The organism is Dactylosporangium sp. NPDC000521 (assembly GCF_042898305.1).
Lineage (GTDB): Bacteria > Actinomycetota > Actinomycetes > Mycobacteriales > Micromonosporaceae > Dactylosporangium.
In genome coordinates this window covers 172,311-228,270 of sequence record NZ_JBIAYW010000014.1, presented here as the reverse complement: position 1 = coordinate 228,270, position 55,960 = coordinate 172,311, and the positions used below count along the sequence as shown (strand labels likewise).

Here is a 55,960-nt window from a genome sequence, read left to right as displayed (position 1 = left end):
TCCATGTCGGTGACGGTCAACGTGTTGATGGACGGGTCCACGGTGGTCTCCGTCCGGGGCGAGATCGACCACGGGACGGCCGCGACGCTCCGTCAGGACCTGGTGGCCGCCGCGACCCAGCGCCGGCCGAGCGTGCTGCGGGTCGACCTGGGGCTCGTCACGTTCCTCGACTCGGCCGCGGTCGGCGCGCTCGTGGGCGCGCAGCGCGAGGCGGGCGCCGAGGGCGTCCGCCTGATCATCCACCGCGCCAGCCCGTTCGTGATCCGCCAGCTCAAGGTCGCCGGCGTCGACCAGCTTCTCGGCGCGCCGCCCGAACCCGACCCGGACCAGATCACCTTCTGAGCCCGCTGAGTCTTTCTGGGCCGGCCGGGTTCGCCCGCGGCGTTACGAGCCCGCGCTGTCCGCCTGGACCGGGGCGGGCGTGACCTGGGCCGGCACGGTGTGGTCCCAGCGGTCGGGGGCGGGCCGCACGTCGTCGTGCGGGAAGACCCAGGCCCGGTACGCCCACAGCCGGAACAGCATCGCGAGAGCCGTGCCGAGCACCATGCCGAAGGCGAAGTCCGAGATCTCCTCGACGAGGGTGCTGACCGCCGGCTCCTGCAGCCCGAAGACATACCGCGCGACGAACAACGGCGCCGCGTTGACCGCGACGCCGATGCCGTTGATGACCAGGTAGAGCGCCATCTCATGATGGCGGCGCCGGCCGCCCCGGGTCCGGAACGACCACTCGCGGTTCAGGAAGTACGACACCACCGACGCGACCACGTTCGCGATCGTGAGCGCGGTGACCGGCTTGTGCTCCAGCACCGTCAGCCGGAGCCCGTAGTTGACCAGCAGCGTGACCGCGTAGCAGAACCCGCCGACGATCCCGAACTTGACCGTCTCGCGGTGCCGCCGCATCAGCTGCGCCACGGGGGCGGGCAGCCAGTTGAGGGTCCGGTCAGTGAGCCGCATCGGCCGGACTATACCCGGCGAACCTTGTGACACGCCCATTGTGGGGACCCGGTTCCCACCCCGGTCCTCACCGCTCGCCCGTGCACACCGACGCACCCGGCGTGACCGCGGCGGCGGCGTCCACCGGCCCCACGACCACGCAATACGCGACGGCCGGATCGACGTCCTTCACCACGTACGACGTCGTGCCCGGCGGCACCTCCGCCAGCACCACCGCGGGCCCGCCGGCCCGTGAAAGCGCCACGACCACCTTGCTCTCCAGCCCCGTCCAGGTGACCGCGAGGGCCGTCCCGTCGTCCCGCAGCCGGAGGTCCCGCACCGACACCGGCGCGCCCCCTCCCCGCCCGGCTGCCCCGTCCCCGGCCGCGGCACCGGACGTGCCGGGAGACGTGCCGGCAGACGTGCCGGCAGACGTGGCAAACGTGCCGGCCGGTCCGGCGAGGCCCGGGGTGTTCGCGGTGGTCCGGTCCGCGGCCTCCCTCCACAGGATCGAGACCGCGGCGATGGCCAGCGCGCCCGCCGCGACCGCGACCACCGCCTTCAACGGCACCACGACCCGCCGCTCCCCCGCTCCGACCTCGGGATGACCCCCGCCGCCGGGACCGGAAACCTCGTGCGTCGCAGCGGGGACGTCCACGACCGCGGAAGGACGCACCTCCGGCACCTCGGCCGGATCCGTCTCCGCGGGCACCGCACCCGGCTCCTGGACGCCCTGTCCCCCTGGATCCGGATCCACGACGTCCTCCGCGTGGCCCTGCGGATCGGCGGCCTCCGGAGCGCCGCCGGTCACGGCCGCCTCCGGGAGCGCCGGCGCGGGGTGCAGCAGGGCGGCGGGCATCGGGGGCTCGACGGCGGCGAGCTCCCACTCCATCGCCTTCGTGAAGGGATGCCGGTTGCCGAGCCGGGACCGCGCCGCCGCGTGCGCGAGGGTGAACAGGCGGCGTGCCGCGGGGACGTTGCCGTCGTCGCGGTGCAGGGCGGCGAGCTCGGCGGCGATCCGGATGGTGTCGAGGTCGTCGGCGCCGTACTCCCGGCGGTGCACGGCGTAGGCGGCGTTGAGCATGGCGAGGGCGAGCGGGCGCTGGCCGCGGTCGCGCTGCAGGAGCGCGAGGTTGACGCGGGCGAGGCGGATGACCCGGGCCGCCTCCGCGCCGGTGTCGGGGTCGGCCTCGTCGACGCCGCTGTCCAGGACGCGGTGGTAGAGCGCCTCGGCGGCGTCCCACTCGTCGTAGTCGTGCCGGACGGCGGCGAGGACGGCCCAGGCGTGCACCGTCGCGACGTCCGACGGCCCGTACGCCTGCTCGGCCTGCGTGGCGACGGCGTCCGCGAGGTCGTAGGCGGCGTCGAGCTCGCCGAGCTCGCGCAGCGCCTCGGCGAGCAGCCGGCGGGCGGTGAGCCGGTCACCGTCCGGTAGCCCGGGCTCGTCGAGCAGGGCCCGCGCGGCCTCCTGGGCGCCGTGCAGGTCCCAGGTGGCGACGAGCTCCTCGACGGCGGCGAGACGGGCGCCGAAGCCCCGCCGTGGCAGCGGGACGGGACCCGCGGTGGTATCGACGCTACTCACAGCCTTCCCTCCGCCCGAGAGCCTAGAGGGAACGGTGACGCAACGCCAGCCTTCGATCACGATGCGCGTAGATGGCGTCGGCTCCGGCAGCCTGCCACGTCGCTGCCGGAGCCGAGCCGTCCCGCGTTACCGCGTCGTAAGCCCGCGGGCGCCGCACACTGTGAACGTTCGGCCGCTCGGCCGGAGCCTTAAGAAGAAACTGGGTGCAGGCCGTGATTTTTCACCCGAGCAGGCGGCTGTAGAGCCGTAGGTAGTCCTCGACCATCCGGTCGGCGGAGAAGCGGCTCACCGCGTGCCCGCGGACCTGGTGGCGGTCGAGCTTGAGCGCGTCGTCGAGCACCTCCACCGCCTCGGCGACTGAGCCCGCGAGGTACCCGGTGACACCCTGGTCCACCACCTCCGGCATCGAACCGAGTGGATACGCCACGACTGGCGTGCCGCACGTCATCGCCTCGACGACGGACAGGCCGAACGGCTCCGCGAAGCCGATCGGGTGCAGCAGCGCGGCGGCGGCGCCGAGGACGTCGGCGCGGTCGGTGGGGCCGATGTTGCCGAGGTACACGATCTGCTCGCCGTCGATCTGCGGCAGGACCTCCTCGGCGTGGTAGCGCTCGTCGTGGACGGGGCCGGCGATGAGCAGCCGCCGGCCGGCGGCGCGGGCGATCCGGATCGCCTCGGCGGTGCCCTTGTCGGGGTGGATGCGGCCGAACGCGACGAGCGAGTCGCCCGGCGCGGCCCGGAACGGGAACTGCGCGACGTCGATGCCGTGGTAGATCGTGGCGGCGTAGTCGAGGCCGGGGCCGCGGTCGGCGTCGGAGATGGACACGAACGCCGAACGGGCCCGCTGGTACGCGGGGAGGATCGACGGCGAGCAGAAGCCGTGCACGGTCGTGACGAGCGGCGCCCGGCAGAACCCGCTCATCGCGAGCGGCAGCCAGTCCAGGTTGTTGTGCACGAGGTCGAACCCGGCGCTGCGTTCGAAACAGTGCGCCACGTGCAGCGCCTCCCAGATCCTCCCGTCGTAGGAGGTGTCCTCGTTGTACGCGCGCTCGACGACCCCGTCGAGGCGGGCGGCGGTGACCGAGTCGAGGCTGGCGAAGAGGGTGACGTCGACGCCCCGGGCGACGAGCCCCTCGGCGAGCAGGGAGACGACCTGTTCCCACGGCCCGTACGCGCGGGGCGGGGTCCGCCAGGCGATCGGTCCCAGCAGTGCGACCTTCATCCGCGCTCCCTACCCGTCACGTGGCACTCGAACCCGTCCATCTTCGCCCTGCTCAGTTCCGCCACCCGGCTGCCGATAGACAGGTCAGCCGAATCAGCGACAAGGAGACCGATGACCGCATGGCGCTGGTATGCGGGGCTGGGGCTCGGCGCGGTGGTCGTCGGCGCGTTCCTGCCGGTCCTTCCGCGCCAGGCGCTGTACTCGCTGGTGGGCGCCTCGACGGTGGTCGCGGTGGTCGTCGGGGTGCGCCGCCACCGGCCGGCACACCCGCGCGCCTGGTGGCTGTTCACCGCCGGGCTGGCCTGTTCGGTGCTGGGCGCGGCGGCGTGGGCGGTCGACTACGCGCTGACCGGTGAGGTCGGCTTCCCGTCGGTGAAGGACGCCCTGTTCCTGGCCGCGTACCCGTTCTTCGGCGGTGGCCTGGTCAGCTGGGTGCGCCGGGACCCGAGCCGGCCGCGCTGGGAGCGGCTCATCGACTCCGGCATCGTCGCGTCCGGCGTGGCGGCGCTGAGCTGGACGTTCATCGTGCACCCGGTCCTGGCCGGCCCGCGGTTCGACCTCCCCCACCGGGTCAGCCATGTCATGTACGCGGGGATCGACCTCGTGCTGGTCGTGGCGGCGACCCGGATGGCGTTCACCAGCAGCGTCCGCAACGCCGCCCACCGGCTCGTGTGCGTGGCGGCCGCGGCGCTGATCGCCGGCGACACGATCTACTACGTCGCCCTCGCCTGGACCGGCAACCCGACGGGCGACCGCGTCTCGGCGGCGCTGTTCCTGTGCGCGTACGCGCTGCTGGGCACCGGTGCGCTGCACCCGTCGATGGCGGAGGCCGCGGGCCGCCAGGAGCGCCCGCAGCAGGTGATCCCGCGGCGGCGGATCTACCTGTACTCCGTGCTGTCGCTGATCGGCCCGGTCATCGCGATCACGATGCTGCTGGTCGCGTCGCCGCTGCCGTCGCGGTCCTGGGCGGTCGCGCCCCTCGCCACGTCGATCGTCACGTCGGTGCTGCTCATCGCCCGGTTGAGCCAGCTCGTCCAGTTCGCGAACCGGCGGGTGGAGGAGCTCGACGCGCACGCGCTCGCCCTCGGTGCGGCGCTGCGGGAGCAGGAGACGCTGCGGCAGCAGCTGACGCACCGGGCGCTGCACGACGCGCTCACCGGCCTCGGCAACCGCGCGCTGCTGCAGGAGCGCCTCGAGCACGCGCTGACCCGCACGAACGCCGCCCACGGCCTGCTGCTGCTGGACCTGGACGGTTTCAAGGACGTCAACGACTCGTTCGGCCACCCGGTCGGCGACGCGCTGCTGATGGAGGTCGCGGCGCGGCTGCTCGGCGAGGTCGACACCGCCGACACCCTGGTCCGGCTCGGCGGCGACGAGTTCGCCGTCCTGCTGGAGGACGTGCCGGTGCTGCGGGTGAACGCGGTCGGTCAGGCGATCGTCGACGCCCTCGCCCAGCCGTACGAGATCGGCGGGCGGGAGCTGAACGTCACCACCAGCGTGGGGACCCTGCTGGTGCGCGCCCCGGCGACGCCTGCGGAGGCGCTGCAGCTCGCGGACCTCGCGCTCTACGCGGCGAAGGCGGCGGGCAAGAACCGGCTCGCCGCCTACGAGCCGCGGCTGGCCAGCGAGCGGCACGAGCACATGCGCCTGTCGGCGGAGCTGCGGCGGGCCGTGGCCAACGACGAGTTCACGGTCAACTATCAGCCGGTCGTGGACCTGTCGACCGGCCGGGTCACCGCGGTGGAGGCGCTGCTGCGCTGGAGCCCCGACGGGCGGCCGGTGCCGCCGATGGACTTCATCCCCATCGCCGAGCAGTACGGCCTGATCGTGCCGATCGGTGCATGGGTGTTGCGGCAGGCGTGCCGCGACGTCCGCTCCTGGCACGACAGGTTCGGCATCTCCGTCACCGTCAACGTGTCGGGCCGCCAGCTGCGCGAGCCGGACTTCGCGCGGACGGTCCTCTCGGCGCTGCGGGACGCGGACCTGCCCGGCGGCGCGCTGATCCTGGAGATCACCGAGACGGTGCTGGTGTCGTCCTCGACGGAGAGCGACGACGTGACGGCGCTGCTGTCGGCGCTGCGCGAGGAGGGCGTGCGGGTCGCCGTCGACGACTTCGGCACCGGGTACTCGTCGCTGGCCTACCTGCGCCACCTGCCGGTCGACATCCTGAAGATCGACCGGGCGTTCACGCCGGAGGGTGGGATGGCGGAGGAGATGGCGTTCACGCGGGCAATCGTCGAGCTGGGCAACAGCCTGCGCCTGTCGGCGATCGCCGAGGCGGTCGAGACGCCGGAGCAGGCGGACCGGCTGCGCGAGCTGGACTGCCCGCAGGCCCAGGGCTACCACTTCTCCAGGCCGCTGCCGGCCGACGCCCTCGACGAGGTGCTCACCGCGGGCGACGGCATCCTGCACGGCACCGCCGCACCCGCCAAGACGTGAGGAGGACCCGGGGCGTCCCCGGGTCCTCCTCAGGTGTGACCACCGGCGGCAATCACCAGTCCTTGATCCAGGTGACCTTGGTGTCGAGCCAGTCGTTGAGGCGGGCGACCTGGTCGACGTCGGTGTCGAGCCAGCTGACCTGCCCGGTGATGGCCAGGATCGCGAAGACGACGGCGGTGCCGCTGAACAGCACGCCGAGGGTGCCGAGGCCCCGGCCGGCGACGTGGCGGCGGGCGCCGGCGATGATGCCGCCGAAGGACAGCAGCAGGCCGAGCGCGCCGAGCGGCAGCGCCCACACGGCCAGCAGGCCGGTGAGGGCGGTCGCGACCGCGACGACACCGGCGATGAGGCCGAGCGTCGACAGCATGCTCGCGCGGGCCGGGCGGCCCGGCTCGGCGACGACCTCCGGGTCGGTGACGGGCTCCCGGTCGGTGACGATCGCGCGGTCCGTGACGGGTTCGCGGTCGATGACCGGCTTCATGGTCGTCGTGTGCGCCTCCCGGCGGTCGGCGATGCCGTCCCGGTCGGTGTCGGCGTCACCGGGAAGCGGGCCGGCGGCGGGGATGCGGTGGGTGCGGTCCGAGGTGCGCAGCCGCTTCGACTCGACGCGGTCGTCGATGCCGTCACGGTCCAGGTCGACGGTGGCGCCGGCCTTCGCGTCGGGCGTGCGGTCGGCGACCCCGTCGTGGTCGCGATCGACCGTGCGGTAGAGGGTGCCGCCCTCGACGCGGTCGTCCACCCCGTCATGGTCCCGGTCGACCTTGCGGTCGGCGGCGCCGGCCTTCTGGTCGAGGGTGCGGTCGTCGACCCCGTCATGGTCCCGGTCGACCTGGGCGTTGCGCCCGCCGAACAGCTGCCCGATGCGTGCCACGCGTGTTCACCTCCTGTGAAGCGCCCGGCCGCAGGCCCGGGGGTGGGAGTGCGGCGAATCGGGCGGATGTCGATGCGGTACCCAGCGGCGTCTCACCTCAATCGAGTGTCGTTCGTTTGGTGGAGGTATGTCCGGGTATAACCGGGTACATGGATCCTGACCTCACCCATGACGAGATCGAAGCCCGCAGCCGGCTCGGCCGGTTCATCCCCATGGCGAGCCTGCCCGGCGACCGCGACGACCTGATCGCCGGCGCCACGGACCTCAACGCGCCCGACGACATCCTCACCGCGCTGGAACGGCTGCCGGAGGACGAGTTGTTCGAGACGGTGAGCGAGATCTGGGCCGCCCTCGGCCACCGCAACGAGGACGCCCACCACTGACAGCGGTACTGACAGCGGTACTGACGGAGATCCAGCAGGCCGGGACACCGGTGTACGACCCGGCCTCGACCCGCTACCGTCCCGCTGCGTGGAGTGCTCCGTGCTGGGCCCGGTCGAGGTGGTGGCCGGCGGAAGGCCCGTCGACCTCGGCGGCTCCCGCCAGCAGCTGATCGTGGCGGGGCTGCTGTTCAACTCGGGCCGGGTGGTCGCGGTGCCGGACCTGGTGGAGCTGGTGTGGGACGACGCTCCGCCGGTGACCGTCCGCAACCAGCTGCAGACCGTGGTGTACCGCATCCGCCGCCTCCTCGGCGCCGACGGCGAGGCCCTGCGGACCGACCCGGCCGGCTACCGGATCACACTGCCGGAGGACCGGCTCGACCTGTCCCGCTTCCGGGCCGCGCTGCGCCAGGCCCGCGCCGAACCGGACCCGGAGGCCGCGGCCGGGCTGTACCGCACCGCGCTCGACGAGTGGCGTGGCACCCCGTTCGCCGGCCTGCCCGGCTCGGTGATCGCCAGATGGCGGAACTCGCTCATCGAGCTGCGCTGGGCCGCGACCGAGGAGTGGACGGAGACCCTGCTGGCCCTGCGCCGGCACCGCGAGGTGGTCGAGCACGCGGCGCCGCTCATCGCCGGCAACCCGCTGCGCGAGCGCCTCGCCGGTGCCGTCATGGCCGCCCTGCACCGCGACGGGCCGCCAGGCCGAGGCGCTGCACCTCTACCGGCGCACCGTCGAGGCCCTGCGCGACGAGCTCGGCGTCGACCCCGGCCAGCAGCTGCGCGACCTGCACATGGAGGTGCTCCGCGGCACCGCGGAGAAGCCGCCGCAGAGACCGGGGGCCAGCGCCCTGCCCCGGACGGTCGGCCTGCTCCTCGCCCAGCTCGGCGAGGCACCGCAGCGCATCCCCGGCGACCTGCCGGGCAGGCAGAGCCTGTGGCGGCAGGCCCTCGCCGGCCGCAGGTCCGTCGTGGTGCTGGACAACGCCGCCGGCGCCGAGCAGGTGCGGCCGCTGCTCCCCCCGGCCGACGCGCCGTGCGTGGTGCTCGTGACCAGCCGGACCAGGATCGGGCCGGTCGACGACGCGTTCCTGCTGACGCTGGAGCCCCTGCCCGTCGGCGACGCGGTGGCGGTGCTGCGTGACGCGGTGGGCGAGCGGGTGGATGCGGAGCCGGAGGCGGCGGTCACGGTGGTGGAGCTGTGCGGGCGGCTGCCGCTGGCGGTGCGGCTGATCGCGCACCGGTTGCAGCACCGGCCGCGGTGGAGTGTGGCGGCGATGGTGGAGCGGTTGCGGGCCGCGGATCCGCCGCCGATCGCGGTGTCGGCGGAGGGCCACAGTGTGGCGGCGGCGTTCGACGTGTCGTATCGGCAGTTGAGCGGGGCCGAGCAGCGGTGCTTCCGGCTGCTCGGGCTGCATCCGGCGGGCGAGTTCGAGGCGTGGCCCGCGGCCGCGCTCGCCGACGTGCCGGTCGGGCGGGCCCGGGAGCTGCTGGACCGGCTGGTGGAGGTGCACCTGCTGGAGGAGGACCAGCCCGGCCGGTCCCGGCTGCACGACCTGCTGCGCGAGTTCGCCGCCACCCTGGTGACCGAGGAGGAACGGGCGACCGCGACCACCCGGCTGCTCGACTACTACCTGCACACGGTCGCCGCCGTGAACCGCCCACTGGAGCTGATCCAGGCGATCGCACCGGACGTGCGGCCGGACGCGTTCCAGCGGTCCTTCTCCGACGAGCACGAGCGCCTGCTCTGGCTGCGGGCGGCCTGGCCCGCCGTCGTCGCCCTCGCCGACGAGGCGCACCGCGCCGGCGCGCACCGGCACGCGGTCATGCTGCACCGGGTGCTGTGGCGGTTCGCCAACAACGAGGGGCGTGCCGAGATCGCCGAGCGGCTCGGCCGGCAGGCCATCGCGTCCGCGTCCGCGCTCGGCGACGACGGGCTGATCGCGCTCGCCAGCAACTGGCACGCCGGCACGACGATGCGGCTGGGGCGCGGCACGGAGAGCATCAGGCACCTGGAGCGGGCCGCGGTGCACTACACCGCGGCCGGCATGCCGCAAGAGGTCAACCGGGTCCAGGTCAACCTCGGCATCGTGTGCCGCGCCGCCGGATGGCTCGCCGAGGGCATGGAGCACCTGCGCACGTTCCGCGAGCTGAACAAGGAGCACGCCAGCACGCCGCTGGCCCTCTTCGAGACCGGCGCGACCGAGCTCCTGCTGGGGCGGCCCGGCCAGGCCCGCGTGACGTTGCGCGACGCGGCGCTGCACATGCACCGCATCGGCGCGACCATGCAGCTCGACACGCTGTGCAACGAGTTCGCCGGGGCGCACCTCGCGCTCGGCCACCCGCGGCTGGCGCTGCTGCTGTTCACCCGCGGCCATCGGATGAACCGGGAGGCCGGCAGCCGGGCCGGGATCGTCGAGGCGTTGTGCGGGATGGGCCGCACGCACGCGGTGCTCGGCGACCTCGACGCGGCACTGCGCTGCCATCACGAGGCATCCGAGCAGGTCCGCGACCTGACGCCGTTCTTCGAGGCCAGCGCCCGCAACGACCTCGGCACCACGCTGACCCTGCTCGGGCGTACCGGCGACGCGATCGCCGCGCACGAGCTGGCGCTGCGCCTCGCCGAGCGGACCGAACGACGCTACGAGCAGGCCCGCGCGCACGCCGGGATCGCCGACGCGCTGCGGCGCGAGGGGCGGGACGACACGGCCGAGCGGGCCGCGGCGCGGGCGCTGTTCGAGGCGTGCGGCCTGGACGCCGCGGCGGTGGCGCGCGCGTCAGAGCCGGCGCAGCAGCTTGTTCTCCTCAACGACCGGCACTGACAACGTCTTGTAGCCGACCTCGTCGAACAGGACGGTCATGTGCTCGCCGGCGTAGGACATGACGACGCCCTTGCCCCACTCGCCGTGGCGGACCTCGCTGTGGACCGGGAACGGCACGTCGGCCGCGGCGGCGAGCCCTGCCTGCGCGCTGCCGTCGAGGCAGTTGTCGCAGTGGCCGCAGGTGCCGTCGAGGTGCTCGCCGAAGTACGCCAGGAGGGTCCGGCCACGGCACAGCTCCGTCTCGGCGAAGGTGCGCATCATGTCCAGGCGCGACCGCGACAGCGTCTGCTGCCGCTCGGCCTGCGCCTCGGCGAGCTCCGCCGCCTTCGCGGGCGTCGGCGCCCACCGGGGTGCCTTGACCTTGCTGCCGTGCAGCAGCTGCGCGCCGCCGACCTCCTCCAGGAGGCTCAGCAGCTGCCCGAGCTTGCGCGCGCCGAGGCCGGTGCGCTCCTCCAGCTCGTCGCGGGTGATCGCCTCGGGCGCGACGGAGCGCAGCAGCGCCGCGAGGGAGCTGACCTCCTCGCGGTCGACGGAGACGTTCGTGAAGAACTTCCGCAGCCCGGTGTCCTCGGTGCGGTGCAGCAGCAGCACGTGCGCCGGCTGCCCGTCGCGCCCGGCCCGGCCGATCTCCTGCAGGTAGGAGTCTGGTGAGTCCGGCAGCGCGATGTGGTTCACCCAGCGGATGTTGGGCTTGTCGATGCCCATGCCGAACGCGGTCGTCGCCACCATGATCTCGACCTCGTCGGCGAGGAACGCCTCGTGCGCGCGCTCGCGGTCGCCGGCGCTCATGCCGCCGTGGTACGCGACGGCCGGCATGCCCTCCTCGACGAGCCGCTCGGCGAGCTCCTCGGTGGCGCGGCGGGTCGGCGCGTAGATGATCCCGGGCGGCGTGGACTCCTTCAACCGGGCGAGCAGCCGCTTGTACCGGGTCTGCTCGTCGGGGCAGTGCACCGACTCCAGGAACAGGTTGGGCCGGTCGAGGCCCGTCACGACGATCTCCGGGTCGCGCATCCCGAGCCGCTCGACGATGTCCTCGCGGACCGGCGGCGAGGCGGTCGCGGTGAGCGCGACGATCGGCGGGCGGCCCAGCTCGCGGATGAACTGCCCGAGCTGCAGGTAGTCGGGGCGGAAGTCGTGGCCCCACGCGGAGACGCAGTGTGCCTCGTCGACGGCGACGAGGCTCGGCTTCAGCGCCTTGATCTGCGCGACGCGGGCCGGGTCGGCGAACTGTTCGGGGGTCAGGAACACGAACTCGGCGTCACCGGCACGCAGCGCCTCCAGGGCCTCCTCGCGCTCGGCCCTGCCCTCGGCCGAGGACAGCCGCACCGCCTGCAGCGACTCGTGGTTGCGGGCGGTCAGCGACGCGATCTGGTCCTGCTGCAGCGCCAGCAGCGGCGAGATGACGATCGTCGGGCCGGGCAGCAGCGGCGCCGGCACCTGATAGATGGCGGACTTGCCGGCGCCCGTCGGCAGCACCGCCAGGGCGTCGCGCCCCTCCATCAGCGCCTGCATGGCCTGCACCTGCTCGTCGCGCAGGTGGTCCCAGCCGAAGCGTTCCTTCGCGATGCGCCGCAGGTCGTCCGTCATCTTTGGATTCCTCTGGTAGGACGGGAGGTATGCCTATCGAAACACAGGGCGTCGTCGCCCTCGGCAAGGGACAGCCCGTCAGCCTCGAAACCGTCATCGTCCCCGACCCGGGCCCCGGCGAGGCGGTGGTGGAGGTGCAGGCGTGCGGGGTCTGCCACACCGACCTGCACTACCGCGAGGGCGGCATCGGCGACGACTTCCCGTACCTGCTCGGCCACGAGGCCGCCGGGATCGTCTCCGCGGTCGGCCCGGACGTCACCGACGTCGCGCCCGGCGACTTCGTCGTGCTCAACTGGCGGGCCGTCTGCGGGCAGTGCCGGGCCTGCCTGCGCGGGCGCCCCTGGTACTGCTTCAACACCCACAACGCGAAACAGAAGATGACCCTCGCCGACGGCACGCCGCTGTCGCCGGCCCTCGGGATCGGCGCCTTCCTCAAGTACACCCTGGTCGCCGCAGGCCAGTGCACGAAGGTCGACCCCCGCGCGTCGGCGAGCGTCGCCGGGCTGCTCGGCTGCGGCGTGATGGCCGGCATCGGCGCCGCGATCAACACCGGCAACGTGGGCCGCGGCGACTCGGTCGCGGTGTTCGGCTGCGGCGGGGTCGGCGACGCGGCGATCGCCGGCGCGGTCCTCGCCGGCGCGCGCACGATCATCGGCATCGACGTGGACGTGCGCAAGCTCGCCTGGGCGCAGGAGTTCGGGGCGACGCACGTCGTCAACTCGTGCGAGACGGACCCGGTCGAGGCGGTGCGGGCGCTGACCGGCGGGTTCGGCGCGGACGTCGTCATCGAGGCGGTGGGGTCGCCGCAGGTGTACGAGCAGGCCTTCAACGCCCGTGACCTGGCCGGCACGGTGGTGCTCGTCGGCGTGCCGCGCCCCGACATGCAGCTGACCCTGCCGTTCCTGGAGGTCTTCGGCCGGGGCGGCGCGCTGAAGTCCAGCTGGTACGGCGACTGCCTGCCCTCGCGGGACTTCCCGATGCTCGTCGACCTGTACCTGCAGGGGCGGCTCCCCCTCGACAAGTTCGTCAGCGCGACCGGCGGCCTGGAGGACGTGGAGGCGGCGTTCCACGAGATGGAGGCGGGCACGGTCCTGCGGACGGTGATCGTGCTGTAACGCTCTTTTCGGGACGTATCGGTCGAGCCCTTGTTGGCGATAGGTTCCCGATATATCGTCGAACTATCAACGACAGTCGGCAACAGGTCGGCGACCGTTCGACGATTGGAAAAACGATCATGCGATCACGACACGGAGCGATGCTCTTCGACGCAGGCGCCTGGCACCGTGGCTTCGGCGGCTTCATCCCGCCTTTCCCTCCCGGTGGACCGGGCGGGCCGGGCGGGCGCGGCTGGGGCCACGGGCACGGACGGGGCGCCGGGCGGGGCGGCTGGGGCGGCAAGGGCACGGGCCGGGGCGGACGCCCCAACGTGCGCCTCGCCGTCCTGGCGCTGCTGCACGAGCGCCCCATGCACGGCTACGAGATGATCCAGGAGCTGGAGAGCCGCACCGGCGGCATCTGGCGGCCGAGCCCCGGCTCGATCTACCCGACGCTGCAGCTGCTGGAGGACGAGGGCCTCATCACGGCCGAGGAGCAGGGCGGGCGCAAGCGCTTCGTCCTGACCGACACCGGCCGCCCCGAGGCCGAGGCCGCCGCGCAGAACGCGCCGTGGCAGGAGTACGGCGACGAGAACGTCTCCCAGGCACAGGAGTTCCGCGACGCCGCGGTCGGCATCATGGACGCCCTCCGGCAGGTCGGCTTCAACGGCACCGCCGAGCAGCGCAGCCAGGCCCTCGAGGTCCTGACCGAGACGCGCCGCAAGCTGTACGCCATCCTCGCCGACTGATGCCGGCGCGCCGGACGCCGGACGCCGCACCCCGCGATCCACCCGCCGATGCGGCGGGTGGATCGCCACGTTTCGGCCTGGCTCCGCCCGCGGGGTGCCGCCTGGCGGGGCTGGCTCCGCCCGCGGGGTGCCGCCTGGCGGGGCTGGCTCCGCCCGCGGGGTGCCGCCTGGCCGGGTCTGCAGGTCGGGTGCTGCCGGGCCGTTCACAAGCACGATACCCCCGCCGGAGAAATCGATCTTCCGCCTGGAGCATCGACCGGCGGCGGCGTTACCCTCCGTAGTCTAAGCTGCCCGAGCGCTCGGCACGGCGGGCGAGCGCGGGGTCAGACAGCGGCCGGTTCGTGCTCCTCGGCAGGTTTTTCGGAGATCTTTTTGCGGGTGGCGAGAAACGAGCCCGCGAGAATCAGCACGAACGCGCCGACGGTCAGCGGGGTGATCTCCTCGTGCAGGACGACGGCGCCGAGGACGACCGCGACGGCGGGGTTGACGAAGGTGATGACCGTGGCGCGGACGCCGCCGACCTCGGCGACGAGGGCGAAGAACAGCACGAACGCGAGCGCGGTGCAGACGACGGCCAGGGCCGCGGCGGCGAGCGCCGGGCGGAGGGTCACCGTGCGGGCCAGGGACGGCAGGCCGGGGGCGACGAACGGGGCGAAGAGCAGCGCGCCGGCGGCCAGGGACACGGCGGACACGCCGTAGCGGGGCACGTCGGAGAGCCAGCGTTCGATGATCAGCGGGCCGGACGCGTAGCAGATCACGACGCCGAGGAGCTCCAGGAGCGGGACGGGGCCGGCGGCGGTGCCGTGGAAGCCGACCAGCAGGCCGACGCCGGCGAGGCCGGTGACCAGGCCCGCGATCCGGGTGCCGGAGAGGCGTTCGCGGGCGATGAGGGCGGCGGCCAGGGGTACACCGGCGATGACGAGACCGGTGAAGGCGCTGTCGACCTGTTGCTCGGCGTGGGACAGCAGCAGCCAGGGGATGCCGATCTCGACGACGGTGTAGGCGAGCAGCGGCAGCCACGGGCGCAGCGAGGCGCGGACCTCCTTGCGGAGCAGGGCGATCGGCAGCAGCAGGAGCGCGCCGATGGCGGTGCGGACGAAGACCAGCTCGGCGGGGCCGATGTCGCGGACGGCGACCTTGATCAGCAGGTACGGGACGCCCCAGACGACGGACATGGCGATGAAGAGCAACCATCCACGACGACTCATGCCGACAGCATCACGCGGTGGTGCGGACGGGGTCTTGAACGGAGTTGCGGAACGCGGCCGGGGTGACGCCCGTCACGCGCTTGAACCAGCGGGTGAGGTGGGCCTGGTCGGCGAAGCCGACGCTGCTGGCGACCTGGGCGGGGGTGAGGCCGGCGGCGAGGAGGTGCCGGGCGCGGCAGACGCGTTCGAGGACGAGCCAGGCGTGCGGCGGGAAGCCGGTCGCGGCGCGGAAGACGCGCAGCATGTGGAACGGGGAGAGTTCGACGCCGTCGGCGAGCTCGCGGAGATTGGGGGCGCAGCGGAGGTCGGCCATGAGCCGGTCGCGGATCTCGGTGACCTTCCGCTCCGCTGCGGTGTCCCGGACGGACAGCGCCGGCATTCCGGACGGGGCGTGCGAGCCGTGCCTGTGGACCACCGCCGCGAAGGCCCAGGTGAGCTTCGAGTGGGCCGCGAAGGCGTCGGCGCCGGAGGTCAGCTCCTCGTGGGCCGAGCGGATCAGGTGCACGGTCCGCGGGTCGTGCACCACCGCGTCGGCGAAGTGTGACGGTGCCGCGACGCCTTCGAAGAGCAGGTCGGCGGGCGGGTAGAAGACCCGGTAGGCCCAGCCGGAGGGGTCGGCGGCCTGGCCGTCGTGCGGCTCGCCGGGCTCCAGGATCGCCAGGCTGCCCACGCCCGCGCGGTGCAGGGAGCCCCGGTAGTGGAACTGCTCGGCTCCGCAGACGACGACGCCGATGGCGAAGGTCGAGTGGCTGTGCCGGGTGAAGGCGTGCCGCCGGTAGTCGGCGGTGAGCAGGTCCACCTGGAACCGGCCGTCGTCCACCCGGGTCCAGGTGGCCGAGTCGGTCACGCGGTCACCGTGTAGCCGAACGGCAGCTCCAGCCTGTGCCGCTCGAGCAGGTCGGCGTCGGCGAGCAGGTCCCGGGTCGGGCCGTCGGCGGCGATCCGGCCGTCGTCGAGGATGACGGAGCGCGGGCAGAGCTCCAGCGCGTACGGCAGGTCGTGGGTCACCATCAGCAGCGTGACGGGCAGGGACCGCAGGATGGCGGCGAGCTCCCGGCGTGACGCGGGGTCGAGGTTGGAGGAGGGCTCGTCGAGCACAAGGATCTCCGGCCGCATCGCGAGGACGGTGGCGACGGCGACCCGGCGGCGCTGCCCGAAGGACAGGTGGTGGGGGGCGCGGTCGCGGACGAAGGCCATGCCGACCGCTTCGAGGGCCTCGTCGACGCGGGCGGTCAGCTCGGCGCCGCGCAGGCCGAGGTTGGCCGGGCCGAAGGCGACGTCCTCGGCGACGGTCGGCATGAAGAGCTGGTCGTCGGGGTCCTGGAAGACGATCCCGACGCGGCGGCGGACCTCCTTCAGCCCGGCCCGGTCGCGCGGATCGACGGCCAGGCCGCCGACCTCGACGCCGCCGGCGGTCGCCGCGTGGATGCCGTTGAGGTGCAGCACGAGCGTGGTCTTGCCGGCGCCGTTGGGGCCCAGCAGGGCGACCCGCTCCCCCTGCGGCACGGTGAGGTCGACGCCGCGCAGCGCCACGTGTCCGTCGGGGTATGCGAAGTGCAGGTCGGTCACCCGCAGGGATGGCGTCACCCGAGCAACGCTACCGTCGCGATCGCACCGGCGACGACGGGCACCGTGGCGGCCGCGGCCCACTGCCGGGCGGTCGCGCCGCCGCCGGCGAGCGCCAGGGGGATGCGCCCCTCGTACCCTCGGGAGATCATCGCCAGGTAGACGCGTTCGCCCCGCTCGAAGGCGCGCAGGAAGAGCGCGCCGATGCCGGTGGCGAAGCCCTTGATCTGCCACAGGAAGCGCGGGTCGTAGCCGCGGGAGCGCTGCGCGACCCGCATCCGGCGGCCTTCGCCGGCCAGGACGTCGAGGTAGCGCAGCATGAAGGTGGCGATGGCGGTGATCATCGCCGGGCAGCGCAGCCGGTCGAGGCCGAGCAGCAGGTCGCGTGGGGTGGTGGTGCCGGCGAGCAGCAGCGACGAGAGCACGCCGAGGGTGCCTTTGGCGATGATGTTCCACATGCCGTAGACCCCGTCGACGGACAGGCTCATGCCGAGCCAGTGCACCCGCTCGCCGTGGCCGAGGAAGGGCAGCGCGAACGCGAACAGGATGAACGGCAGCTCGATGAGGGAGCGCAGGGCGAGCCAGCGCAGGCGGATCCGGGCGGTGAACGCGACCGCGACGATGACGGCGAGGTAGCCGCCGAACGCCCACAGCGCCTCCCGCGGCGTCGCGACGACGGCCACGGTGAACAGGACGCTGGCGGTGATCTTCACCTCTGGCGCCAGGTCGTGTACGGGTGACCGCCGGTCCACGAACAGCGCGTGGCTGTGCCCCGCCCCCATGTCAGCCCGCCTGCGACGATCGCCGGGCCGACTGCGAGCGGCCGGCGCGCAGGAGCCAGAAGACGCCGCCGCCGAGAGCGAACGTGGCGGCGACCCCGATCACCCCGGACAGGCCGGTGGAGAGGAAGTCGTTGCCGACGCCGCGCAGCCCGTACCCGGCGAGGGGGCTGTCCTTGGTCTGGTTGTCGGTCTCGCCCTGGGCCATGCAGGTGCCGCCGGTGATGGTGTCGTCGGCGTCGAACGTGCAGCCGTCGCGGGCGACGGAGTCGAGGCCGTCGGGGTGACCGGAGGCGTAGTTGCTGACCACGCCCGCGAGCAGCAGCGCGGCGACGAGTCCGGTGAGGATGAACCAGGTCGACTTCTTCATGCCGCCACCGCCTGGCGGACGGCCGGGCGCCGCAGGTTGCGGACCGCGTAGACGAGGTCGGGCCGGACCTTCGCCACGTACGTGACGGTGAGCGCGGTGATGACGCCCTCGCCGAGCCCGATCAGCAGGTGTGTGCCGGCCATGGCGGCGGCGATCGCGCCGAGGGACTTCCCGACGTCGGTGGCGCCGCCGAGGGCGTACTGCAGGACGAAGCCCTGCGAGGCGACCGTCACCGACACGACGCTGGCGATCACGGCGGTCGCGGTCAGTGTCCAGGTGCGCCGGGGCAGCACCCGCAGCAGGGTGGCGACGACCAGGTAGCCGGCGGCGGTGCCGAGCAGTGCCATGTTGGTGATGTTGAGCCCGAGCGCGGTGACGCCGCCGTCGCTGAAGATCAGCGCCTGCACGACGAGGACGATCGTGACGCAGATCGCGCCGAGGTAGGGCCCGACCAGGATCGCGGCGAGGGTGCCGCCGAGCAGGTGGCCGCTGACCCCGGGAAGCACCTGGAAGTTGAGCATCTGCACGGCGAAGATGAACGCCGCGACCAGGCCCGCCATGGGCACGAGCCGGTCGTCGAGCTCGCGCCGGCCCTGGATGAAGCACAGGGTGAGCCCGGCGAGGGCGACGACGGCGAACAGCACCGCGATCTGGTTGTCGATGATCCCGTTGGAGATGTGCATGGCTACCGCAGGCATGCCATGCAGCCTATTGCCGACTCGATGTTGTTGCCAAGAGTTTGCAACAACGCCCGCGCGAACCTCAGGCGAGAATCCTGGTGTTCCTGGTCGTCGGGGTGGCGTCCGCCAGGTGAACACGGTTCCTGCCGTTGTGTTTCGCGTGGTGAAGGGCCTCGTCGGCGCGCCCGACGACCTCGTCCGCGGCCTCCACACCGTCCCACCGGACCAGCCCGGCGGAGAACGACTGGCCGTGCGGGTCACCTCGCGCAGCCGGTCCAGGATCCGCGCCGCCTCCGGTGGGGCGGCGCCGGCGAGGAGCACGCCGAACTCCTCGCCGCCGTAGCGGGCCCGGGTGTCGCCGGGGCGCGGCAGCGGCCGCCAGGCAGCCGACGCCTCCTCCAGCAGCCGGTCGCCGGCAGGTGCCACCAGGTCACCGGCGGCGTCACGCCGCTGGGCCCGGGCGTCCCCGGCGGCCTACCGGGACACGGAGACTCCCGCCGCCCCTTCGGTGTCGCCCTCGTCGCGCTCCGTGACGGCCCGCAGTGTGCCGTTCTCCAGGTGTACGAGGTGTCCGGTGACCGCCCGGGCGTGCTCGGGCTGCTGCTCGACCAGCAGGACGGTGAGCCCGGTGCGGGTCAGCTCGGCGACGACGGCCCGTACCCGAGCGGCGAGGTCGACGGCGAGCCCTTCGCACGGCTCGTCGAGCAGCAGCAGCCGCGGCTGGGTCAGCAGCGCCCGGGCGATCGCGAGCATCTGCGCCTCGCCGCCGGAGAGCTGGTTGCCCTTGTTCGTGAGGCGCTCGCCGAGCCGCGGCAGCAGGTCCAGGACGCGTTGCCGGGTCCACTCCCCCTTGCGGCGCGACAGCGTCAGGTGCTCGGCGACGGTGAGGCTGGCGAACACCCTGCGGCCCTGCGGCACCAGCGCGACGCCCGACCTGGCGATCGCGTGCGCCGGCCGGCGGGCCAGCTCGGTGCCGCCCAGCCGGACGCTGCCGGAGCGGGCCTTGACCAGGCCGGCGATGGTGTGCACGAGGGTGGTCTTGCCGGCGCCGTTCATCCCGAGCACCGCCAGGGCCGCGCCCTCCGGCACGACCAGGTCGACGCCGTGCAGGACGGTGCCGCCGCCGTACCCCGCGTGCAGTCCCTCGATGGTCAGCGTCATGGGGCCACTCCGGCGTAGGCGGCCGCCACCTCTGGTGAGGAGCGGGTCTCCGGGACGGTGCCGGTGTGCACGTGGCGGCCGGAGTGCAGCACCGTGATGCGGTCGGCGAAGCCGTAGACCAGGTCGAGATGGTGCTCGACCAGCAGGATCGCGACGGTGAGCGGCAGCGACGCCAGCAGCGACGCGAGGACCTCGACCTCCGGCGGGGCGAGACCGGCGGCGGGCTCGTCGAGCAGCAGCAGGCGCGGCTCCCCCGCCAGGGCCATCGCCAGCTCCAGCTGCCGGCGCTGCCCGTGCGACAGCGCGCCCGCGAGCGTCTGGTCCACGCCGGTCAGCCCGACGCCGGCGAGCAGGTCCCGGGCGTGCTCGCGGGCCCTGGCGCGGCGGCCGGCACGCAGCCGTCCCCACGGCCGGCGGGCGGCGACGAGCACGTTGTCCAGCGCCGGCAGGCTCGCCCAGACGGCCGGGTGCTGGTGGGTGCGGCCGATGCCGAGCCGGGCCCGGCCGGCCGGGCCGAGCCGGGTGACGTCGCGGCCGTCGAAGCGGATGCGGCCCGCCGTCGGGCGCAGCGACCCGGCCACCAGGTTGAGCAGGGTGGACTTGCCGGCGCCGTTCGGGCCGATCAGCCCGACCCGGTCGCCCGGCGCCATCCGCAGGTCGACCCCGTCCAGCACGGCGAGGTCGCCGTACCGGCGGCCGAGCCCCGCCACCTCCAGCACGTCATTCATGCGCCGACCGCTTTCCCAGCAACCCCCGGGGCAGGAGGTACACGCAGATGATGAACAGCCCGCCCAGCACCAGCGGCGCGTGGCCGGGCAGCGGCCCGGAGACCCAGTCGCGGGCGGCGACCACCAGGCCCGTGCCGAGCAGCGCGCCGATGAGCGAGGTGGCGCCGCCGATGACGACCGCGAGCAGGACGAGCGCGGAGACGTCGAAGCCGCCGTCGCCGGGCGAGACGTAGCGCTCGACGGTGACCAGCAGCGCGCCCGCGGAGCCGGCGAGGGCACCCGCGACCACGTAGGCGACGGTGAGGTACCCGGCGACGGGGTGCCCGCTGGCCCGCATCCGCTGCTCGCCGTCGCGGGCGGCCCGCAGCATCGCGCCGGCCGGCGAGCGCAGCACCAGCAGCACCGCGCCGACCAGCACCGCGACGACGGTGAGGACGTAGAGGTACGTGGCCCGGTCGGTGCTCAGCGTGACCAGCCCCGGCAGCGGCGCCGGGGACGCGAACGCGAGCATGCCGTCGGTGCCGTTCGTGACCGACTTCCACCGTCCGGCGACGGTCGAGGTGAGCTCGCCGAGCGCCAGGGTGATCATGAGCACGACGACGCCCCGCGCGTAGACCACCAGTGGCGCGGTGACCAGCGCGAACAGCGCACCGGCGGCGGCCGCCGCGAGCAGCTGCACGACGCCGATCGCCACGTCGTGCCGGACCAGGGTCGCGGCCGTGTAGGCCCCGACGAGGTACGGCGCGGTCTGCCCGAGGGTCGGCAGGCCCGCGACGCCGGTGAGCAGCGCGACGCTGACGGCGAGCAGCCCGATGACGAGGATCCGGGTGAGGGTCTTGGTGGCGTAGTCGTCCAGCACCCATGCCAGCGGCAGGAGCACCGCGATCAGCGCCGGGAACCCCAGCGGCGCGAGCCGCCGCACCGAGGCCGGCGGCGCGAGGCGCTTGAGCGCGGTCATGAGGCGGTCCGCCCGGCGGACAGCAGGCCACGGGCCCGGGCCGACAGTACGACGGCCATCGCACCGAACAGCAGGAACGGGGCGTAGTCCCGGGTCGTCTCCGAGGTCACCCCGATGGTCTGGATCTCGCCGACCGCGATCGCGGCGACGAACGCGCCGCCGATCGAGCCCATGCCGCCGAGCACCACCACGACCAGGGACAGCATCAGGACCAGGTCCGCGGTGCGCGGTCCGGGGCCGATGATCGGGGCGCCGAGCGCGCCGGCGAGCCCGGCGAGGGCACCACCCGCGGCGAGGATGCCGGTGCGCACCATGAACGGGTTGACGCCGAGCGTGGCGACCATGTCACGGTCGTCGACGGTGGCACGGACCAGGCTGCCGGCGCGGGTGCGGGCGACGACGACGTAGAGCGTCACCGCGATCAGCGCGGCGACGACGATGAAGGCGAGCCGGTAGCCGGGGTAGGAGTGCCCGGCGATGGTCACCGCCCGGTCGAGGCTCGCGGGGATCCGCACCGGCAGCTCGTCGGGGCCGAACCAGCCGACGAGCAGGTCGCCGGCGACGAGCGCGACGCCGAACGTGAGCAGCGCCTGGGCGAGGTGGCCCCGCCCCGCGAGCGGCACGAGCAGCGCCGACAGGACGGCGCCGCCGGCCGCCGCGGTCACGGCGCCGATGAGCACCGCGGCCGCGAGCGAGACCCACGAGCCGTCGCTGACCTTCGCCGCCGCGTAGGCGCCGAAGGCGAACAGCGTGCCGTGCGCCAGGTTGAGTACGTCACCGACGCCGAAGGCGAGGGTGAGCCCGGCGGCGACGACGAAGAGCAGCAGGCCGTAGGCCACGCCGTCGACCGCCGGGATCAGGTACGCGTCCAACTCGGTCAGGCACCGACCGTCGCGAGGTCCTGCACCATGACGTTGGCGAGGGCCCGGCCGTCGTTGCGGACCTGCCGCAGGTACCACTTCTGGATCGGCGAGTGGTTCTTCGGGCCGAACTGCCAGTTGCCGCGCGGCGACGCGATCTGGCCGAGCTTCGCGACGGCGGCGTTGATCGACTCGGGGGTCGGGTTGTCGCCGGCCGCGGCGATCGCGCGGTCCAGGACGGCGGCCGCGTCGTAGGACGCCATCGCGTACTCGGTCGGGGTCACGTCCGGGTGCTTCTGCTTCCAGGCGGCGACGAACTTGCGGTTCTCCTCGTTGTCGAGGTCCGGCGAGTAGTTGCAGACGTTGAGGATGTTCCGCGCCGCGTCGCCCTGCGCCTGCAGCACCGAGCCCTCGGTGAGGAAGCCCGCGGCGTACAGCGGGATGTCCTTCGCGTCGGACTGCGCGTACTGCTTCACGAAGTCGATCGCGGCCTTGCCGGCGTAGAACGTGTAGACGGCCTTGGCGCCGCTCTGCTTGATCTGCGACAGGTACGGCAGGAAGTTCGTGGTCGCCGGGAACGGCGTCCACGTCGCCTTGCCGTTGACCAGCTGGCCGCCGATCTTCGTGAACTCGGTGGTGAAGCCGCCGACCTGGTCGAAGCCGCCCTGGTACTCCGGCCCGATCGCGAAGACCGGCCCGTTGACCTTGTCCTTGATGTACTGCGCGATGGCCTGGCCCGCGTCGGTGGACATGAAGCTGGTCGTCCACACGCCGCTGAGGTCCTTGAGCTCCGGCCGGCCGTTGGAGCCGATCAGCGGGATCTTCGCCTCGGCGAGCAGCGGCGCGACGGCCGCGACCGAGCCACCGCCGACGATGCCGGTCATCGCGACGACCTTCTCGTCCTTGATGAGCTTCGTCGCGGCGGGCACGGCGGTGGGGGCGCCGTCGCCCTCGTCGGCGATCTTCAGGTCGATCGGGTGGCCGCCGAGCTTGTTGTCGTGCGTCGACAGGTACAGCTCGAAGCCGCTCTTCAGGTCGGTGCCGACCGCCTGGTAGGTGCCCGTGAGGGAACCGAGGAAGCCGATCTTCAGGGTGGAGGCGGCGGCGCCGCTGCTGGACTTGGTGTCACCGTCGGCGCAACCGGCGGCTGCGACCAGCAGCCCGGCGGCGAGCACCGCACTGACCAGCGATCGTCGTTGCATGGTTCTCCTATGTGTTCTGCGTTCGCGGTTGTTCGCGGATCTCGTGCTCGCGATGGGGTTCGCGGTGTGTTCTCGCGGTGGGGTCCGCGGGGGTCAGCGGCGGGCGCCGGTGCGCTGCGCGAGGGCGTGCTCGGTGACGGCGACCAGGATCTCCTTGGCCGACGTGCGGGAGCGGACGTCGGCGTTGATCATGGGCACGCCCGGGTTGACCGCGAGGGCGTCGCGGACGTCCTCGAGGTGGTAGCGGGCGGCGCCCTCGAAGTGGTTCACCGCGATGACGTACGGCAGCCGCCGGTTGTCGAAGTAGTCGATGGCACCGAAGCAGTCGGCGAGGCGTCGCGTGTCGGCGATGACCACGGCGCCGATCGCGCCCCGGCACAGCTCGTCCCACATGAACCAGAACCGCTTCTGCCCGGGCGTGCCGAACAGGTAGAGCACCAGGTCCTGGTAGAGCGTGATCCGGCCGAAGTCCATGGCGACGGTGGTGCTGCCCTTGTCCGGCACGAGGGTCGAGTCGTCGTGACCGAGGCTGGCCGCGGTCATCACCGCCTCGGTCGTCACCGGCGGGATCTCCGAGATGGCCCCGACGAGGGTCGTCTTGCCGGCGCCGAACCCGCCCGCGATGATGATCTTGACAGCGGTGGGCCGCCCGCGCCCCGGCGTGGTCATGCCGGCGCTCCGCGCACCGTCGGGGCCAGCGCGTCACCGATCCGGTTGGCAAGCTCGGTCATCTCGTAGGACACCTTGCCGACGTCGGCGTGCGGCGAGGCGAGCACCAGCAGCGACGCGCCGTCTGTGAACGCCATGGTGAACATGAAGCCGCCGTCGAGCTGGGTCACGTTGGAGATGACGTTGCCCGCCTCGAAGAACCGCGCCGCGCCGGCGAGCAGCGCGACGAGACCACTGCCGGTGGCCGCCAGCTGGTCGGCCCGGTCGCGCGGCAGCGCGCGGGTGTGCGCCAGGACCAGCCCGTCGGTGGAGATCGCCAGCGCGTGGCTGACGTCGGGGGTGCGGCTCGCAAAATTGTCCAGCAGCCAACCGAGATTACTCGGGTCGGTCACAGAAGTGGTCCTCTCTTGCCGTTCATGGTGCGTCAGGAGCCTTGGGGTTCCGTCGGGTTCAGGAGCTGCCCGGCCGGCGGCCGGCCACACCGCGGGCGTAGGCGGACATCGCGGCGGCGACCTTGGAGGGGTCCCGGCGCGGTGCGGTGGAGCGGTCCCCCTGTGACGGCGCGGCCGCGCCGGGCACCAGATGCCGCTGCGGCGCGCGGACCGGCAGGCCGGACGCGGTGACGCTGCTGACCTCCGGCGTCGCCGCCTGCTGGGCGGCGCGCCAGCCGACGTCGGCGCTGGACTCCCAGTTCGCGGGCTCCTCGGGCGTGGCGTACGCCTCCGGGGTGGCGAGCTCGGCGGGCGTCTCGGTGCGGAACCAGCCGTTGACCGACTGGAAGATCGGCAGCTCGATCGAGTCGTCGGCGTCGGCGAGGATCGAGGGCATGTCGGGCTCGGGCAGCGGTGGCCACGCTCCCGGGCCGGGCGGCATCGGCTGCGGCTGCCGCTGCGGCTGCGGCTGCGGCTGCGGCGCGCGGTACTCCTGCACGGGCGCGTAGTCCTGGACGGGCGTGTACTCCTGCACCGGCGCGTAGTCCTGCGTGGGCGTGGCGACCCGGTACTCCTGCGTGGGCACGTCGAACAGGCTCGGCGGCGCGGTCCGCGGCGCGGGCGTGAACAGCTCCGCGGCGACCGGGCCGGGCACGGGGCCACCCCCGTTGCCACCGTTGCCGTTGCCGCCGTTGCTCTGGGCGTACCCGGCGGGCAGGGTCGCGGTGACGGCGGTCGCGAGCTGCGGCTGCCGCTCCGAGGCCATGATCGGGCGGAACACGTCCTTGGGGATGACCACCTCGGCGAGCGTGCCGGTGTGCTGGCCCGGCCGCAGCTGCACCTGGATCTGGTACCGCGCGGCGATGTGCCCGACCACGGTGAGACCCATGGCGCGGACCGCGGCGATGTCGATCGCCGGCGGCTGGGCGAGCAGGTCGTTGAGCTGCTGCCGGCGCGACGGCGCCAGTCCCACGCCCTCGTCGACGATCTGCAGAATGACCCGGTCGCCGAGGGCCCGGCCGGTGACCCACACCTCCGACTCCGGCGGCGAGTAGCCGGTGGCGTTGTCGAGCAGCTCCGCGAGCAGGTGCACGATCTCGTCGACCGCCTCGGCGACGACCGCGACGTCGTCGTCGACGCTGCCGAACCGGACCCTGGTGTAGTGCTCGATCTGCGAGATCGCGGCCTGCAGGACCTTGCCCATCGGAGCGTCCTCGCGGCGGACGCGGGCGGCGCCGGAGCCGCCCAGGACGAGCAGGCTCAGGTTGATCCGGGCCATCCGGGTGGCGAGGTGGTCCAGCTGGTACAGCTGCTGGAGCCGGTCCGGGTCGGTCTCGTCGCGCTCGACCCGGTCGACCTGGGCGAGCACCGCGTCGACCAGTCGCTGCTCGCGGCGGGACAGGTGGACGAAGATCTCCGCGACGTTGGAGCGCATGACGGCCTGCTCACCGGCGATGCGGACCGCCTCGCGGTGGACGGCGCGGAAGGCCTGCGCCACGTCGGCGACCTCGTCCGCGCCGCCGACGACGAGCTTCGCCGAGGCCCGGTCCGCGACCTCGTCCGGGTCGACCGTGCCGGGCGCCGCGGCGCGCAGCTCCGCGACGACCGCGGGCAGCTGCTCGTAGGCGACCTCGCGGGCCGAGTCGTGCAGGGCGCGCAGGCGGCGGGTGATCCGCCGGGCCACGACACCGGTCAGGATGATCGCGATGAGCAGCACCAGGGCGACGCCGGCGATCTGGAAGCCGGCCTGGGTCATCTGCTCGTCGCGGAGCTCGCTGACCTTCTTCTCGATCGCGCCGTCGACCTTCTGCTGGACCCCGAACAGCAGGCCGGACCAGCCGGACATCGCGTTGATCCAGCCGCCCGTGTCCAGGCTGAACCGCTCACCGGGCCGGGCGCGGTTGACCTGGTCCTGCAGCCGCTGCGCGGCGATGACCTGCTCGCCGGTGCTGGCCTGCTCGTACCAGCTGCGCCACTCGGCCGGGGCGAGGTCGTTGAACTGCACCGTCGCCTCGATGAAGCTCGTCCGGGTGGCGGTGATCTCCTGCTGCAGCGCGGGGGTCAGCTCGGTCGCCGCGACGGCGCGCAGCACGGCCGCCTGCTGCTGGCCGAGGGCCTCCGCGGCGCGCGACAGGGCGGCGGCGGCGCGGATCTGGTCGGCGAGCTCCGTCGGGGCGCCGGAGCGGGCCACCGACTCCCGGTAGGACAGCAGGTCGGCGATGAGGATGCGGTAGCTGAACGCGATGCCGGACACCGACGCGCGGGCGTCCTTGCGGACCTGCTCGCGCAGCTGCGCCAGGCCCTCGAGGTTCGAGTCGACGCGGCGGACCACGTCGGGCACGTCGCTGAGGCCGGCACGGCTCTCCCGGTACGCCGTGACGTTGTCGTCGGTGATCATCACCTGCGACGAGTACGCCTCCAGCTGCGCCGGATTCGGGTTGAGCAGCACGTTGACGGCCGCGGCCCGCTCGCGCTGCAGCGCGTGGGCCAGGCCGCCGGAGTTGGAGGCCAGCGCGGAGAGGTCCTGCAGCTGCCGGCTGCGGTTCACCTGCTGGACGGTGGTCACCAGGGCGATGCCGGCGAACACGACGACGGCGACGAGTGGCACGCCCACGATGAGGCGAAGCTGGTCGATGATGCGCCGGCCGGGCCGCTCGCGCCGTCCGGCCCGCTGGTCGCGCTCAGGCGCGGCCGGGGCGGCGGCGTGACGGGTCGGCCGGCGATCGGGACTCGGCCGAGCGTCGCGCTCCTGTCTTGGGACGGGCAGCGACGACGTGCTCTGGCTTTGGGTCACGAAGAGTCCCCGCAAGCATCCGAGATTGACAATACGGGTCAGTCCTGACAAGCAGGCGCATGACGTTGAGCACAATCACAGCTCGGCCGATCCGTGTCAATACCGATGTCCCACGAGCGCCGCCGAACGCCTCGTTTTTCCTCATCCGTTGGGTTGGCGTACACGAACCCATACGGACCCTAACGGCTGCCCCGGGCCAACTTTCGCTGGCCGGGGGACGCTCGGCGCAACGGCGACGTTTCCAGGTTTTTACGGGGCAGAAATATTCACCGAACGCATTGTCGACAGCACAATGGGTAAGTGCTTGTCGTACGGCACATAATCTCGTGCCAATGTCCTATGCGTTTGCGAATACTTTGTTGGCGACCCGGACCTGCTCCTCGTCGAGGCACGTCCGACCGCGGAAGCCGAGCCTGCGCAGGACCACGCCGGACGGTTCGCATTCGGTGCCCGGCGGGCAGGCCGCAGCGATCGGCGGCGCCAGTCCGGCCGCCGCACTGGCCATCACGACCATCGACCGGGCCCACAGCAGCTCGCGCTCGTCCTCGCCCGGCTCGACCAGCAGCTGCCGCGCGAGGGGGCCCTCGGCGAGCTGGAGCCGGGCGACCCGCGGGGCGCGCGCGATCTCGGCGGCCTGCAGGACGGCGGCGGCGGTCGCCAGGCGGGGGATGACGGCGATCCGGCCGACCGGCAGCCTGGCCGCCTCCTCGGCCTCGGCGATGACGGCACCGAGGGCGGCGATCTCGTTGGCCGACTCGGCGGCGACGCAGACCCCGGTCAGCGCGGGTGAGACGACGGGGCGCACGGCCTGCCGGCCTTCCTCCGTCGCGTCGAGCCTGACCCAGACCGCCGCACGGGCCGCTTCCACGATCCAGACGCCGACGGCGCCGGGGGCCGCGGCGCCGTGGAGGTCGACCACGAGCGCGTCGGCCTCGCTGGCACCGATGTTCCCGACATTCCGGATATCGGGGATATACAGCCACGACCGCATGATTCGATCATCGGTCGAAACCGTGCGCGGCGCACGTCGTGCGGTGCGGTTTGACCGTTTAGCCCTTCTTGTCGCCGGGTATGCATGCACGCTGAACGGTGACCGCGACGACAGGGGGAGTCATGGCATCCGACGCCGTCACGCTGATCATGAACGACCACCGGCTCATGGAGCAGCTCTTCGACCGGCTCCGCGCCGGCTCGGGCGACCGGCAGCTGCTGCTCGACGAGATCGCCGCGCGGCTCACCGCGCACAGCCACGCCGAGGAGCAGCGGGTGTACCCGTCGCTGCCCGCCGAGGTCGCGCAGCACGGCGCCGACGAGCACCACGAGGCGGAGCGGATGCTCCACGACCTGCAGCGGATGGGCCCGGAGGACGAGGCGTTCAACGACCGTCTGGAGGACTTCATCGCCACCGTCGGTCACCACGTCGAGGAGGAGGAGACGTCGACGCTGCCCGCGCTGCGCGAGTCCGTCGACGCGGACCGCCTCATCGAGCTCGGCGCCGCCTTCGAGCAGGTCCGCCTCGAGGAGTTGGCCGTCGCCGGCATCAGCGTCGGCTGAGCCCTCCGGCCCCGGCCCTCCGGCCCCGGCCCTCGGGACCCGGCCCTCGGGGCCCGGCCGCGGGCCCGGCTGAGGAGTCCGGCCGCGGGCCCGGCTGAGGAGTCCGGCCGTGGAGCCGGCTGCGGGGTCCGGCGGCGAGGCCCGGGCGGGCATCGGGGAGCGCCACTTCCGGGCAACGCCTGCGCCGGATCGCGGTGGAGGTGACGGCCCGGCCCGGCTTCGGTACAGTCGGGCAGGTCATGGCGCTTCTCCGGGCTTCACCGACCGCGACCGTCGATGCGGCGCGGCTCAGCGACCTGCCCGCGCACCCGGCGCCGCAGCGCGCCCGCGACCATGTCGTCATCCTCGCCAGCACCGGCCAGGGCACCCACACGATCGACTTCGTGACCCACGCCTGCCGCCCCGGCACGCTGCTGTGGGGGCGGCCGGGCCAGGTGCACCAGTTCGGCGGGCAGGCCGGCTTCGACGCGACCGTCCTCGCCTTCCCGCCCGCCACGCTGCCGGCCCTGCCGCCGCTGCCCGTGCGGCTCGTCGCCGACCCGACCGCCCCCACCTGCTGGCAGCCGGCCGGTGAGGACGAGGAGGCGATCGTCGCGGAGATCGCGCAGATCGCGGTCGACCGGGCCCGCAGCGACGGCAGCGAGCTGAGCCGCGCCCTCCTCGCGCACCAGGTCGCGGTCCTGCTGATGCGGATCGTCGCCCTGGCGCCACCGGCCCGCTCCGGCCCCGCCGCCGACCTGATCGACCAGCTCCGCGCCGAGATCGAGCGCGACGTCACGCACCGCCGGGTCGAGGACTACGCCGAGCGCCTGGGCTGCTCCGTGCGCACGCTGACCCGGGCGAGCCTCGTGATGACCGGCCGCAGCGCGAAGCAGATCGTCGACGAGCGGATCGCCCTGGAGGCGAAGCGGTTGCTCGCCACGAGCACCCTGCCGGTCGCCGAGGTCGGCCGCCGGCTCGGCTTCGACGAGCCGACCAACTTCGGCCGGTTCTTCGCCCGCGAGACCGGCCTCACCCCGGGCGCCTTCCGCGCCTCGCTGCTGCGCTCCCCCGCGCCGCCCCGCGTGCCGCACCAGCGCTCGTCGCTGCCGGGCCGCCTCGCCCCCCTGGCCCCCCGCACGGCCTGACCCCGGCCCGCCGACCCCACGCCGCCGGTGCGGCGCGCGGCCGGGCGGCGAGCGCGGGTGGGTCAGGGTTCCGGGGTCAGGTGGCAGCCGGACGGGCCCTCGGGGACGGGGATCGACAGTTCGCTCGCCGCCTCCTCGCGGCCCACGAACGGCACCAGCGTGAAGTACGCGAGCATCGGCAGCAGCGCGGGGAGCTGCTCGACGCGGCCCGCCGCGACGTGGCGGTAGATCGTCGCGTAGATGCCGCCGACGACCGTCTCGACCAGCTCCTCCGGCATCGGCAGGTCGCCGGCGCTCGGTGCCTCGCTGAAGAAGCGGTCGAAGCGGCGCAGCAGCTGGGCGCGCTCGGCCCTGGCCAGGGGGCCGGCGGCGTCGATCTCGACCACCGCCGTGGTGGCGAAGGCCGGCAGCTCGGCGAGGACCTGCAGCAGCACCCGCAGGGCGGCGCGGGCGCCGTCGCGCCAGGCGGGCTCGGCGCGGAACGCGGACTCCATCAGGTGCAGCAGCAGGTCGGTGCCGTGCCGGTACGTGGCGATGAGCGCGTCGTCCTTGCCGGCGAACAGCGCGTAGAAGGCGGGCCGGGTCACGCCCGCGGCGCGGCAGATGTCGCTGACCGTCGCGTTGGCGTAGCCCTTCTCCGCGACGGTGTGCACGACGGCGTCGTAGAGGCGCTCCCGCTGGTTGGCGGCGACGACCTCCGGCGGGACCCGGCTCGGGCCGCGTTTGATGGCGCGGGCCGGGTCGCGCGCCTCACGGGCCCCGGGCAGCGGGCTCAGCGGGTGATCAGCCATGCCTCAAGTATCGATCAGGCGCGCTGCACCGGCGTGGCGCCGGGGTGCCACCGGGGTGGCGGGAGGGGCATGGAACAGGGCAGAGTATCGGCGTGTCCTCGTCCGCCCAGCTTGCCAACGCCGTGCAGGGTGCCCGCGCGGTCGCGGCGCAGGGCGACGTGCGGGGCGCGTTCTCCCTGCTCGACCAGGCGCTCGACGTGGCGACGGGCAGCCTCGGCGGCGACGACCCGGACGTGCTCGCCGCGACCTGCCTGCTCGCGAAGTTCCACACCGACCTGGGCGAGCTCAGCGACGCCAGGCGGGTCCTGGAGGAGGGGCTCGCGGCCGGCTACCACCGGCTCGGCGACGGGCACGCGGTGATGCTCGCCCTGTCCTACGAGCTGGCCCGCATCGCCGACGAGCTCGGCAACGTCTACGAGGCGAAGCGGCGCTACGGCCAGCTGGCGAGGCTGGGACCGGCGGCGCTCGGCGAGGACCACCCGAGCGTCCGGGCGGCGCGGCGGTACCTGGGGCTGCCGGAGCCGGCGGGACCGTTCCACGCGCCGCACCCGTCGGCGCCGGCGCCGTTCGAGCCGCTGTCCGCGCCGACGGGGACCACCTCACCGACCCCCGCGCCGCCGGTCTGGCCCGTGGACCGGCGCCCCGCCCCATCCCCTCCGGTGCAGCCGCCCCCTCCGGTGCAGCCGGCCGAGCCGGTGACGCCGGCCGCCGACGGCCCGGACGTCGACGAGCGGCCGATCTTCCATCCGGAGCCACCATCGGGTGACGTGTGGCCGCCGGCGCCCGTACCCGCGCCGCTGTGGGGACCGGACGAGGACGGCGACTGGGACGACCCCGCCCCTCCCCCGCCGAGGGAGCGCGGCTGGCAGGAGGTGAGCCAGGGCGTCCTGCAGCGCCCCGCCGCGCCGCCCCTGCCGCCGGCCGAGGACCGGCACCGCGACCCGTGGGTGCCCGAGCCGGAGCCGGCCCGCCGCCGGTCGCCCCTGATCGCGCTGCTGGTGATCCTGGTCGTGGCGGTGCTCGGCGGGGTCGGCGCGGCCGTCGTCTCGTTCGTCGCCGCCCGCTCCGACCGGCAGACGGGCGCGGCCGCCCCGGCGAGCGCACCCCCCAGCGCCACCGGCGAGGCCAGTACAGATAGCGCCAAAGCGCCGGGCTCGCTGAAGCTGCGCGACGACAAGACGTCCATCACACTGACCTGGACCGATCCGTCGCAGGGATCGGCGCCGTTCATCGTCGCCGGCGGGCAGCAGGGCGCGCTGCGGCAGCTGCAGGTGCTCGCCGCGGGCGCCACCACGTACACGCTCAACGGCCTCAACCCGAAGCTCGACTACTGCTTCACGGTCGCCGCCGTCTATGGGACGGACAGCGTCGCGCTGTCGGATCTGGCCTGCACGCAGCGAAAATAACGAAGCGAACCGATCTAGACACGCCGGGTGTGCATCGCACATCGACAGGAATATGATGGGCGCCGGTTTCGGGGAGGGGGCCGCATGGTGAGCATTCGTTCGCGCAAGGGCGGCGGACTGGTCACGCTCGGCACCGTCGTCGGCCTGATCACGGTCCTCGGACTGACGCTCTTCGGCACCGGCGCCGCCAACAACGCCGTGGCCAGCTACGACGTCAGCTCATGGCTGTGGAGCAACGACAAGGGCGAGGTCGCCCGGGTCAACGGCGTCACCGGCAAGGTCGACACCCGGACGAAGATCACCGATGCGCAGGGCCACACGATGCAGGTCAGCCAGAGCGACCGGTTCGTGATCCTGCGGGACCTCAACACCGGCAAGATCAGCGTGCTGGACCTGACCAGCCTGACCCTCGGCGCGACGACCCAGGCCACCCCGGGCCTCGGCGTCACGGTCGCCGTGCACGACGACGTCGCGTTCATCGTCGACACCGTGCAGGGGCAGGTGCGCCAGCTCGACCCGGCGACGCTGCTGCCCGTCGGCGAGACGGTGACGTTCCCGCCCGGGATCTCCGGCGGCACGTTCGACGACACCGGGCGGCTGTGGCTGCTGGTGCCGTCCGAGGGCACCGTCGTCGCGGTCAAGCCCGCCCCGGCGAAGAAGCCGAGCGGCGGCCAGGGTGGCGGGCTGCCCGCCGACCCGACCAAGGTCAAGACGGTCAGCGTCGCCGAGCCCAACCACGACCTGGCGCTGTCGATCCTGGACACCGGCGTCGCCGTGCTCGACAAGACCGCCACGACGCTGACGACGCTGCGCGGCGACGCCCTGAAGAAGGTGCCGCTGCGCCTCGCCGGCAACGGCGCGATGCCGCAGCGCACCGTCGGCGGCGACGTGCCCGTGACCGTCGTCGACGACCGGCACGTCTACGTCGTCAACGGCGACGCGGTCAGCGACTTCACCGTGCCCGGCGAGAGCCCGAAGCTGCAGCCGTGCGTGGCCTGGTCGGGGCGCTTCTACTGCGCCGACGACGCGACCGGCACCGTCTACGTGCTGGACGCGGCCGGCAAGCCGCTCGACGCGATCCAGATCAAGGCCGGCGGCAAGGCGCTGGAGATCGAGGTCCGCGAGGACCGCATGTTCATCAACGCGCCCGGCGGGTCGACCGCGCGGGTCGTGGACTCCAAGCACCACGTGCAGGTCGTCGACAAGTACAACAACGACGTGGTCGGCGGCGACGCCCCGCCGGTGCCGCCCCCGCCGCCGCCGGCGAAGCCGCCGGTCGGCCCGCCCGGCGCGCCCGCGCGGGTGACGGCGACGCCCGGCAACGCATCGGCGCGGGTCACGTGGACCGCCGCGCCCGCCAACGGCAGCGCGGTCACCAAGTACGTGGTCGAGGGCGACGGCAAGCAGCACGAGGTCGGCGCCAGCCAGCGGGCGCTGGACCTGACCGGCCTGACCAACGGGCAGTCCTACAAGTTCACCGTCTACGCGGTCAACGCGAAGGGCAACGGGCCGAAGAAGGCGGCCAACCCGGTCACGCCGACGTCGCAGGTGCCCGACGCGCCGGTGAGCGTCGCCGCGACCGCCAACCCCGACGGCACCGTCACCGTCACGTGGCCGGCCGCCAACGGGCAGGGGCACAAGATCGTCAAGTACACGGTCACGACCGTGTCCGGCGACGAGTCCAAGACGTTCGAGTCGGCGCAGCCGACGTTCAAGGTGCCGGCCGGTGAGCTGCCCTACGGCACGCAGGTCGCGTTCCGCGTCGCCGCGATCAACGACATCGGCGCGAGCTCCGGCCAGTCGCCGCTGAGCCCGTCGGTGGTGCCGTTCACCAAGCCCGGCGCGCCGGGCGGGCTGACGGTCCGCGCCGTCACCACGAAGCGCGGCACGATCGTCGCCGCGTGGCGCGCCGCCGAGGACAACGGCGCGTCGATCACCGGCTACCGGGCCACCGTCAACGGCGTGACGCAGGACCTGGGCACCGGCCTGTCGAAGGAGTTCGGCGGCTTCGGCGACAACGAGCGGGTGACGCTGCAGATCAAGGCGGTCAACAAGGCCGGCGAGAGCGCCGCCGCGAACGGCGCGGCCAGCACCCTCGCCGCGCCCACGATGCGGGTGGACACCGCCAACAGCCGGGCCGCGCTGCAGTCGATCACGGTGGCGTTCACCGCGACCGACGGCGGCGGCGCGCCCGCGAAGTGCCGGCTCGACGTCGCGGGCGTCGGCGCGGTGGAGAACGCGTGCGCCGGCTCGCTGACCATGGGTGGCCTGTGGCCGAACACGGCCTACAACTACACGGTCACGGTCACCAACGCGGCGAACATGACCGCCAACGCGACCGGCTCGCTCTCCACCCCGGCCTACCGCGGCACCGTGGTCTGCGGCGACACCAGCTACTGCGGTCACGGCGCGTCCAACGGCGGCATCTGGGTGTACCGCACCCCGGCCCAGCAGAGTGGCAATGCGGTCGGCGACGTCTACGCTCCCGACAGCTACACCGCGATCTGCCAGACCACCGGGTCGAGCGTCAATGCGAAACCGTATGGCGGCAAGCAGAGCGCCGTCTGGATCAAGATCAGCTTCAAGGGCGAGAACTACATCCCGTACGCGTGGTTCGACCTGCCGAACGGCACCGGACCGCTGAAGCAGTGTTGAGCGCAGGAGCACAGTGAGCACATCCGAAGCAGAGTCCGGCCCTCCCAGCCCCGAGGAGGTCGCCGCGGCGGCCGACCTCGTCGGCCGGCTCGCCCGCAACGTCGAGTCGATCGTGCTCGGCAAGCAGCAGGTGATCCGGCTGACGATGACGGCGCTGCTCGCCGAGGGGCACGTCCTGCTGGAGGACGTGCCCGGCGTCGGCAAGACCACCCTCGCCCGGGCGGTCGCGGCGAGCGTGCAGGGGCAGTGGCGGCGCATCCAGTTCACGCCCGACCTGCTGCCGTCCGACGTCACCGGCGTCACGATCTTCAACCAGGCGACCCGCGGCTTCGAGTTCCACCCCGGGCCGGTGTTCGCCAACATCGTCATCGCCGACGAGATCAACCGCGCCTCGCCGAAGACGCAGTCGGCGCTCCTGGAGGTCATGGAGGAGCGGTACGTCACCGTCGACGGTGTCCGGCACGCGGTGCCGAGGCCGTTCCTCGTCGTCGCCACACAGAACCCGATCGAGATGGACGGCACCTACCGGCTGCCCGAGGCGCAGCTCGACCGGTTCCTGATGAAGCTCGCGGTCGGCTATCCGAGCGAGGCGGTCGAGATCGAGGTGCTGCGCGGCGCCGTGGCCCGCTCGCCCGAGGCCCTGGACGCCATCACCGACACGCAGGTGGTGGCGCAGCTGGTCCGGCTGGCCCGGCGGGTCCACATCGCGGATCCGCTGCTGGGCTACGCCGTGCGCCTGGGCAACGCGACCCGCGGCCACCCGCGGGTGCGGGTCGGCGTCAGCCCGCGCGGTGTCATCGCGCTGACCCGGGCCGCGTCGGCGTACGCACTCATCGACGGCCGCGGGTTCGTCGTGCCGGAGGACCTCAAGGCCCTGGCGGAGGCGGTGTTCGCGCACCGGCTGCTGCTGTCGCCGGACGCGCAGGTCCGCGGCGTCGCGCCCGGTGACGTCGTCCGTGAGGTGCTCGAGCAGGTGCCGGTGCCGGTGCCAGCCGCGGCTTAGCGATGCGCCTCACCTCCCGCGGGATCGGCCTGTCCGCGGCCGCGCCGGTGCTGCTCGCCGTGGGGTTCGTGTTCCAGTACCCGCAGCTCACCGTCGTCGGCACCGCCGCCCTCGCCGCCGTGCTGTTCGGCTTCGCGTACGTGTGGTGGCGGCCGCGGCTGACCGTGACCCGCGCCGTCGACCCGGACCGGGTCATGCGCGGCGAGTCGAGCACGGTGACGCTCACCGTCGGCAACAGCAGCCGCCTGCGCGGCGCGACCCTCATCGCCCACGACCGGTGCGGCCCGGCGACCGTGCCGGTGCCGCTGCTGCGGCTCAAGGCGGGCGGCACGACCACCGCCACCTACCCGGTGCCGACGGCCCGGCGCGGCGTCGTCGAGATCGGGCCGCTGCGGGTGGTGCGGCGCGACCCGCTCGGGCTGCTCACCCTGGCCCGCGGCTACGGCGGCGTCGGCAAGGTGTGGGTGTATCCGACCGTGCACCACCTGACCGCGGTGCCGACCGGTGTCATGCGTTCCCTGGACGGGCGGGTCGACAAGGTGCCGCACGGCAGCATCACGTTCGACACCCTGCGCGAGTACGTGGTCGGCGACGAGCTGCGGCACGTGCACTGGCGCACGACCGCGCGGGTCGGCGAGCTGATGGTCCGCGAGCACCTGGACACCAGCCTGCCGCGCCTCGTGGTGCTGCTCGACGACCGGCTGGCGGCCTACCCCGACGCGGACCGCTCCGGGGTCAGCGAGCTGTTCGAGTCGGCGTGCGAGGCGGCGGCGTCGATCGTGACGGCCGCGTTCCGGGAGGAGCTGCCGGTGGCGCTGCGCCTGGCCGGCGGCGGGTTCGCGGCGGGCAAGGACACCCGCGGCTACCTGGACCTGCTCGCCGAGGCGACCCTGCTGCGGACCGACGAGCTGTCGGCGACGGTCGCGCAGCTGCGGACCCGCCGCGCCGGCGACACGCTCGTCTACCTGACCGGGCCGGGCGGCGTCGCCGACCTCGGCCGGGTGGGGACGCTGCGGGCCGCGTACCCGTCGCTGGTCGCCGGCGCGTTCGGCACCGCGGACGGCGAGGTACCGACCGCCCTCGAAGGCCTCCGGGTGCTGTCCCCGGCCGACGGCGCCGACTTCGCCGCCGCGTGGGACGGGGTCGGCGCGTGGTGAGGCGGCTGCTGGTCGCCGTGGCGCTGCTCGGCATGCTGGTCATGTCCGCGTTCGCCCTGGCGCCGATCTACCACGGGCCGCTGCTGCTGCAGCTGATGGCGGCCGCCGCCGGCGGCTCCGTCGGCATCAGCCTCGCCGCCCGGCGCCTGCCGGCCTGGAGCGCGGCGCCGCTGAGCGTCCTCGGCCTGACCGGCGCCGTCCTGATCGCCATGCGGGTCTCCGCCGCGGCCGCCGGCGTCGACGGCAGCGTCCCCGCCCTGCGGGAGGCGCTGCGCAACAGCATCCCCCGGCTGCTGCTGGCCCTGATCCCGATCGAGCCGCAGCCCGACACGGTGCTGCTGCCGGTGATCCTGACCTGGCTCGCCGGGCTCGCCGCCGGCGAGCTCGGGATCCGCTACCACCGGGTCCTGCTGTCCTATGCGCCGCCGATGGTGCTGTTCGGCGGTGCGCTGTACCTCGTCGGCCCGAACGGGTCCGCCGCGGGCTGGGTGCCCCTCGCCTACTCCGGGTTCGCCGTGCTGGGCCTGATCGTGTCGAACCGGCCGCCGCCGGAGGACCGACGGATCAACGCGGATCAGCTGCGCACGCTCAGGCTCCGGGTGGGCGCCGGGGCAGTCGCGGGCCTGGCCGCGATCGTCGCGCTGTCGCAGCTGCTCGGGCCGAGCGTCGCGGCGAGGGTCGGCACCAGCCCCGTCGAGCCGCGCAACATGGTGACCCCGCCGCAGCTCGACTCGCTCGACGAGAGCCCCCTGGTCCGGCTGTCGGGCTGGGCGCTCAACCACGACCAGCACCTGTTCGACGTGGAGGTCACCGGCACCGACGCGCCGCCGCCGATCCGCCTCGCCGTCCTCAACGACTACGACGGCGTCACCTGGCGGGTCGGCGCCACGTACCGCAACGCGGGCCGGGTCGTCGCCGCGAAGCCCGTCCTCACCGACCCGCAGGTCAGGCAGGCGTTCCGCATCGCCGACCTCGACGGGCGGCTGCTGCCTGGGATCGCCACCCCGGAGGAGGTCGACGGGGTCCGGGTCGCGGTCGACACCAGCGACGGCACGATGATCCTGTCCGACGGGCTGCGCCCCGGCCTCGAGTACAGCGTCGTGTCCCGCGTGCACCGCCCCGACGAGAACGCGATGCAGGTCGCCGACGTGCCCAACACCGACGCCGTCGCCCGCCACCTGGCGCTGCCCGGCAAGGTCCCCGACTCGATCGCGCAGCTCGCCCGGCACCTCGGGGAGGGCGTGTCGTCGCCGTACCAGAAGGCGTTCGCGATCGTCGGCTGGCTGTCGGAGCACTACAAGGTCGTCGGCGACGCACCCAGCGGCCACGCCTACCCCAACGTCGAGTACTTCCTGTTCGGCCCCAAACAGGCCGGCGGGCAGAAGGGCACGTCGGAGCAGTTCGCGGCCGCGTTCGCGGTCCTCGCCCGGCTGATGGGCCTGCCGACGCGGCTCGCCGTCGGGTTCCGCGTCGAGGCGGGCCGCAACGAGGTCCGTGGCGGTGACGCGGTCGCGTGGCCGGAGGTGCTGTTCAACGGCGTGTGGGAGCCGTTCGACCCGATGCCGAAGGCCGACACGGTCCAGCGCCCGACCGAGGACGACTTCCGGCCGAAGCCGCCCGCGTCGCAGCCGCCGCCGGAGACGGTGCCGGCGCCGTCGGACTCGGCCGTCCCGCAGTCCCCGAAGCCCAGCGTGGCGCCCACCGCCGGGGCGGCCGAGCGGGACTCGCCGGCGGTGGCCGTGGCCGTCACCGGCGGATCGCTGCTGCTGCTCCTGTTGGCGTTCGCGGCGTCGGTACCGGTGGCCCGCCGGGCGCGCCGCCGTCGCCGTCTCGGCAGGGGGACGCCGGAGGCACGGATCGAGGCGGCCTGGGCGGAGGTGCTGACCGGCCTGCGCCTGGCGGGCCGCCCCGCGCCGCCGCACCTGGCCGCCGCGGAGGTGGCCCGCTACGCGGCGACCGTCGCCACCGGGCGCGCCCACTCGAAGCCCCGCGCGGTGACCACGATCCGCTCCGCCACGCCGCCCGTCGACGACCTCGCCGGGCTGGTGAACACCGTGGCGTTCGCTCACGGGGGCGGTGTCTCGGAGGAGCACGCCGCCCGGGCCGTCGCGCAGGCCGTCGCGTACACGGACGAGCTGCGAGCCAGGCGAGGGTTCTGGCGCCGGTTGCTCTGGAGCCTCGACCCCCGCCCGCTCTTCTGGGACTAGGAGGATTCAGGCCGCGCTTCGGGTCAGGATGAGGTCCGCGCGGTCGCGGGTGCCGGCGATGACGGCCGCGTTGCGCTCGTCGCTGCGCTCCACCCAGTCGTGGGCGTCGTGCAGGTCGAGCCCCTTCGCCAGCTGCCGGCGCACCAGCGAGTCCTGCCGCAGGTCGTCGGGTGCGTCCAGGTACAGCGCCAGGTCCAGCAGGTCCCGCACGGCCGCCCAGGGTCCGTCGTCGAGCAGCAGGTAGTTGCCCTCCACGACGATGACCCGGGTGGTGGCGGGCACCGGGATCACGCCGCCGATCGACTCGTGCAGCGTGCGGCTGTAGCTCGGGGCGTACACGAGATCCTCGCCGGCTCGCAGGCGCCGCAGCAGGTGGACGAACCCGGCCGCGTCGAACGTCTCCGGGGCGCCCTTGCGGTCGGCGAGGCCGAGCCGGTCGAGCTCCACGTTGGACAGGTGGAACCCGTCCATCGGCACGGCCACGCTGCTGTCGAGGGCGGCGGCGAGGGCCGTGGACAGCGTCGACTTACCGGCCGCCGGCGGCCCGCAGATGCCGATGATCGTGCGCCCCTCCTGCTGGCGCACGAACGGCTTGATGACCTCCAGGGCCTCGCTGAGGACGTCGGGTCTTCTCATGCTTCCGCGTTTGCCTGCAGGCTCGCGGCGAGTCCCCGCATGCCGGTCAGCCAGCGGTCCGTGTCGCTCGCCCGGTGCAGGTAGTACTTCTGGACCTCCGGGTGCGGCAGGATCAGGAACCGCTCCGCGGCGAGCCCCTCCACCACGGACGCGGCGACCTCCTCCGCCGGCAGGACCGCTCCCCCGGCGGCGGTGACCTTCGCGCCGATGTGGCCGGCGGCGAGCCCGTCCTGCAGCATCGGCGTGTCGACGCCCTGCGGGCACAGCGCGCTGACCTTGATGCCCTGCGCGCCGTACGTGATGGACAGCCACTCCGCGAACGACACGGCCGCGTGCTTGGTGACCGCGTAGGGCGCGTCGCCGACCGCGGTCAGCAGGCCCGCCGCGGAGCAGGTGTGCAGCAGGTACCCGTCGCCGCGCTCCAGCATGCCGGGCAGCACGGCGCGCGCGGAGTAGACGTGCGACTGGACGTTGACCGCCCAGGTCCGCGCCCACGTCTCCGCGGACGCCTCCAGGCCCTGGCCGGTGAGGATGCCGGCGTTGGCGCAGAACAGGTCGATGCGGCCGAAGCGCTCCTCGGTCTCGGCGGCCAGCTCGGCGACCTGGTTCTCGTCCGTGACGTCGACGGCGACCGCTCTCGCTTCCGTGCCGACCTCCCCGGCCAGCGCTTCGGCCGCGTCGCCGTCCAGGTCGGCGAGGATCAGGGCGGCGGCGCCCTCCGTGGCGAACCGGTGGGCCAGGGCGGCGCCGATGCCGCCGGCCGCGCCGGTGATGACCACGACCTTGTCCTTGAGGTCCACTACCGGTCCCCCAGCTCGCGCAGCGTGTCCAGCAGGACCTCCGGGCCGCCGGCCGTCAGCTCCGGCGTCGGCAGGAGCGCCATGACCGGGGTGGTGACGCCGGCGTCGGCGTACCGCTGGACGTGCTCCCGGCACCGCCGCGGGCTGCCGTGCACGATCAGCGCGTCGACGACCTCGTCGGGGATCGCCCGCAGGGCCGCCTTGCGGTCCTTGGCGGCCCACGCGTCCCACATCGCCTTGAGCGCCTCGCCACGGCCGAGCCAGCGGTGGAACGCGGCGTACGCGGGCACGGTCAGGTACGCGGCGATCAGCCTGCGGGCGGTCTCCCGCGCCACCTGCTCGTCCTCCGTGGGGCAGACGAAGATGCGGGCCGCGATCTCCTTCTCGCTGTTCTCGCTGTTCTCGCTCTCCAGCTCGGCGCGGACGGTCGCGACGTCCTCCACCGACAGCCAGTTGAGCACCACGCCGTCGGCCTCGGCCGCCGCCAGCCGCAGCATCTTGGCCCGCAGGGCGGCGAGGAGGAGCTTCGGCGGCTGGGCCGGCGGCCGTTCGAGGCGGAAGCGCCTGACCTCGAACGTGTCGAACGCCCCGTCGACCATCTCGCCCGCGAGCGCCGTGCGCAGGAACCGCAGCACGTCCCGGCTGCGCTCGAACGGCCGCTCGAACGGCACCGCGTTCCAGTCGCCGACCACGACCGGCGACGACGCGCCGATGCCGAGCGCGACCCGCCCCGGCGCCGCCTCGGCCAGGGCCGCGGCCTGCATGGCGATCAGCGCGGGCCCGCGCGTGAAGACGGGGACGATCGCGGTGCCCAGCCGCAGCCGCGGCGACCACACCGACGCCAGCGCCAGGGGCGTGAACGCGTCGGTGCCGGAGACCTCGCTCGTCCAGACATCGGTGAACCCCAGATCCGGCAACGCCTGCAGCAAACCTGCGTGCTCGGGCAACGGCACACCGGTCAGCGGCACCGTCAGCCCCCATTGGCTGGTCATCAACCGATCATCGCCGTGACACGGCCGGTGTGGCAAGCGAGCCGGCTGGGAAGCGTTCTGCTGGTTTCCCACACCGGTTCGCGACCTCCAGCCGGGTCCGCGACGTCGCTCGTGCCGGAGTGCGGCGTGCGCGGGCGAGATACGTTTGCGGCATGCGACGGCGTCACGTGTTCACCCTGGCCGCCGCCGGTGCCGCGGCCGCCGGCTGCTCCCCCCGCCGGCGCTCGACGCCCGCCGCCGCCTCCTCCTCCACCGCGGCGTCCGTCGCCCCGGTCGGCCTGACCTTCCCGAAGGGGTTCGCGTGGGGCGCGTCGACCTCCGCGTACCAGGTGGAAGGCGGCGCGACGGCGGACGGCCGCGGCCCGTCGGTCTGGGACGTGTTCAGCCACGAGGCCGGCCGGACCAAGGACGGCGGCACCGGCGACGTCGCCGCCGACCACTACCACCGCAGCTACGAGGACCTCGACCTCATGCGCGGCCTGGGCCTGAAGAGTTACCGCTTCTCGATCTCGTGGCCCCGGGTCCTGCCCACCGGCCGCGGCACCGTCAACGCCAGGGGCCTCGACTTCTACCACCGACTCGTCGACGGCCTCCTCGCGCGCGGGATCACGCCGGTCGTCACCCTCTTCCACTGGGACACCCCGCAGGCGCTGCAGGAGGCCGGCGGCTGGGCCCAGCGCGACTGCGCGTCGTGGTTCGCCGACTACGCCTCCACGGTCTGCTACTCCCTCGGCGACAAGGTGCAGACCTGGCTGACCCTCAACGAGCCGAAGACCGTCACCGAGGTCGGGTACACGGCCGGCGTCCACGCCCCTGGCATCCGTGACCGCCGCCTCGCCAACGTCGCCGCCCACCACCTCCTGCTCGGCCACGGCCTGGCGGTGCAGGCGTTCCGCGCCACCTGCCGCAAGGGCCGCATCGGCGCCGCGCTCAACCTCTCCCCCGTGTACCCGGCCGACGACTCCGACGGCGCCCGCGCCCAGGCGGTCATCGGCGACGCGGAGGAGAACCGGCGCTGGCTCGACCCTGTCCTGCTCGGCCGCTACCCCGCCGACTGGCTCGCCACCCAGCCCGCCGACGCCCCCGTCCGCGCCGCCATCCGCGACGGCGACCTTGCCGTCATCGGCGCGAAGAGCGACATCCTCGGCGTCCAGTACTACAACCCCGCCTACGTCACGGCGACGGGCGCCCGCGTCCAGAAGCACCCCAAGACCCAGGCAACCTGGCAGGAGGTGTACCCGCACGGCCTCTACGACCTGCTCACCCGCATCCGGCGCGACTACGGCGACATCCCGCTCACCATCACCGAGAACGGCATGCCCTCCGTCCACCCCACCGACGACCAGGACCGCATCACGTTCCTGCGCGACCACCTGACCGCCGCCCACCAGGCCATCCGCGAGGGCGTGCGGCTCGAGAGCTACCACCTGTGGTCCCTGCTGGACAACTTCGAGTGGGCCGAGGGCTACACGCAACGCTGGGGCATCATCCACGTCGACTACTCCACCCAGCAACGCCACCGCAAGGCCAGCGCCGACTGGTACCAGCAGGTCATCGCCCGCAACGGCATCTGACCTCAGGCCCGGGCTCCACCTCCAGCTGGGGCTCTGCTTCCAGCTGGGGCTCTGCTTCCAGCTCGAGCCTGACCTGGTCCGGGCTCAACCTCCGGCTCGGGCCTGACCTGATCCGGGCCTGACGGCTGCTGGTTCGCCTCAGCCGAGCCAGCCCGGTTTGACGAGACCCGCCTCGTACGCGAACACCACAAGCTGCGCCCTGTCCCGCGCCCCCAGCTTGATCATCGCCCGGCTGACATGGGTCTTCGCCGTGGCCGGGCTGACGAACAACCTCGTCGCGATGTCCTCATTGGACAGCCCCGCCCCGACGAGCGCCATCACCTCCCGCTCCCGATCCGTCAGCACCGTCAGCGACATCGGCGCCAGCGGCGCCCGCGACCTGCTCGCGAACTCCTCGATCAACCGCCGCGTCACCCCCGGCGACAGCAACGCGTCCCCGCCCGCGACGGCCCGCACCCCCCGCAGCAGGTCGACCGGCTCGGTGTCCTTGACGAGAAAGCCGCTCGCCCCGACCCGCAGCGACTCGAACACGTACTCATCCAGGTCGAACGTCGTCAAAATCACGATCCGCACCTGCGCCAGCCGCGCATCGGCCACGATCTGCCGCGTCGCCTCGAGCCCGTCGAGCACCGGCATCCTGATGTCCATCAACGCCACGTCAGGCCGCGTCTGCACCGCGAGCCGCACCGCCTCGGCCCCGTCCGCGGCCTCCCCGACCACCTCGATGTCGGCCTGCGCGTCGAGCAACGCCCGAAACCCGGCCCGCACCAACGCCTGGTCATCCGCCAGCAGAACCTTGATCACCCGCTGCCCTCCCCACCACCGATGACCGGGAAGGCCTCTCGCCGCCCCTGCCCGCACGACCTCTTCCGGATCATGACTGCTCCCGAACGGGAATCCTGGCGACCACCGCGAACCCACCGCCCGCGCGGGGACCGGCCTCCAAGGACCCCCCGAACGCGGCGGCCCGGTGCCGCATCCCCGCGATGCCGTTACCGTCACCGCGCACCGACGAACCGCCGCCGCCCGCACCGGCACCGACCTGCCCGGAGCCCGCGCCCGCACCAACCTGGCCGGAGCCCGCGCCACCGCCTTCACCGCGCTGGTCACTGACTGCCTGGCCGCCGCCGACGCCATGCCAGCCACTGACTGCTGCCGGGCCGCCGCCGACGCGCCGACCGCTTGCTCCCTCGCCGTCGCCGCGCTGGTCATTGGCTGCCAGGCCGCCGACGCCATGCGGGCCGCTGACTGCCAGGTCGCTGTCGCCGCGTGGGCCACTGGCCGGGTCGCCGCCGTGCCGGTCGCTGGTCGGGCCGCCGTGTGGCGGGCCGGGAGTCTCCTCGGACGCCGCCCCGGCCAGGGCCGCCGCGCTCGCGGTCGTGGATGCCGCTTCCATGGTGCCGGGCGACCCGGTGACGGATACCGCCGGACCCGTCCCAGCCGCACTTGAAGCGGACCGGCTGGCGTCGGGCACGAACGGCGAGGCGGTCGCGGACGGCTGGACGCTCGTGGACGGCGGGACGGTCGCAGCCGGCGGGACGGTCGCGGACGGCGGGACGGTCACGGACGGCGGGACGGTCACGGACGGCCGGACGGTCGCAGCCAGCGGGACGGTCACGGGAGGCTGGACGGTTGCGGGCGGTGAGGCGGTCACAGGCGGGTGGACGGTTGCGGACGGTGAGGCGGTCGCGGGCGATGAGGCTGGGCCGGAGTTCGCTCGGGCGTGGCCGTCGTCGGTGATGTGGAGCGTGAGCTCGGTCGGGGTGTAGCCGATGGCGATCGTGGCGGAGGCGCCAGGGCCCGCGTGACGGCGGACGTTGGTCAGGGCCTCCTGCACGATCCGGAACGCGGCCCGATCGACCTGGGGCGGCAGCGGACGCGGCACCCCGGTCGTGTCGACGGTGACGGGCAGGCCGACGGCGCGGGCCTCCTCGGCGAGGCGGTCGAGGTCGCGCAGGCCCGGGGCGGGCGTGCGCGGGGCGGCGCCGGCGGGGTTGAGGCCGGCGAGGACGGAGCGGGTCTCGCGCAGCGCCTCGGCGCTGGCGTGCTTGATCGCCGCGAGGGCGACCCTGGCCTGCTCGGGCTGGTCGTCCATCAGGTGCAGGCCGACCCCCGCCTGAACGTTGATGAGGGACAGGTGGTGGCCGATGACGTCGTGCAGCTCGCGGGCGATCAGGAGCCGCTCGTCGCTGGCCTGGCGACGCTCCTGCTCGGCCCTGGCCTTCTCCTCCTCGGCGCGGGCGAGCTGCTGCTGCGCGGACCAGTCGCGGGCCATCTGGGAGTAGCGCATGGCACGGACCCTGGCGGCCTCGCCGAAGCCCGCGATGACGAGGCACCAGACGCCGATGAGGATGACGCGGGGCAGCGACTCGTCGCCGCGGACCAGCACGGCGAAGACGCTGAACGCGGCGGCGACGGCTACCCAGGTCAGCCAGCGATAGCCCGAGGCGAGGGCGGTGAACATCGCGACGATCGCGGCGACGAACCCGGGGCCGTCGGGATAGCCCATGCTGAAGTAGGCGGCGGTCGGCACCAGCGCGCCGACGAGAGAGACCAGCGGCCAGCGCTCGCGGACCGCCAGGGCGACGGGGCCGGCGAGCAGCAGCAGATAGGCGGTGCCGTCCAGGACGTGCGGGCCGGTCGAGCCGTAGGCCGCGGCGCGGGTGCCGAGGACCTGGACGAGGGCCATGGCGATGACGATCGCCGCCGGGTGCGGGCCGCCGCCCCACCGCCTGCGGCCGTGGCGCTCCATGGACTCCATGCGGTGCGCGAGCCGCGCGGCGTGCCGGGCGTCACGCGCCTCGCGCAGCTCCCGGGTCCAGGGCGGTCGTCGTCTCACATCGCCAAGGTAGTCCAGGGCCGGGACCAGCGGCGTCGCACTCAGGTCGCGCGGTCGCGTACTCCCTGGGTCGTACATGGGCGGCTGGTGTGCGACCTGAGAAGTACAGGACGACACGACACGGGTGCGACGCGCGTGGCGGCGGTCAGCGGCAGGCTGTGAGCAACAAGGAAGGGAGGCCGAGATGGCCGGCGAACGGGTGCGAGCCTCCGACAAGGAGCGCGAGCAGTACGCGAACATGGTGCGGGCCGGGATGACGGAGGGGCGGCTCACGCTGGAGGAGGGCGAGGAGCGGCTCACGCAGGTATATGCGGCGAAGTTCCGCGACGAGCTGCCGCCGGTGACGGCCGACCTGCCCGACGGGGGGCGGCGAGGGCTGTTCGAGCTGCCGGAGACGCAGGCGGAGTTCCTGCGGCAGGGCCGGCGGCACCTCGCACGGCACGGCGCGTTCGTGGCCGTGGTGGCGGTCACGCTGACGGGGCTGTGGGCGCTGTCGGGCGCGCACTTCTTCTGGCCCGCGATCCCGCTGTTCTTCCTGGTGCTCAGCGTCTTCAGGCATGCCCGCTGGCGGCGGTGGGCGGCGTCGGGAGGCGCGCCGTGGTCGGGGGGTGCGCCGTGGGGGCGGCGGCACTGGGGGTACGGCCACGGTCACGGGCCGTGGTCGGCGGCCTCGGACCGTCACGGCTGGACCTGAGCCGGCCGCTCCGGCGGGGGCGTCGCCACCAGCGCGGCGCCCCACCGGCAGCGACCGGCGCGGTGAAGCCGTGGAGCCGCGGCCGACGCGGCGCCCGAGCGGCGAGCAGTGCGCGGCGGTGTGCGAGGGCGGCGGTACAGGAGCTGGGGCAACGACAGCGGCCGGCACGGGGAGCACGAGACGAAGCCGACCACGCCCCGCCGGCAGGAAAAGCCGCGACAACCGCGAGGCACGCGGCGGGAGCGGGGCACTGGCGGTACAGGAGCTGAAGCAACGACAGCAGTCAACATGGGGAGCACAAGACGAAGCCGACCACGGACCGACGGCAGGAGAAGCCGGGGCAGCCGGAAGGCGCCCGGCGGTGCAGGAGCTGAGCAGGCCGCGGCAGTGGGTGGTGCTGGAGTGCGGTGGACCGACGAACGACGAGAGGCTGGATGTGGCATGTACCGAACCGAGCTCAAAGGCAGGGTCGCGGTGGTGCTCGGCGGTGCCGGTGGGGTCGGTGCCGCGGTGTGCCGGCTGCTCGCCGCCCGTGGGGCCCGGATCGCCGTCATCGGCGACGACGAGGCCGAGCTGCAGGACCTGGTCGACGAGCTGCGGTGGGTGGGTGCGGACGCCGTCGGCATCGTGTCGACCGGGGTGGACGCGGCATCCGTGCACGCGGGGGTGCTCAGTGAGGTCGGGGCTCCCGATCTGCTGTTCCTCGTCCCGTGTACGGGCGGCGCCGACTTCCGCACGAGTGTCGACAGTGGACTGACGGCGACGTTCGAGGCGTTGCAGGCGTTCGTGCCGCCGATGGCGGAGGCACGGACGGGGACGGTGGTGACGGTCGCGCCGTTCGGCACGGACGCGGCGACGAGCGCGGTCGGCGGCGGGGTGACGGCGCTCACGCAGCACGTGGCGCGGGAGGTCGCGGCGTCGGGGGTGCGGGCGAATGTCGTGTCTTGGACACCGCAGGCGGAGCGGGTGGAGGATGTGGCCTTCGCCGCGGTCTACCTGGCCTCGGACGCGCCGCCGACGATGACGGCGACCACCTTCGACGTGGCCGGCAGGTGAACGCGGCTGTAGCTCCTATGTACGAACGCGGGTCCACATGGGATAGTCCGGATCATGATGGGCTCTTCGCATGCGCTGTCCGGGGCGGCCGTGTGGCTGGCCGGCTCCCTGGCGCTGGACCAGCTCGCCGACTTCCACCAGACGCCGCTCCAGCTGGCCGTCGGCACCGCGATCTGCGCCGGTGGCGCGCTGCTGCCTGACCTCGACCTGTCGGGGCGGGTCACCACCCGGCAGGGCGGCGCGACGGTGGCGCACACGTTCGGGGTGCTGACGCTGTTCCTGGCCGAGGTGGTCGAGAAGTTCTCGCTCGGGGTCTACATGCTCACCCGCCTCAAGCACGACCCGCGCCGCCGCAACGGGCACCGCACGCTGACGCACACCATCGTGTTCAACGTCGGTGTCGGGTACGGCACCCTGGCGCTGTGCAACGCGTTCGGCAAGTGGGCCGTCATGGGCGTGCTGTTCTTCGCGTTCGCGATGGCGCTGCGCGGGCTGTTCGAGCGCTGGGCGGAGCGCGCCGGCTGGCTCATCGTGACCCTCGCCGCCGCGGCGGCCGCGTACCTCGTCTACGAGCGGCTCCCCGGCGACCGCGGCTACCCGCTGCTCGGCATGGCGGTCGGCGTGGGCGGCCTCATCCATCTGGCCGGCGACATGATCACCCGGCACGGCTCCCCCATCTTCTGGCCGATCCCCACCGGCCGGCGGCTGTGGCGCAACATCGGCCTGCCGCACTCGGTGGCGCTGACCGCGGGTGACAAGACCGAGACGGTCGTGCTGCGCATCGTCTTCACCACGGTCGCGATCTTCGCCGGTGCCCTGCTGGTCGCGCCGGTCCTGCTCGAGAGGTTCAACATATCCGTGTGAACGATGACGACGAGGTCCCAGCGTTCTGGCAGGCGCTGGGCCTGCCCGGCCTGTTCGACGTGCACACGCACTTCCTGCCCGAGCGCATGATGCGCAAGGTCTGGGCCCACTTCGACGCCGGGGGTCCGCTCGTCGGGCGGCCCTGGCCCATCCGGTACCGCGGGAGCGACGCCGAACGAGCGGGCCACCTCCGGGAGATGGGCGTCCGGCACTTCACGGCCCTGGCGTACGCGCACCGTCCCGACATGGCCGCCGACCTCAACGCGTGGACGCTCGGCTTCGCCGCGCGGACACCGGGGTGCGTGCCGAGCGCGACGTTCTACCCGGAGCCCGGCGTGCCCGGGATCGTCGACGCGGCGCTCGACGGCGGCGCCCGGATCTTCAAGGTGCACCTGCAGGTCGGTGGTTACGACCCGAACGACCCGCTGCTGGAGCCGGTCTGGGGGCGGCTCGCCGAGACCGGCACGCCGGTGGTCGTGCACGCCGGTTCCGGTCCCGTCGCCAACGGGTACACCGGACCGGGTCCGTTCGGCGAGGTGCTGCGCCGCCACCCGTCGCTGGTCGCCGTCATCGCCCACTTCGGCGCGCCGGAGTACGAGGGCTTCCTCGATCTCGCCGACCGGTACGCCAACGTCATGCTCGACACGACGATGGTCTTCACAACGTTCTTCCCGGGGTTCCCGCCGGCGCTCCTACCCAGGGTGGAGGAGCTCGGGCTCGCCGGGCGCGTGCTGCTCGGCAGCGACTACCCGAACATCCCGCACCCGTACGCGCACCAGCTGGACTCGTTGCGACGCCTGGGGTTCGGTGACGACTGGCTGCGGGCGGTCTGCTGGGGCAACGCGGCGGGCATGATGGAACGGTGACGAACTCCTTCCACGGCCTGGCGGAGCTGGTGCTCGCCGGCCCGCAGTTCCGGCGCAGCGGCACCATCCGGCTCAGGGTCACACCCACCGGTTTCGCCACCGTCGCCGCACCCGACGTGCGGGCCGAGGCCGACGCGCTCGTCGTCGACGGGCGCCGCATCCCGTACGAGGGGCAGACGTTCGCCCAGCTGGCGGCGGCCGCGGGGCTGGACGTCGGCGCCGCCGAGGGCGTCTACAAGGACGGCTCCGGCGCCCGGCCCGGCGACCCGATCGTGACCACCGGTGCGAGCGCGACCCTGGGCGCCCTGGCGGTCGGCGACGCGGCGCTGCGCCTGTTCGCGCCGGACGCCACGCCGGTGCTGTGGCCGGAGCACTTCGACGTCGGCATCACGCTCGACGAGGTGAACTACGGGGTGTCCACGGGCGACTCGGCGATCCCCGAGCCGTACGCGTACGTCGGCCCGTGGACGCCGCGCGAGGGTGAATTCTGGAACGTGTCGTTCGGTGCCGCACGGCCCTTGAGCGCCCTCGGCGACGCGGCCGCGGTGGCGGCGTTCTTCACCGAGGGCCGTGCCGCCGCCGCAGGCTGAACGAGGTCCTGGCGCCACCTCCGGCGGTGGTACCGCCCCGTTGTGGACGGTCCGGGCGGCCGCCTGAGTGGCCGCCGCCCGCCGGATCGGCGATCGTGCGTTGCCGGGACAGCGGAGGCCCGCTGCCGGGAACGGCGCGCCACCGGGACAGCGGAGGCGCGCTGCCGGGAACGGCGCGCCACCGGGACGGCGAAGGAGCGCTGCTGGAGGCGGCGCGTCGCCAGGACCGCGAAAAGGTTGCCGGTGCCGGGGGCGGCGGCGCTGTGGTGGGCGGTCAGCGGCGTTTGACCCACCAGATGATGCCGAACACGATGACGAAGCTCGCGGCGGCGGTCATGACGTACGGGACCGCGCGGCGCACGACCGCGCCGACCCCGCTGACGGCGAGCAGGTCGATCGGCTCCACCTCGTCGTCCGGGTGCACCGACACGGAGGACTCCGACAACGCCGTGGGCGCGGACCGCGCACCCGCGCCACCCGCGCCCGAGTCCGGCACCGCGGCCGAGTCCGGCACCGCGGCCAGGTCCGGAACCCCGGCCGAGGCCGGCACCGGAACCGGAACCGAGCCTGTGGCCGAGTCCGAGGCAGCGGCCGAAGCTGGAGCCGCGGCCGGCGCTGAGGCCGAGTCCGGAACCGCGGCCGTGACAGCCACGGCGGGTCCGCCCGCGGCGAGCTTGCCGGCCAGGCAGTCGGCGAACTGGCCGATCAGCTTCGAGCTCACGTCGCCGATGAGCCCACGGCCGAACTGCGCGGCCTTGCCGGTGATGTCGAGGTCCGTGGCGACCTCGACCTTCGTGCCGTCGGCGCCCGCGTCGTGCAGCTGCGCCGTCACCTTCGCCGAGGCGGTGCCGCCGCCCCGGCTGTCGGCGCCGGACGCGGTGAGCACCACCCGGTGCGCGGCCTCGTCCCGCTCGACGAACCGGCCCTTGCCCTTGAACGTGAGGCTCACCGGGCCCAGCTTGACCTTGACGGTGCCGGCGAAGTCGTCGCCCTCGAAGGACGTCAGCGCGGCGCCCGGCATGCAGGGCGCGACCCGCTCGATGTCCAGCAGCACGTCCCACGCCTGCGACACCGGGACGGGCACGGTGAAACTGTGTTCCAGCAGCACGTCGTCAGACCCCCAGCACTCGGCGGCACGGCCCGTCCGGTGATCCGGGCCACGCATCCGACCATAGTCCCGTCGGCGCGTGCCGCGCAGCACGGCCACCCGATACCTTCACGATGGACGGTCCGGCACTCCCGACGGAGGCCACGTGCGACAGTTCGAGATCCGACCCGGCGAAGTGCCCGAGTGGCCGGGGATGAGCCCGGCGGCACGGGTGGTGGCGGGTTCCTGGCGAGGGTCCGGGTCACCGGCGACGCGGCCGCCGCCCGCGAGCTGATGGCGCCGGGCACCCGCCGACCGGCGCGCCGCTCACCGAGGTCGGCTCGGCGGTGTACCGGGTCGAGGCGGCAGGATCGCCGAGTACTGGGTCCGACTCGACCGGCTCGGCCTCGCACGCCAGTTGCAGGACCCGGCGCCGCAGGGATGAGGGCCGCCCGAGACGGACGGCCCCCGGACGGCCCTCGCAGCACCCACCGCCGCCCAGAAGCCGCCCGGAATCGGACGGCCCCGGGCGGACGCCTCAGATGCCCAGCGCCCGGCACACCGCCCGCGCCGTCAGGACCCGCGCCAGGTCGCGCCGGTAGTCCGCGGAGGCGGTGAGGTCGTCCACCGGTGACGTGCCGGACGAGACGGACACGCAGGCCGCCGCCACCGCGTCCGCCGTCGCCGGCGCACCGGTCAGCGCCGCCTCGACCTCGACGGCGCGGTGCGGCACCGGGCCCATGTTGGTCAGCGCGACCCGCGCCCCGGCGATGGTGCCGCCGGAGCGGGACACCGCGACCGCCACGCCGACGATCGCCCACGCCTGCGCCACGCGGTGGAACTTCTCGTAGTGCGCCGACCAGCCGTCCGCGCCTGCCAGCCGCACCTCGACGAGGACCTCGTCGGGGGCGAGCGCCGTGGTGAACAGGTCCACCGCGAAGTCGGCGGCGCTGACGGACCGCCGCCCGGCGGGGCCCTGGACGACGTACGTGGCATCGAGGGCGGCCGCGACGGCGGGCAGGTCGGCGGCGGGGTCGGCGTGCGCGAGGGACCCGCCGACCGTGCCGCGGTGCCGCACCTGCCGGTCGCCGACCCTCGCCGCCGCGGCCGCGAGCAGCGGCGCGTGCCGCTGGACCAGCGGCGACGACGCCACCTCGGCGTGCGTGGTCATGGCGCCGACGACGAGCGTGTCGCCGTCGAGCCGGACCCCGCTGAGCCCGGGCACGCCGGCCAGGTCGACCAGCAGCGCGGGCGCGGCGAGGCGCAGCCGCAGCACCGGCAGCAGCGACTGCCCGCCGGCGAGCACCTTGGCGTCCTCGGCGGCTCCCAGCGCGGTCACCGCCTCTTCCACAGTGGACGGTTTCAGGTAGTCGAACGCGACGGGGATCACGCCACACCTCCGCGCTTGATCGCCCGCCACACCCGCTCGGGTGTGCAGGGCATGGCGATGTCGTCCACGCCGTACGGGCGCAACGCGTCGACGATCGCGTTGACGACGGCCGGGGTGGACGCGATGGCGCCGGCCTCGCCGACACCCTTGACGCCGAGCGGGTTGGAGGTCGCCGGCGTCTCCGTGCGGTCGGTGACGAGGTGCGGCAGGTCGGCCGCGCTGGGGATCGTGTACTCGACGAACGACCCGGTCAGCAGGGTGCCGGACTCGTCGTACACCGCCTGCTCGTGCAACGCCTGTGCGATGCCCTGCGCGACACCGCCGTGCACCTGCCCCTCGACGATGAGCGGGTTGACGACCTTGCCCACGTCGTCGACCGCCACGTACCGGTGGATGGCGACGTGCCCGGTCTGGGTGTCGACGAGCGTCGCGCACAGGTGGGTGCCGTGCGGGAACGAGAACGTCTGCGGGTCGAAGGTGGCGTCCGCGTCGAGGGTCGCCTCGACCCCGTCGGGCAGGTCGTGCGCCGCGAAGACCGCGAACGCCGTGTCCGCGATCGTCTTCGCCGCGTCGGGCGTGCCGCGGACCCGGAACGCGCCGCCGGTGAACTCGATGTCGTCGGGGCTGCACTCCAGCATGTGCGCGGCGACGACGCGGGCCTTGTCGCGCACCTTCCGGCACGCCTCGACCAGCGCGACCCCGCCGACGGCGAGGGAGCGGGACCCGTACGTGTCCAGACCTTTGTGCGACGTGCGGGTGTCGCCGTGCAGGACCTCGACGTCCTCGAACGCGACCCCGAGCTCGTCGGCCACGATCTGGCTCCACGCGGTCACGTGCCCCTGCCCGTGCGGGCTGGTGCCGGTGACCACCTCGACCTTGCCCGTGGGCAGGACCCGCACCGACGCCGTCTCCCAGCCGCCGGCGGCGTACCGCAGCGCGCCCAGGATGCGGGAGGGCGCGAGGCCGCACATCTCCGTGTAGGTGGACACGCCGATCCCGAGCTGCACCGGGTCGCCGCTGTCCCGGCGGCGCCGCTGCTCCGCGCGCAGACCGGCGTAGTCGAACAGGTCGAGGGCCTTGTCCGTCGCGGCGTCGTAGTCGCCGGAGTCGTACACGAGGCCGGCGACCGTGGTGAACGGGAACTCGTCCGCCTTGATCCAGTTGCGGCGGCGCAGCTCGACGGGGTCCATGCCGAGCTCGTCGGCGAGGTCGTCCATGGCCCGTTCGATGGCGTACGTCGCCTCGGGCCGGCCCGCGCCGCGGTAGGCGTCGGTGATGGTCGTGTTGGTGAAGACGCCGACGCACTCGAAGCGGTACGCGGGCACCTTGTAGATCGAGTTGAACATGAACGCGCCGAGGATCGGCACGCCCGGCCCGACGAGGCCCAGGTAGGCGCCCATGTTGGCGATGAGCTTCACGTCGATGCCGGTCAGGGTGCCGTCGCGGCGGGCGGTGAGCGTGATGTCCTGGATCTGGTCGCGCCCGTGGTGCGCCGACAGCATCGAGTCGCCGCGGGTCTCGGTGTACTTGACCGGCTTCCGCACGCGCTGTGCGGCGAAGAACGCGATCATCTCCTCCGGGGTGACCTGCAGCTTGCCGCCGAAGCCGCCGCCGACGTCGGGGGCGATGACCCGGATCTTGTGCTCGGGCACGCCGGTGAGCAGCGCGTAGAACACCCGCAGGATGTGCGGGATCTGGGTGGCCGACCAGATGGTGTACTCCCCCATGCCGGGGTCGACGACGACGCTGCGGGGCTCCATGAACGCGGGGATGAGCCGCTGCTGGACGTACCGGCGGCGCAGCGTCACCTCGGCGGCGGCGGCCTCCGCGGCGACGTCGGTGCCGGTGCCGGCCTGCGCCGAGTCGAAGATCCAGGTGTACGAGCGGTTGGTGCCCTTGTCGGGATGGACCAGGCCCTCGTCACGTGACGCGGCCTCCAGGTCCAGGACCGGCGGCAGCGGCTCGTACTCGACCTCGATCGCGTCGAGCGCGTCGGCGGCGGTGTCGCGGTCACGGGCGACGACGACGGCGACCGCCTCGCCGTGGTGGCGCACGAAGCCGTCCGCGAGGGGTGGCCGGACCGGGTGCACGATGTCCTCCGTGACCGGCCAGGCGCACGGCAGGCTGCCCTGGATCCCGGCGATGTCGGCCCCGCTGAACGCGTCGACGACACCGGGGATCCGCAGGGCGGGGCCGACGTCGACGGCGGTGATGCGGGCGCTGGCGTGCGGGCTGCGCAGGATCGCCAGGTGCAGCATCCCGGGCAGCGCGATGTTGTCCGTCCAGCGGGTCCGCCCGGTGATGAGCCGCGCGTCCTCCTTGCGCCGGCGCGCCGCGCCGACCTCCCCCGCGGCCGCAGACGGTTCGGCTACGGCGGTCATGCCGTCACCTCGTCCTTGAGTGGGACGTCCTCGCCCGCGGACCGCAACGCTGTTGCGGCGGACAGCACGGCACGGACGATGTTCTGGTAGCCGGTGCAGCGGCACAGGTTGCCGGACAGGCCTTCCCGGACCTCCTCCTGCGACGGGTCGGGGTTGTCGCGGAGCAGGTCGACGGCGGACAGGATCATGCCGGGGGTGCAGAAGCCGCACTGCAGGGCGTGCAGCTCGTGAAACGCCTGCTGCACGGCGTGCAGCGTCCCGTCCGGGCCGGCCAGGCCCTCGATGGTGGTGACGGCGGCGCCGTCGGCCTGGACGGCGAGCACGGAGCAGCTCTTGACGGAGTGCCGGACGCCGTCGGGGTCGCCCATCAGGACCGTGCACGAGCCGCAGTTGCTGGTGTCGCAGCCGACGACCGTGCCGACTTTGCCGAGTCGTTCTCGCAGGTGATGGACCAGCAGGGTCCGGGGCTCGACGTCGTCGACGTAGCGACTGCCGTCGACGTCGACGCTCACCCGGACGCGATGGGAAGAGGACACGCTTGCCTCCCGCGGGGGACGTGCCGAAACGGCCCGTCGCGCGGCGGACGCACCCGGGCCACTGCCTGATCAGGAGATCGCACAAGCAGTGATCAATGCAACCCTTCGCGGGTCTTGACTTCGATCAGCTGCGCCAGAACCTGGCGATCCCGTCGCGGACGGTGGCGATGCCGTGCTCGAACTCCTGCTGATACGCGAACGGATCGTCCGGCGACGGCCGCTGCCCCGCGACCGGCCAGCCGACCTCGTCGAGCCCTGGGCCGCCGCCGATCCTGTCCCAGATGGCGCCGGAGACGGTGTGCGCGCCGTGCTCCTCGCTCCAGAGGAGGACGCCGCCCTGGAACTCCTGCAAGGCGCGTGCGGCGCGGACCCGCGCGGCGTCCACCGGGAAGCCGAGCCGCCCGTCGAACCCGCCGGCCTCGCAGTAGCCCGCCCAGATCGGGCCGCTGACCGCCACCGCCGCGGCGGCGCCGTCCGCGGCGACGCCGATCGCCCCGCACGCCGGCAGCCCCGCCGTCCGGCAGGCCGCGCCGGGCCCTTCGAAGAGCTGGTAGTCGTGACCCAGCAGCGGCTCACCCGGCAGGGCGGTGACCGTGCGCAGCGCCCCGGTCAGCGGAAACCCGAGCGTCCCGCGGCACCGCTCGTACAGTCGCAGCAAGCGCCCGGAGATCAG

Annotated in this window: 51 protein-coding genes and 2 pseudogenes (2 of these 53 only partly in view); 21 read left to right on the top strand and 32 right to left on the bottom strand. The window is 73.6% G+C overall.

The features are described 5' to 3' along the window. A protein-coding gene (locus ACFY3L_RS37440; protein ID WP_389335385.1) for an STAS domain-containing protein crosses the window boundary here: on the top strand, window positions 1-342 show its 3' portion. It extends 3 nt beyond the left edge of the window; the window shows 342 of its 345 coding nt (coding positions 4-345); the start codon falls outside the window, past its left edge; it ends in the stop codon at window positions 340-342. Between the two features lie 42 nt (window positions 343-384). On the opposite strand, the gene ACFY3L_RS37435 is transcribed toward ACFY3L_RS37440, so the two are convergent. The 3 genes from ACFY3L_RS37435 to ACFY3L_RS37425 form a co-directional block, all read right to left on the bottom strand. Continuing rightward, window positions 385-954, bottom strand: a complete 570-nt coding sequence (locus tag ACFY3L_RS37435) for a GtrA family protein (protein WP_389335382.1) — start codon at window positions 952-954, stop codon at window positions 385-387. A gap of 67 nt (window positions 955-1,021) precedes the next feature. Further along, a complete protein-coding gene (locus ACFY3L_RS37430) occupies window positions 1,022-2,515 on the bottom strand; it encodes a tetratricopeptide repeat protein (RefSeq protein WP_389335380.1) in 1,494 nt (497 codons plus the stop codon). Window positions 2,516-2,735: 220 nt separating this feature from the next. Next, complete coding sequence (locus tag ACFY3L_RS37425) at window positions 2,736-3,737, bottom strand: glycosyltransferase family 4 protein (protein WP_389335377.1); 1,002 nt, start codon at window positions 3,735-3,737, stop codon at window positions 2,736-2,738. 111 nt (window positions 3,738-3,848) lie between these two features. Between ACFY3L_RS37425 and ACFY3L_RS37420 the strand changes: the two genes are divergently transcribed. After that, window positions 3,849-6,176, top strand: coding sequence for a putative bifunctional diguanylate cyclase/phosphodiesterase (locus ACFY3L_RS37420; RefSeq protein ID WP_389335374.1), 2,328 nt, complete (start codon window positions 3,849-3,851; stop codon window positions 6,174-6,176). A gap of 52 nt (window positions 6,177-6,228) precedes the next feature. On the opposite strand, the gene ACFY3L_RS37415 is transcribed toward ACFY3L_RS37420, so the two are convergent. Beyond that, window positions 6,229-7,047 carry a hypothetical protein gene (locus tag ACFY3L_RS37415; RefSeq protein WP_389335371.1) on the bottom strand — a complete coding sequence of 273 codons (819 nt, stop codon included), beginning with the start codon at window positions 7,045-7,047 and terminating at the stop codon, window positions 6,229-6,231. Between the two features lie 149 nt (window positions 7,048-7,196). On the opposite strand from ACFY3L_RS37415, the gene ACFY3L_RS37410 reads away from it, so the two are divergent. The 3 genes and pseudogenes from ACFY3L_RS37410 to ACFY3L_RS37400 all read left to right on the top strand — a co-directional run bounded on the left by ACFY3L_RS37410 (window position 7,197) and on the right by ACFY3L_RS37400 (window position 10,246). Further along, the gene (locus ACFY3L_RS37410; RefSeq protein ID WP_389335369.1) at window positions 7,197-7,430 is read left to right on the top strand and encodes a DUF2795 domain-containing protein; all 234 of its coding nucleotides are present in this window, start codon (window positions 7,197-7,199) and stop codon (window positions 7,428-7,430) included. 88 nt (window positions 7,431-7,518) lie between these two features. After that, a pseudogene (locus ACFY3L_RS37405) lies at window positions 7,519-8,061 on the top strand (BTAD domain-containing putative transcriptional regulator); the annotation flags it as partial. Window positions 8,062-8,089: 28 nt separating this feature from the next. Then, complete coding sequence (locus ACFY3L_RS37400; protein ID WP_389335366.1) at window positions 8,090-10,246, top strand: BTAD domain-containing putative transcriptional regulator; 2,157 nt, start codon at window positions 8,090-8,092, stop codon at window positions 10,244-10,246. Here the strand turns inward: ACFY3L_RS37400 and ACFY3L_RS37395 are convergent. Next, window positions 10,202-11,833, bottom strand: coding sequence for a RecQ family ATP-dependent DNA helicase (locus tag ACFY3L_RS37395; RefSeq protein ID WP_389335363.1), 1,632 nt, complete (start codon window positions 11,831-11,833; stop codon window positions 10,202-10,204). The two genes, ACFY3L_RS37400 and ACFY3L_RS37395, sit on opposite strands and share 45 nt — an antisense overlap. Before the next feature lie 29 nt (window positions 11,834-11,862). On the opposite strand from ACFY3L_RS37395, the gene ACFY3L_RS37390 reads away from it, so the two are divergent. Next, window positions 11,863-12,948 carry an S-(hydroxymethyl)mycothiol dehydrogenase gene (locus ACFY3L_RS37390; protein WP_389335360.1) on the top strand — a complete coding sequence of 362 codons (1,086 nt, stop codon included), beginning with the start codon at window positions 11,863-11,865 and terminating at the stop codon, window positions 12,946-12,948. A 140-nt stretch (window positions 12,949-13,088) separates the two neighbouring features. Further along, window positions 13,089-13,676: a PadR family transcriptional regulator gene (locus tag ACFY3L_RS37385; RefSeq protein WP_389335357.1), complete on the top strand. Its 588-nt coding sequence runs from the start codon at window positions 13,089-13,091 to the stop codon at window positions 13,674-13,676. A gap of 323 nt (window positions 13,677-13,999) precedes the next feature. Here the strand turns inward: ACFY3L_RS37385 and ACFY3L_RS37380 are convergent, their stop codons facing one another. Genes ACFY3L_RS37380 through ACFY3L_RS37355 form a run of 6 tightly spaced genes read right to left on the bottom strand, consistent with a single transcriptional unit; the run spans window position 14,000 to window position 18,297 of the window. Next, window positions 14,000-14,884: a DMT family transporter gene (locus ACFY3L_RS37380; RefSeq protein ID WP_389335354.1), complete on the bottom strand. Its 885-nt coding sequence runs from the start codon at window positions 14,882-14,884 to the stop codon at window positions 14,000-14,002. Window positions 14,885-14,894: 10 nt separating this feature from the next. Further along, on the bottom strand, window positions 14,895-15,731 hold the full coding sequence (locus ACFY3L_RS37375; RefSeq protein ID WP_389335351.1) for an AraC family transcriptional regulator: 837 nt from the start codon (window positions 15,729-15,731) through the stop codon (window positions 14,895-14,897). Then, on the bottom strand, window positions 15,728-16,471 hold the full coding sequence (locus ACFY3L_RS37370) for an energy-coupling factor ABC transporter ATP-binding protein (protein ID WP_389335348.1): 744 nt from the start codon (window positions 16,469-16,471) through the stop codon (window positions 15,728-15,730). The genes ACFY3L_RS37375 and ACFY3L_RS37370 overlap by 4 nt, the downstream gene beginning before the upstream one ends. Then, window positions 16,468-17,232: a cobalt ECF transporter T component CbiQ gene (gene cbiQ / locus ACFY3L_RS37365; RefSeq protein WP_389335345.1), complete on the bottom strand. Its 765-nt coding sequence runs from the start codon at window positions 17,230-17,232 to the stop codon at window positions 16,468-16,470. Before cbiQ ends, ACFY3L_RS37370 begins: the two co-directional genes overlap by 4 nt. 1 nt (window position 17,233) lies before the next feature. Then, window positions 17,234-17,599: a PDGLE domain-containing protein gene (locus ACFY3L_RS37360; protein ID WP_389335342.1), complete on the bottom strand. Its 366-nt coding sequence runs from the start codon at window positions 17,597-17,599 to the stop codon at window positions 17,234-17,236. Next, window positions 17,596-18,297: an energy-coupling factor ABC transporter permease gene (locus ACFY3L_RS37355; RefSeq protein WP_389335486.1), complete on the bottom strand. Its 702-nt coding sequence runs from the start codon at window positions 18,295-18,297 to the stop codon at window positions 17,596-17,598. Before ACFY3L_RS37355 ends, ACFY3L_RS37360 begins: the two co-directional genes overlap by 4 nt. A 145-nt stretch (window positions 18,298-18,442) precedes the next feature. On the opposite strand from ACFY3L_RS37355, the gene ACFY3L_RS37350 reads away from it, so the two are divergent. Beyond that, window positions 18,443-18,622 (top strand): hypothetical protein, encoded by a 180-nt coding sequence (locus tag ACFY3L_RS37350; protein WP_389335490.1) that lies wholly within the window; start codon window positions 18,443-18,445, stop codon window positions 18,620-18,622. Here ACFY3L_RS37350 and ACFY3L_RS37345 read toward each other — a convergent pair. The 10 genes and pseudogenes from ACFY3L_RS37345 to ACFY3L_RS37300 all read right to left on the bottom strand — a co-directional run. After that, window positions 18,583-18,705 (bottom strand): annotated as a pseudogene (locus ACFY3L_RS37345) (diguanylate cyclase domain-containing protein); the annotation flags it as partial. The gene ACFY3L_RS37350 and the pseudogene ACFY3L_RS37345 overlap by 40 nt on opposite strands. A gap of 48 nt (window positions 18,706-18,753) precedes the next feature. Next, window positions 18,754-19,440 (bottom strand): ABC transporter ATP-binding protein, encoded by a 687-nt coding sequence (locus tag ACFY3L_RS37340; protein ID WP_389335339.1) that lies wholly within the window; start codon window positions 19,438-19,440, stop codon window positions 18,754-18,756. Then, window positions 19,437-20,168, bottom strand: coding sequence for an ABC transporter ATP-binding protein (locus ACFY3L_RS37335; protein ID WP_389335336.1), 732 nt, complete (start codon window positions 20,166-20,168; stop codon window positions 19,437-19,439). The genes ACFY3L_RS37340 and ACFY3L_RS37335 overlap by 4 nt, the downstream gene beginning before the upstream one ends. After that, window positions 20,161-21,126, bottom strand: coding sequence for a branched-chain amino acid ABC transporter permease (locus ACFY3L_RS37330; RefSeq protein WP_389335333.1), 966 nt, complete (start codon window positions 21,124-21,126; stop codon window positions 20,161-20,163). The genes ACFY3L_RS37335 and ACFY3L_RS37330 overlap by 8 nt, the downstream gene beginning before the upstream one ends. After that, a complete protein-coding gene (locus ACFY3L_RS37325; RefSeq protein WP_389335330.1) occupies window positions 21,123-21,998 on the bottom strand; it encodes a branched-chain amino acid ABC transporter permease in 876 nt (291 codons plus the stop codon). Before ACFY3L_RS37325 ends, ACFY3L_RS37330 begins: the two co-directional genes overlap by 4 nt. A gap of 5 nt (window positions 21,999-22,003) precedes the next feature. Beyond that, the gene (locus ACFY3L_RS37320; protein ID WP_389335327.1) at window positions 22,004-23,188 is read right to left on the bottom strand and encodes an ABC transporter substrate-binding protein; all 1,185 of its coding nucleotides are present in this window, start codon (window positions 23,186-23,188) and stop codon (window positions 22,004-22,006) included. Between the two features lie 93 nt (window positions 23,189-23,281). Further along, entirely contained in the window at window positions 23,282-23,857 is a 576-nt protein-coding gene (locus tag ACFY3L_RS37315) for an ATP/GTP-binding protein (protein ID WP_389335324.1), read from the bottom strand. Further along, the gene (locus ACFY3L_RS37310) at window positions 23,854-24,249 is read right to left on the bottom strand and encodes a roadblock/LC7 domain-containing protein (RefSeq protein ID WP_389335322.1); all 396 of its coding nucleotides are present in this window, start codon (window positions 24,247-24,249) and stop codon (window positions 23,854-23,856) included. The genes ACFY3L_RS37315 and ACFY3L_RS37310 overlap by 4 nt, the downstream gene beginning before the upstream one ends. Before the next feature lie 58 nt (window positions 24,250-24,307). Further along, window positions 24,308-26,896, bottom strand: coding sequence for a nitrate- and nitrite sensing domain-containing protein (locus tag ACFY3L_RS37305; protein WP_389335319.1), 2,589 nt, complete (start codon window positions 26,894-26,896; stop codon window positions 24,308-24,310). A 523-nt stretch (window positions 26,897-27,419) separates the two neighbouring features. Next, entirely contained in the window at window positions 27,420-28,073 is a 654-nt protein-coding gene (locus tag ACFY3L_RS37300; protein WP_389335316.1) for an aldolase/citrate lyase family protein, read from the bottom strand. 122 nt (window positions 28,074-28,195) lie between these two features. On the opposite strand from ACFY3L_RS37300, the gene ACFY3L_RS37295 reads away from it, so the two are divergent. Together ACFY3L_RS37295 and ACFY3L_RS37290 are read left to right on the top strand one after the other, a co-directional pair. Then, window positions 28,196-28,636 carry a hemerythrin domain-containing protein gene (locus ACFY3L_RS37295; protein ID WP_389335313.1) on the top strand — a complete coding sequence of 147 codons (441 nt, stop codon included), beginning with the start codon at window positions 28,196-28,198 and terminating at the stop codon, window positions 28,634-28,636. A gap of 239 nt (window positions 28,637-28,875) precedes the next feature. Next, window positions 28,876-29,763: a helix-turn-helix domain-containing protein gene (locus tag ACFY3L_RS37290; RefSeq protein ID WP_389335310.1), complete on the top strand. Its 888-nt coding sequence runs from the start codon at window positions 28,876-28,878 to the stop codon at window positions 29,761-29,763. Between the two features lie 62 nt (window positions 29,764-29,825). On the opposite strand, the gene ACFY3L_RS37285 is transcribed toward ACFY3L_RS37290, so the two are convergent. Further along, on the bottom strand, window positions 29,826-30,554 hold the full coding sequence (locus tag ACFY3L_RS37285; protein WP_389335308.1) for a TetR/AcrR family transcriptional regulator: 729 nt from the start codon (window positions 30,552-30,554) through the stop codon (window positions 29,826-29,828). 92 nt (window positions 30,555-30,646) lie between these two features. On the opposite strand from ACFY3L_RS37285, the gene ACFY3L_RS37280 reads away from it, so the two are divergent. The 5 genes from ACFY3L_RS37280 (at window position 30,647) to ACFY3L_RS37260 (ending at window position 38,982) form a co-directional block, all read left to right on the top strand. Then, window positions 30,647-31,960: a tetratricopeptide repeat protein gene (locus tag ACFY3L_RS37280; RefSeq protein WP_389335305.1), complete on the top strand. Its 1,314-nt coding sequence runs from the start codon at window positions 30,647-30,649 to the stop codon at window positions 31,958-31,960. A gap of 84 nt (window positions 31,961-32,044) precedes the next feature. Beyond that, on the top strand, window positions 32,045-34,615 hold the full coding sequence (locus ACFY3L_RS37275; protein WP_389335302.1) for a fibronectin type III domain-containing protein: 2,571 nt from the start codon (window positions 32,045-32,047) through the stop codon (window positions 34,613-34,615). A 13-nt stretch (window positions 34,616-34,628) separates the two neighbouring features. Next, entirely contained in the window at window positions 34,629-35,618 is a 990-nt protein-coding gene (locus ACFY3L_RS37270; RefSeq protein WP_389335299.1) for an AAA family ATPase, read from the top strand. A 2-nt stretch (window positions 35,619-35,620) separates the two neighbouring features. After that, the gene (locus ACFY3L_RS37265) at window positions 35,621-36,775 is read left to right on the top strand and encodes a DUF58 domain-containing protein (RefSeq protein WP_389335296.1); all 1,155 of its coding nucleotides are present in this window, start codon (window positions 35,621-35,623) and stop codon (window positions 36,773-36,775) included. Between the two features lie 32 nt (window positions 36,776-36,807). Next, on the top strand, window positions 36,808-38,982 hold the full coding sequence (locus ACFY3L_RS37260; RefSeq protein WP_389335483.1) for a DUF3488 and transglutaminase-like domain-containing protein: 2,175 nt from the start codon (window positions 36,808-36,810) through the stop codon (window positions 38,980-38,982). 6 nt (window positions 38,983-38,988) lie between these two features. Here the strand turns inward: ACFY3L_RS37260 and ACFY3L_RS37255 are convergent, their stop codons facing one another. From ACFY3L_RS37255 to ACFY3L_RS37245, 3 genes are read right to left on the bottom strand one after another with little or no spacing between them, the layout of a single operon-like run. After that, window positions 38,989-39,618, bottom strand: coding sequence for a nucleoside/nucleotide kinase family protein (locus tag ACFY3L_RS37255; RefSeq protein WP_389335293.1), 630 nt, complete (start codon window positions 39,616-39,618; stop codon window positions 38,989-38,991). Beyond that, window positions 39,615-40,418, bottom strand: coding sequence for an SDR family oxidoreductase (locus ACFY3L_RS37250; RefSeq protein WP_389335290.1), 804 nt, complete (start codon window positions 40,416-40,418; stop codon window positions 39,615-39,617). Before ACFY3L_RS37250 ends, ACFY3L_RS37255 begins: the two co-directional genes overlap by 4 nt. Beyond that, window positions 40,418-41,392: an LLM class F420-dependent oxidoreductase gene (locus ACFY3L_RS37245; protein WP_389335480.1), complete on the bottom strand. Its 975-nt coding sequence runs from the start codon at window positions 41,390-41,392 to the stop codon at window positions 40,418-40,420. Before ACFY3L_RS37245 ends, ACFY3L_RS37250 begins: the two co-directional genes overlap by 1 nt. Window positions 41,393-41,562: 170 nt before the next feature. Between ACFY3L_RS37245 and ACFY3L_RS37240 the strand changes: the two genes are divergently transcribed. Beyond that, window positions 41,563-42,984: a GH1 family beta-glucosidase gene (locus ACFY3L_RS37240; RefSeq protein ID WP_389335287.1), complete on the top strand. Its 1,422-nt coding sequence runs from the start codon at window positions 41,563-41,565 to the stop codon at window positions 42,982-42,984. A 138-nt stretch (window positions 42,985-43,122) separates the two neighbouring features. Here the strand turns inward: ACFY3L_RS37240 and ACFY3L_RS37235 are convergent, their stop codons facing one another. Together ACFY3L_RS37235 and ACFY3L_RS37230 are read right to left on the bottom strand one after the other, a co-directional pair. Beyond that, a complete protein-coding gene (locus ACFY3L_RS37235; protein ID WP_389335477.1) occupies window positions 43,123-43,788 on the bottom strand; it encodes a response regulator in 666 nt (221 codons plus the stop codon). Between the two features lie 70 nt (window positions 43,789-43,858). Further along, window positions 43,859-45,823: a histidine kinase gene (locus ACFY3L_RS37230; RefSeq protein ID WP_389335284.1), complete on the bottom strand. Its 1,965-nt coding sequence runs from the start codon at window positions 45,821-45,823 to the stop codon at window positions 43,859-43,861. A gap of 184 nt (window positions 45,824-46,007) precedes the next feature. On the opposite strand from ACFY3L_RS37230, the gene ACFY3L_RS37225 reads away from it, so the two are divergent. From ACFY3L_RS37225 to ACFY3L_RS37205, 5 genes are all read left to right on the top strand, one after another. Beyond that, window positions 46,008-46,517: a DUF1707 domain-containing protein gene (locus ACFY3L_RS37225; protein WP_389335281.1), complete on the top strand. Its 510-nt coding sequence runs from the start codon at window positions 46,008-46,010 to the stop codon at window positions 46,515-46,517. 441 nt (window positions 46,518-46,958) lie between these two features. Beyond that, entirely contained in the window at window positions 46,959-47,573 is a 615-nt protein-coding gene (locus tag ACFY3L_RS37220) for an SDR family NAD(P)-dependent oxidoreductase (protein WP_389335279.1), read from the top strand. 54 nt (window positions 47,574-47,627) lie between these two features. Then, window positions 47,628-48,437, top strand: a complete 810-nt coding sequence (locus tag ACFY3L_RS37215) for a metal-dependent hydrolase (protein ID WP_389335277.1) — start codon at window positions 47,628-47,630, stop codon at window positions 48,435-48,437. After that, on the top strand, window positions 48,434-49,303 hold the full coding sequence (locus ACFY3L_RS37210; protein ID WP_389335275.1) for an amidohydrolase family protein: 870 nt from the start codon (window positions 48,434-48,436) through the stop codon (window positions 49,301-49,303). The genes ACFY3L_RS37215 and ACFY3L_RS37210 overlap by 4 nt, the downstream gene beginning before the upstream one ends. Continuing rightward, on the top strand, window positions 49,300-49,893 hold the full coding sequence (locus ACFY3L_RS37205; RefSeq protein WP_389335272.1) for a hypothetical protein: 594 nt from the start codon (window positions 49,300-49,302) through the stop codon (window positions 49,891-49,893). Before ACFY3L_RS37210 ends, ACFY3L_RS37205 begins: the two co-directional genes overlap by 4 nt. Before the next feature lie 274 nt (window positions 49,894-50,167). Here ACFY3L_RS37205 and ACFY3L_RS37200 read toward each other — a convergent pair whose 3' ends face one another. The 5 genes from ACFY3L_RS37200 to ACFY3L_RS37180 form a co-directional block, all read right to left on the bottom strand. Beyond that, window positions 50,168-51,058 carry an SRPBCC family protein gene (locus tag ACFY3L_RS37200; protein ID WP_389335269.1) on the bottom strand — a complete coding sequence of 297 codons (891 nt, stop codon included), beginning with the start codon at window positions 51,056-51,058 and terminating at the stop codon, window positions 50,168-50,170. Window positions 51,059-51,518: 460 nt separating this feature from the next. Then, a complete protein-coding gene (locus ACFY3L_RS37195; RefSeq protein ID WP_389335266.1) occupies window positions 51,519-52,370 on the bottom strand; it encodes an FAD binding domain-containing protein in 852 nt (283 codons plus the stop codon). Next, the gene (locus ACFY3L_RS37190; protein WP_389335264.1) at window positions 52,367-54,751 is read right to left on the bottom strand and encodes a xanthine dehydrogenase family protein molybdopterin-binding subunit; all 2,385 of its coding nucleotides are present in this window, start codon (window positions 54,749-54,751) and stop codon (window positions 52,367-52,369) included. Before ACFY3L_RS37190 ends, ACFY3L_RS37195 begins: the two co-directional genes overlap by 4 nt. Next, window positions 54,748-55,287: a (2Fe-2S)-binding protein gene (locus ACFY3L_RS37185; RefSeq protein ID WP_389335261.1), complete on the bottom strand. Its 540-nt coding sequence runs from the start codon at window positions 55,285-55,287 to the stop codon at window positions 54,748-54,750. The genes ACFY3L_RS37190 and ACFY3L_RS37185 overlap by 4 nt, the downstream gene beginning before the upstream one ends. Window positions 55,288-55,411: 124 nt before the next feature. Then, a protein-coding gene (locus ACFY3L_RS37180) for an LGFP repeat-containing protein (protein WP_389335258.1) crosses the window boundary here: on the bottom strand, window positions 55,412-55,960 show its 3' portion. Its footprint extends 162 nt past the window's final position; 549 of the gene's 711 nt are visible here — the last part of the coding sequence; its start codon lies beyond the right edge, outside the window; its stop codon occupies window positions 55,412-55,414.

What these genes read in the sequence shown, in the direction of transcription:
- ACFY3L_RS37410 (WP_389335369.1), top strand. Translation starts at nt 7,197, where the DNA reads ATGGATCCTGACCTCACCCATGACGAGATCGAAGCCCGCAGCCGGCTC.
- ACFY3L_RS37320 (WP_389335327.1), bottom strand. Translation starts at nt 23,188, where the DNA reads ATGCAACGACGATCGCTGGTCAGTGCGGTGCTCGCCGCCGGGCTGCTG.
- ACFY3L_RS37255 (WP_389335293.1), bottom strand. Translation starts at nt 39,618, where the DNA reads ATGAGAAGACCCGACGTCCTCAGCGAGGCCCTGGAGGTCATCAAGCCG.
- ACFY3L_RS37225 (WP_389335281.1), top strand. Translation starts at nt 46,008, where the DNA reads ATGGCCGGCGAACGGGTGCGAGCCTCCGACAAGGAGCGCGAGCAGTAC.
- ACFY3L_RS37420 (WP_389335374.1), top strand. Translation starts at nt 3,849, where the DNA reads ATGACCGCATGGCGCTGGTATGCGGGGCTGGGGCTCGGCGCGGTGGTC.
- ACFY3L_RS37300 (WP_389335316.1), bottom strand. Translation starts at nt 28,073, where the DNA reads ATGCGGTCGTGGCTGTATATCCCCGATATCCGGAATGTCGGGAACATC.
- ACFY3L_RS37355 (WP_389335486.1), bottom strand. Translation starts at nt 18,297, where the DNA reads ATGCCTGCGGTAGCCATGCACATCTCCAACGGGATCATCGACAACCAG.
- ACFY3L_RS37315 (WP_389335324.1), bottom strand. Translation starts at nt 23,857, where the DNA reads ATGACCACGCCGGGGCGCGGGCGGCCCACCGCTGTCAAGATCATCATC.
- ACFY3L_RS37240 (WP_389335287.1), top strand. Translation starts at nt 41,563, where the DNA reads ATGCGACGGCGTCACGTGTTCACCCTGGCCGCCGCCGGTGCCGCGGCC.
- ACFY3L_RS37395 (WP_389335363.1), bottom strand. Translation starts at nt 11,833, where the DNA reads ATGACGGACGACCTGCGGCGCATCGCGAAGGAACGCTTCGGCTGGGAC.
- ACFY3L_RS37425 (WP_389335377.1), bottom strand. Translation starts at nt 3,737, where the DNA reads ATGAAGGTCGCACTGCTGGGACCGATCGCCTGGCGGACCCCGCCCCGC.
- ACFY3L_RS37390 (WP_389335360.1), top strand. Translation starts at nt 11,863, where the DNA reads ATGCCTATCGAAACACAGGGCGTCGTCGCCCTCGGCAAGGGACAGCCC.
- ACFY3L_RS37190 (WP_389335264.1), bottom strand. Translation starts at nt 54,751, where the DNA reads ATGACCGCCGTAGCCGAACCGTCTGCGGCCGCGGGGGAGGTCGGCGCG.
- ACFY3L_RS37380 (WP_389335354.1), bottom strand. Translation starts at nt 14,884, where the DNA reads ATGAGTCGTCGTGGATGGTTGCTCTTCATCGCCATGTCCGTCGTCTGG.
- cbiQ (WP_389335345.1), bottom strand. Translation starts at nt 17,232, where the DNA reads ATGGGGGCGGGGCACAGCCACGCGCTGTTCGTGGACCGGCGGTCACCC.
- ACFY3L_RS37385 (WP_389335357.1), top strand. Translation starts at nt 13,089, where the DNA reads ATGCTCTTCGACGCAGGCGCCTGGCACCGTGGCTTCGGCGGCTTCATC.
- ACFY3L_RS37340 (WP_389335339.1), bottom strand. Translation starts at nt 19,440, where the DNA reads ATGACGCTGACCATCGAGGGACTGCACGCGGGGTACGGCGGCGGCACC.
- ACFY3L_RS37330 (WP_389335333.1), bottom strand. Translation starts at nt 21,126, where the DNA reads ATGACCGCGCTCAAGCGCCTCGCGCCGCCGGCCTCGGTGCGGCGGCTC.
- ACFY3L_RS37215 (WP_389335277.1), top strand. Translation starts at nt 47,628, where the DNA reads ATGATGGGCTCTTCGCATGCGCTGTCCGGGGCGGCCGTGTGGCTGGCC.
- ACFY3L_RS37295 (WP_389335313.1), top strand. Translation starts at nt 28,196, where the DNA reads ATGGCATCCGACGCCGTCACGCTGATCATGAACGACCACCGGCTCATG.
- ACFY3L_RS37335 (WP_389335336.1), bottom strand. Translation starts at nt 20,168, where the DNA reads ATGAATGACGTGCTGGAGGTGGCGGGGCTCGGCCGCCGGTACGGCGAC.
- ACFY3L_RS37435 (WP_389335382.1), bottom strand. Translation starts at nt 954, where the DNA reads ATGCGGCTCACTGACCGGACCCTCAACTGGCTGCCCGCCCCCGTGGCG.
- ACFY3L_RS37360 (WP_389335342.1), bottom strand. Translation starts at nt 17,599, where the DNA reads ATGAAGAAGTCGACCTGGTTCATCCTCACCGGACTCGTCGCCGCGCTG.
- ACFY3L_RS37260 (WP_389335483.1), top strand. Translation starts at nt 36,808, where the DNA reads ATGCTGGTCATGTCCGCGTTCGCCCTGGCGCCGATCTACCACGGGCCG.
- ACFY3L_RS37285 (WP_389335308.1), bottom strand. Translation starts at nt 30,554, where the DNA reads ATGGCTGATCACCCGCTGAGCCCGCTGCCCGGGGCCCGTGAGGCGCGC.
- ACFY3L_RS37265 (WP_389335296.1), top strand. Translation starts at nt 35,621, where the DNA reads ATGCGCCTCACCTCCCGCGGGATCGGCCTGTCCGCGGCCGCGCCGGTG.
- ACFY3L_RS37290 (WP_389335310.1), top strand. Translation starts at nt 28,876, where the DNA reads ATGGCGCTTCTCCGGGCTTCACCGACCGCGACCGTCGATGCGGCGCGG.
- ACFY3L_RS37220 (WP_389335279.1), top strand. Translation starts at nt 46,959, where the DNA reads ATGTACCGAACCGAGCTCAAAGGCAGGGTCGCGGTGGTGCTCGGCGGT.
- ACFY3L_RS37200 (WP_389335269.1), bottom strand. Translation starts at nt 51,058, where the DNA reads ATGCGTGGCCCGGATCACCGGACGGGCCGTGCCGCCGAGTGCTGGGGG.
- ACFY3L_RS37275 (WP_389335302.1), top strand. Translation starts at nt 32,045, where the DNA reads ATGGTGAGCATTCGTTCGCGCAAGGGCGGCGGACTGGTCACGCTCGGC.